We start from the raw sequence: 56955 nt of genomic DNA on the forward strand, positions 1-56955 counted from the left end.
CCAACCCCACCTCACCCACACCCCACCCCTCACACCCCACCACCGCATCACGCAACCGCCCCACCTGACCCCACAACGCCCCCACCGAACGACCCGACACCACCCACGGCACCCAACCACCCACAACAGAAACAGAACCCGACTCAGAAACCGGCGCCTCCTCCACCACCACATGCGCATTCGTCCCACTAATACCGAACGACGACACCCCCGCCCGCCGAACCCGACCCCCACCCCGCCAATCCCGCGCCTCCCGCAACAACTCCACCGACCCAGACCCCCACTCCACATGCCGCGACGGCTCATCCACATGCAACGTCCGCGGCAACACCCCATACCGCAACGCCATCACCATCTTGATCACACCACCCACACCCGCAGCCGCCTGCGCATGCCCGATATTCGACTTCAACGACCCCAACCACAACGGCCGACCCACCGACCGCCCCTGCCCATACGTCGCCAGCAACGCCCCCGCCTCAATCGGATCACCCAAAGACGTCCCCGTCCCATGCGCCTCCACCACATCCACCTCACCCGCCGAAACACCCGCATTCGCCAACGCCGCCCGAATCACCCGCTGCTGCGCCACACCATTCGGCGCGGTCAGCCCATTCGACGCACCGTCCTGATTCACCGCAGAACCCCGCACCACCGCAAGCACCCGACGACCGTTCCGCCGCGCATCCGACAAACGCTCCAACAGCAACACCCCCACCCCCTCCGCCCATGCCGTGCCGTCCGCCGAGGCGGCGAACGCCTTGCACCGGCCGTCGGGGGCCAGCCCGCGCTGGCGGCTGAACTCCACGAACATGCCCGGTGAGGCCATGACGGCGACTCCGCCGGCCAGCACGAGTGAGGACTCTCCGCTGCGTAGCGACTGCGCGGCCAGGTGCAGCGCCACCAGCGACGAGGAACACGCCGTATCCACCGTCACCGCCGGCCCCTCAAGACCCAGCGTGTAGGCGATCCGGCCGGAGAGCACGCTGACGCTGCTGCCGGTCAGCACGTGCCCTTCGACGCCGCCGGCCGGCTCGTGCATGCGCGGGCCGTAGTCCTGGGCCATGGCGCCGATGAACACGCCGGTGCTGCTGCCGCGCAGCGCGTCGGGCATGATGCCGGCCCGTTCGAACGCCTCCCACGCGGTCTCCAGCAACAACCGCTGCTGCGGGTCCATCGCCAACGCCTCACGCGGCGAAATCCCGAAGAACGCCGCGTCGAAATCACCCGCGTCCCGCAGGAAACCCCCCTGCCGCACATACGACTTCCCCGGCACCCCCGCATCCGGATCGAACAGACGCTCCACATCCCAGCCCCGGTCCTCAGGAAAATCCGACACCGCATCCACCCCACCCGCCACCAGCCGCCACAAATCCTCCGGCGACCGCACATCCCCCGGGAAACGGCAGGCCATCCCCACAATGGCCAGCGGTTCGCCGGGGTCGGGCGCCGCGGGGGGCTCCTCGGGCGTCTCGGTGCCGGCCTGGTGGTGGCCGAGCAGGCCGGACCTGAGGCGTTCGACCACGGCGCCGGGCGTGGGGTGGTCGTAGAGGAGGGTGGCGGGGAGCTTCAAACCGGTGGCCTGGTTCAGCCGGTTGCGCAGCTCGACCGCGGTCACCGAGTCGATGCCCAGGGCCCGGAAGGGCTGTTCGGGGCGGAGGGTGGCGGGTGCCGCGTGGCCGAGGAGGAACGTCAGGTGGGTGTGCAGCAATTCGAGGAGGATGCGGCGCTGTTCACGGTCGGGCAGGCCGGGAGCGGGCAGCTGTTCGGCGACGCCGTCGTGGGCGTGCAGCTCCACCAGTGAGGCGAGGAAGCGTTCGGGGCCGCCCTGGCCGTTGCGCAGGGACCCGACGACGAGGGCGGCCCGGTCCTCGATGCCGTGGTCGTCAAGGGTTTCCCGGACGCCGACGGTGAGCACCGGGTGCGGGCTGACCTCGACGAACGTGCGGTATCCGCGGGCGGCGAGTGCGCGGGTGGCGTTCTCGAAGCGGATTTCGCCGGTGATGTTGCGGCCCCAGTAGGCGGCGTCGAGGCCGTCGGTGGCGAGGCGGTCGCCGGTGACTGAGGAGTAGAACGGCAGGCGCGACGGCCGCGGGGTGATGGCTGCGAGTCCGTTGCGCAGACTTTCGTGGTCCAGCGCCAGGTTCGGTGAGTGCGCGGCCAGCCCGTTGCTCAGTTTCCTTGCGCGGAGGCCACGTTCGGCGAGTTCCGCGAGCAGTTCGTCGGCTGCCGCACGTTCCCCGGCGACGAGGACCCAGCGGGGGCCGTTGGTTCCGGCTATGTGGAGGCGCGGGCTCCACCGGCCGAGCAGGGGTTCCACTTCACCGCGGGTGGCGACGACCGACAGCAGGTCGCCGTGTCCGGCCTGTTCGGCCTGAGCCCTGCTCCACACGGCTGCCACCCGGGCGGCGTCCGCGAGGGTCAGGGCGCCGGCCACATGGGCCGCGGCCACCTCGCCGAGGCACTGGCCCACCACGGCGGACGGCTCCACGCCGCAGGAGCGCCAGAGCGCCGCCAGCGACACCATCACCGAGAAGAGCGCGGGCTGGACGACGTCGGCGGTCTTCAGCGGCGGAGCGCCGGGAACGCCCTGGAGGACGTCCAGCAATTGCCACCCGGTAAATGGTTCGAGAACACTGGCGCACTCATACATCTGTTCGCGGAAGACGGGCGAGGAACCGATCAGTTCGAGTGCCATGCCGGGCCACTGCGATCCCTGCCCGGGGAAGACGAACACCACGCCGTCGCGCTCGACGGATTCCAGATGCAGGCCGGTTTCCTTACTGCGGAGTAGCGCCGATATACGGTTCCCTTCCGCCAGCGCGTCGGGCAGTCGGCGCAGCACGAAAAACGCGCTGCCCGGTGGCGCTTCGGGAGGCGAGGCATCGGCGAGTGCAATTGTGCAGTCGTCGCGCATTAAACCTTCCGCCGCCGCCTCCACCGCGGCGACGGCGGAGGTCAGGTCGGGGTCGAGGGTGCGGTGGGGGCCGTGCAGGTCCAGTGCGGCGGCCAGCCGGCCGGCCGTCACCTCCGGATCGCCCGCGCGCAGGTAAACACCTGTGCGATGCGCGTTGACCTGCTCGGAAGCCAGCCCGGCAGCGTCGAGCGCGGCCCGTGCGGCGTCCGACGGCAGGGCCGCCCTGGCACGGTCCGCCGGGGCGGGGACGCGATCGGGGACGGGCCGACCGCCGTTGGTGAGCAGCCGCCAGAGCCCTTCCGGAGCCGGAACTTCCGGCGCATGACAGTGCATCCCCACGACCGCGACTACCCCACCCGGAAATTTGCGCGCATCGGGTGCAATGCTTTCGGATTTACTCAACGAGCACTCCTCGCACGACTTCCGGAACGGTAGCACGGCCGACTTGGCGGGGTCTTGGAGACATCTTGGAGGCAACTTGGAGAAGTGACACGGAGGGAAGAAGTCAATGAATTGGCAAAGGCTCCCGGAAAAACCGCACGGATGGGCATGGCCGCACGAAACATGCTTCCGGGTCCGCTCTCGTGCGCCGCCGGCTCCGGATGCCCGGGATCGGACAGCGGCGGATGCGAACAAGTAAGTGACTCATGGGCGCGAATCGGGGCACCCTCCCCTTGGAGTCGCAACCAACTTGCGCTTTGATCGTCGTACGAAGCGGTGCACCAGCGATGGGCCGCGTGGGTCCGTGCACTCACGGCCATTACATACCGTTATCGGAGGGTGGCTATACGTGACACTCGTTGTCGGTTTACATGTCAGCGTGCTCGGTCCGCTGAGGGTCTGGTCCCGGGAGTGTCCGGTCGACCTGGGGCCCGCCCGTCAACGGGCCGTGCTGTCGGCACTGTTGCTGACCCCCGGCCAGGCCATGGCCCCGGACCGGCTCAAGGAGACCGTCTGGCCCCGGAAGCCGCCCGGCGCGGCCATGGCGAACCTCCAGAGTTACGTGTCCAACCTCCGGCGCACGCTGGAGCCCAACAGCCCACCCTGGTACCGGAACAGAATTCTGCGGCGCGACCCCTCCGGCTACGTGCTGGACGTCGAGTCGGAGGTGGTCGACGCCTGCCGTTTCGAACGGCTGCTGCGCGAAGGCCGCCGCCTGCTGCACGAGGGCGAACACCGGTGCGCGAGCCGCACCTTGGAGGAGTGCCTGTCCCTGTGGAGCGGCTCCCCCTACCAGGAGGTGCGCGACTCCGAGGCGGGTGCCCAGGCCGCCGCCCGGCTGGAGGAGCTGCGCCTGCTCGCCATGGAGAGCCGATGGGAGGCCGAGTTGGCGCTGGGGCGGGACTCCTCGGTCATCGCCGCGGACGTGGCGGCCCTGCGGATGCGGTTCCCGACCCGGGAGCGGCTGAGCTGGCTGCTGATGCAGGCCCTCTACCGCTCCGGCCGACGGGCGGAGGCCCTGCGGATCTATCACCAGACCAGGACGCTGCTCGCGGACGAGTACGGCGTCGACCCCGGCCTCGAACTCCAGGAGCTGTTCGGCTCCATCCTCCGCGGCGCCACGGACGTCAGCCGGGCCGCCCCCGGGCTCGTTCGCTAGGACGCAGGTGCGCCGCCGGCCAGGGGCGCGGTGTCGGGGTGGTGCCCCGGGCCGCGCCGCGAGGCGGCGGGGGCGCCGCGCCCGCTACCGGCCGCCGGTGTCCTGCGGCGCCCGTTCCAGTGCTTCGGCGACTCCGTCGAAGAACCGGGCGTGCGCGAGGGCGCTGCCGGGGATTTCGGGGTTCCACGGGAGGAACGCGGCCGTGTCGCGCAGGGCGGTCCACGCGTCGCTGCCGGCCAGGTCCCGGGGCGGGGCGGCGTTGCTGCGCACGTCGGTGAGGACGATGTCCGGGGCGAGCGCGACGGCTTCCTGCCAGCCGGTGGTGGCCCAGTTGACGCCGGGCCCCTCGGGCGGCCCGGCGAGCCGCACGCCGTGCCGGGCGAGGGCGCGGAGGTCGGGCCAGGCATCGGGGCGCGCCAGGTAGGCGGTGTCGGGGCCCGCGGCCGACAGGGCGAGCACCCGGATGGCGGGGCGGGCCGCGGCGGCGGCGCGGAGCCGTTCGACGGCGTGGCCGAGCCGTGCCGTGTGCTGCCGCCCGGCGTCGTCCGGGGCGCCGAGTGAGCGGGCGAGGGCGGTGAACCGTTCGAGGACGTCGCCGAGTTCGCGTCCGGGGCTCACGCCGAGCGCCACGGTCGGCACGGCGGCCGTCAGCTTGTCCACGGTCCCGGGGGGCAGGCCGTAGACGTTCTCGCCGTCGTAGGTGACGGTGACCAGCAGGTCGGGCTCGGCGGCCAGGACTTCGTCCGCGGACAGTTGTGCGCCGGACCCGAAATAGCGGATGCGGTCCAGGGGCAGGTCACCGGCCTTGGCCGCGTCGGGCGTCCCGCCGTCGTCGTGGAGGGAGCCGAAGTGGCCGGCCGGCCCGAGGCCGAAGTCCCACAGGGCCGCGGCCGCCTGGATGTAGGCGACGATCCGTTCCGGGCGGCGTTCCGCGGTGGCCCGTTGTCCGCGGTCGTCCACGAATTCCCAGCCGGTTGCTCCAGACATGCGGTGTTCCCCTTTGCCGTTTTGCCGTGAGTCTTCCCATGCGGGTCGCCGCGCCGCCACGGCGGCGGACACCACATCCCTGCCTCTCACACACCTGATCTAGTCACGGACAAGGCAACGAACGGCGGGGTTGCCGGAACGGCAACACCGCGCCGGTGCGGTCCGCGGCCGGCGGCATGATCCTGAACATGCGGTACGGCGTGCTCGCCGACGCCGCATTCCGGTTCCCGGATGCGTTTTCAGGAGGAACGATGTCCCCATCAGGTCAGGCCGCGGGCCCCACACACCGGCTGGTGCCCTCCCCCGCCGGCCGCACGCACGTGGTCGAGCAGGGCCGGGGGCCGCTGGTTCTGCTCGTGCACGGCTTTCCCGAGTCGTGGTACTCGTGGCGGCATCAGCTGCCCGTGCTCGCCGCGGCCGGATACCGCGCGGTCGCCCTGGACGTGCGCGGCTACGGGCGCTCCGCCAAGCCCGTGGATGTGGCCGCCTACCGAATGCGTGAGCTCGTGGCCGACAGTGCCGCCGTGGTCCAGGCCCTCGGCGAACGTTCCGCGGTGATCGTGGGGCACGACTGGGGCGCGGGCATCGCCGCCCACGCCGCTCTGCTCCGGCCGGACGTCTTCTCCGCCGCCGCCCTGCTGAGCGTCCCCTACGCGCCCCGCGGGGGTATGCGGCCCACCGAGGCGTTCGCGCGGATCGGCGGCGGCTCGGAGGACTTCTACGTCAGCTACTTCCAGGAGCCGGGCCGCGCGGAGGCCGAGATCGAGCCGGATGTCAGGGGCTGGCTGCGGGGCTTCTACGCCGGCCTGTCCGCCGACACGATGCCGGGCCCGGAGGAGCCGGACCTCCACTTCGTGCCGAAGGGCGGGAAGCTGTCGGACCGCTTCCCTGCGGGCCCGCTGCCGGCGTGGCTCAGCGAGCGGGATCTCGACGTGTACGCAGGTGAGTTCGAACGCACCGGCATGACCGGGGCGCTCAACAGGTACCGGAACGTCGACCGCGACTGGGAGGATTTCGCCGAGTGGGAAGGGGCGGCGATCACGCAGCCCTCGCTGTTCATCGGCGGCGGGCTCGACGCCTCCACCACCTGGCTGGCCGACGCGATCGCCGCGTTCCCCACCACAATGCCCGGCCTGACCGCCTCGCACGTCCTGGAAGGCGCCGGCCACTGGCTCCAGCAGGAGCGCGCCGAGGACGTCAACCGGCTCCTGGTCGACTGGCTCGCCTCGCTGCCCGCCTGACCGGCGTCGCACCGCGGGCCCGGTCAGGCGCCGGGCCCGCCGGTCGACGCGGCGAGCCGCCGGAGGCGCGCGGCGGCGCCTGGTGACGACCGGGGAACGGGTCCCGGCCGCCGGTGAGCACCGGACGCCGGGAGCCCTCGCGACGCCGCGCGCTACAAATGAGACGCCCGCACCGGCCGACGCCGCCGTGCCAGGAGGAGACGCCGTGAGGACAGGACCGCGCAGGGCGGACCGTTGTGCCGTGACTGCCACGCCATCGTTCGGCGGGGCACGGGGGTTCCCCTCGACGACCGGTACGTGCTCCACCTGCTGGTCGTGGACTCGTTCACCCGCGCCAGCGGCTCGTTCACCACGGGTGCGGCCGCCGCGCCCCGCCCCGCGGAGGGGCGCGGCGCCCTGCGCACGCGGCCGGGTCGATCGCGGACGGCGCGGCCGAACGGCATCTGACCGGGATTGACCGGAACGCACGACGTCGGGATCGCCCGCACCCGACGCTCGTGACCAACCCGGTGCGCGACGCAAGGACGTCCACCTCGCGCCGCGCACCGGCCGGGCGCGCTCGCGGCCGGGGAGACGTGAGCCGCGCGCCGTGGGGGGGCGGCGGGGCGGGGGGGGGGGCCCCCCCACGGCAGCCCACCAGGACGACGCCATCCTCGCGCGCCGCGAAGGTCCTCACCGGCCCGCGGTTCGCGGCGGTGGGCGCGGGCCCGACCCGTTCGCCCGTGGCACCGCTCAGCAGACGCCGTCTCCCGGCTTGGGGTTGGCCAGGCCGAACAGCGGGCGCAGCCGCAGGCCGGCCCACGTGCCCGCCAGCGCGCAGGCGCCCCACACCCAGCCGTGCAGGCTGCCGGAGGCGATGCCCGCCAGGTAGGCGCCGATGTTGCAGCCGCCGGCCAGGCGGGCGCCGATGCCCATGAGCACGCCGCCGAGCACGGCCGCGACGGCGGTGCGCCACGGAATGCCCCGGTGCAGCGCCCACGTGCCGCCGAGCGAGGCGGCGACGGCCGCGCCGATCATGATGCCGATGTCGGTGAGGCTGTTCTTGTCGGCCAGCACGGGCCCGGCGAGCATGTCCGCGTTCCCCGGCTGCTGCCAGAAGCTCCAGCTCTCCGGCCGGCCGCCGAACGCGCCCACCGCTTCGCTGCCCCAGAGCGCGAACGCGCTGGTCACCCCCCACGCGCCGCCGGACACCAGCAGGACGCCCGCGCCGAGCACCGCGAGGACCAGGGCACCGGCCGCCAGTGGCCAGGAGCCGCGCACCGCGCGCAACGCGGCGCCCCTGCTGGTGGGGACGGCGCCGGTGGGCGGCGGAGTGCGGCGGCGCTGAACGGCGCGGGTGAGCACGACGATGCCCGCGAGCGCCACGATGGTCACGGCCCAGGAGCCGAACCAGCCGACGTGGTCGGACAGCACATAGGGGTCGAACGCGGGCAGGTCGTTCCACAGGTCGAATTGCCAGGCCGCGAGCGTCGACCCGGCGATGAAGCCGCCCAGGGTGAGCACGATCGAGGACTGGCCGGAGCCGACGGCGAACAGGGTGCCCGAGGCGCAGGCGCCGCCGAGCTGCATGCCGATGGCGAAGACGAACGCGCCCGCCAGCAGGCCGATGCCCAGCGACCCAGCCGAGGGGGCGGGCACGGCGCCGAACAGGCCGCTGCCGGTGCCGATGATCAGGGCGAACAGTGTGGCGGTGGTGCCGAGCAGCAGCGCGTGGGCCCGCAGCCCGCTGCCGTTTCCTACAGCTATCAGCTGCCGCCAGGCGGAGGTGAAGCCGAACCGCGAGTGGAAGAGGGCGAAACCGAGCCCGAGTCCGAGCAGTAGCAGCACGCCCGGCTTGGCGCCGTGGGCGGCGAAGACGTAGGCCACCAGCGCGGCGGCGAGCACGCCGGAGACCGCGAGCGGCAGCCGCCGCACGGGCGGCGCCTCGGGCGCGGGCGGCCGCGGGACACGGGTGGGGGATGGCGCGAGCACGGGGAACAGCCGCGGCTTCGCGGCCGGTGCGGGCGCAGGCGGGGACGGGGTGGAGGTCGTGGACACGGATTCTCCGGAAGGGCGTGCGTGGATCAGGGGTCGGGAACGGGAGGGCCGCGGGAGCGGGCCGCGGGGCGGGGCTCCGCCCCGGCGGGCGGGCCTGGCCACGGGTCAGCGGCGACAGAGCCCGTCGTCGACACACCACGCCGAGCTCGCGAACAGCGCGAGGCACAGATGACGGGCGGGTGCGGACATGTCGGCCATCGTAGGCCGCCGCCGCGCGGTGCGGGAGTCCTGTCCGCGGGCCGGACGCCCGGCCCGCGGGGACAGGCACCGGAATTCCGCGGGCGGAATTTCCTCATCGGCTCAGCACAAGGAAACTCGCACGCTTCGCACGGCGCCTGCGCCGGGGAGAACGAGAAGCCGCGGAGAAGGAGAAGCCGCGGAGAACGGGATACGGGGAGCTTCCCCGGACGCACCATCCCGCGCGTGCCGGAATGTGAATATCCGCCGTACCCCCGCTGCCCGCACCACATTACCGACGTCGCGGGCCGGGCCTCCGGCGCTACGCGAGCGTGCCCTCGCCCTGGATGCGGAGCATCCGGCCGCGGACGGCGGTGGTGGCGGCCTCGCCCGCGCCGGAGAGGTCGGTCCAGACGACGAACGCGCTCGGGCCTTCCGGCGCGCCCGCCACGGTCGCGGCGGCCACCTCGAACCGCTCACCCGGCGCGTCGCCGCTGAGCCGGAGCGGCTCGGCGAGCGAACCCCCGGTGGTGGAAATGATCTTCGCCAGCACCGTGTGCCCGGTGCCGGTGGCGGCGGACCTCTGCACCCAGGCCGCCAGGAACCGGTTGTCGGTCAGCGGCGCGAGCGCCGGATCGGCGCAGCTGAGGTCGGCGCCCGAGCAGGCCGGGACGCCGGGCTCCGCGAGGGCACCGTCCTTGGCGAAGACGCTCGTCTCCACGCTGCTGCGCGAGCCGTCGGGCGCCACCCGCACATGGGCGAGGACGAACTGCTCGGTGTCCAGGGCGGTGACCGCCGCGCCGCCACCGGCGTAGCCGGACAGGTTGGGCGTCGTCTCCGGCGTGACGGCCGCGCCGTCGAAGGTGAGCACGCGCAGGGTGAGGGCGCCGCCCGCCACCAGGTGCGGATCGGCGCGCCAGCCGATGACGACGTTCCCGTCCAGCCGGGCGGTGAACGGGGTCGTGTGGAATCCCTCGGTGGTGCTGACCGCGAACTCCGCGCCTTCGGGGCTGCCGTCGAAGCCGTAGCGCCGGGCCAGGATGCGCCGCCGCGGCGCGGCGTCGGCCCAGGTGATCAGGAAACCGGCGTCGATCATGTGCGTGACGGCCGGGCCCTGTCCCGGGTCCGCGTCGGTCGTGCTGACCTGCGTCGCGTCGCCGATCGGGCGTCCGTCGGTCCCGTAGCGGCGCATCTTGATGTGCGGGCGGGGCCCGGGAACGGTCGCTGGGGACTCGACCCAGGTGACGAACGCGCCGGACAGCGGGGTTGCCGCGATGGCGGGCCGCTCCCGCAGGACATCGGGCGGGGCGGGGGCCGGCTCGCTGACGACGAACTCCTCGGTGGCCGGCTGCCCGTTCGTCAGGTAGAGCCTGCCCTTGATGCTCGCGTCGCTGCTGTCGCTCCACACGACGAAATAGTGGCCGGTGCCGAGCGCGGCCACGGCGGGGTCCCGCTGAATTCCGGCCGTAGTCGAATTGATCACGAAATCATTCATCGCTCCGCCTCTTTCTCCGCCCGGCCCGGAACTCCTCCTCGATCACCGTAGCGTCGTCCGGGTAATTCCGCGCGCCGCGGAATTACCCGCCCCGCGCGGGGGGCTCAGCTCTCCGGGGCGAAGAAGGCCGCGGTGGCGGCCGCGGCCCGGTCGGCGTCCTCGGCCGAGGCGCCCGCCGCCCGGTGGGCGGCGCCCCACTCCCTGCTGGTCCGCACGACGAACGCCCGGCCCGCCTCGGTCGTGTGCAGGGTGTCCCGGTCGGCGAGATCCGTGCCCGCGAGGTGGAAGGCGAGGCCGAGCAGCGCCCCGTCCCAGCCCACGCCGGTGGCGCCGGGACCGTACCGGTCGAAGAACTCCGGGTCGTCCACGGCGGCGTGCTCCAGCTCGAACACGGTGGCGTCGTCGCCGTCGGGGGTGAGCCGCACGGTCACCTCGGAGATGTCCCGCTCGGTCACGTCCTCGCCGTAGACCCAGCTGACCCGGATCAGGCGCGGCGGCTCGCAGTGCAGCACCTCGCCCCTGGCGTTCCCCTCCAGCTGGTAGGAGCCGCCGACGCGCAGGTCCCCGCTCACCGGCGCGACCCAGCGGGCCAGCCGCTCCGGCCGGGTGCAGGCGTCCCAGACGTCCGCCACCGGGCTGTCGAATCGGCGCCGGAGCAGGACCGTCACACCGTCCCCCGCGGGGATGGCCCGGCGGCCGACCTCGCGGTGGACGGCGTGGACGTGGTCGATGAAGTCACTCATGTGCGGATTTCCTCTTCTCACGGTTTCTTACGGTTTCTTGCGGTGCCTCTCACGGGCCAGCTCGGTTTCGAGCGCGTCCAGCCGCTGGTTCCAGAACCTCCTGAAGTGGGCGAGCCACGCGTCCGCCTCCTCGAAGCGGGCGGGGGCCACCGCGTAGAGGCGGCGGGTGCCCTGCGGCCTGACGGTGGTGAACCCCGATTCGCGCAGCACCCGCAGGTGCTGGGAAACGGCCGGCTGGGAGATGCCGAACTCGTCCCGGATGACGGAGGTGACGGCACCGGCCGGCTGCTCGCCCTCGGCGAGCAGCTCGAGTATCCGGCGCCGGACGGGGTCCCCGAGGACGTCGAGCGCGTGCACGGCAGCCAAAGTAATAGACCTTCCTTATATAAGGCAAATCTTAATCATGGGCGAACGTGCCCCGCGGACCGGCCTCAGGGGACGGCACCGGCCAGTGCGGTGTCCACGCGGGCGGGCGACAGCACATGGCCGGTGGCCAGCAGTCCGGCCCCCAGCGCGGCGGCGCTGCGCGATGTCCGGCTCGGCTCGATGATCAGGTGCTGTGTCGCCAGCGGGTGCGAGCGGCCGTAGACCGCCTCGCGCACCCCGGCGACCAGCTGGTCGTGAACGGCCGCGAGGGCACCGCCGACCACGACGGCCTCCGGGTTGAAGAAGTTGACGAGCCCGGCGAGCACGTCCCCCACGCAACGCCCCGCCTCGCGCACCAGCCGGATCGCCGCGTGATCCCCCGACTTGACCAGGCCGGCGACGTCGGTCGCCGAGGCGGCCCGCAGGCCGAGGGCGCTCAGTCTCCTGGCGAGCGACGCACCGCCCGCCACGGCCTCCAGGCAGCCGAGGTTGCCGCACCGGCAGGGGGTCTCGTCCACGCCGACCCGGATGTGCCCGATGTCGCCCGCCGTGCCCTGCGCGCCGCGGTGCAGGCGCCCGTCGGCGACGACGCCGCAGCCGATGCCGGTGCCCACCTTGATGAAGAGCAGGTGGCCGACCCGGGGGAAGACCCGGCGCTGTTCGGCCAGGGCCATCATGTTCACGTCGTTGTCGACGAGGGTGCACACCCCGAGGCGGTCGGCGAAGAAGCGCGGAATGGGGTACTGGTGCCAGCCGGGCATCAGGGGCGGCTCGACCAGCCGCCCCGTCGAGAACTCCACGGGCCCCGGCACGCCCACGCCGACGGCCCGCAGCGCGGTGCGCGGCCGCCCGGCCTCGTCCAGCAGCGCGAGGACGGTGCGCGCCACCCGGTCCAGCACGGCGTCCGGCCCCTCCGCGATCCGGATGCCGCTCTCCCGGCTGACCAACTCCCGGCCGCCGATGTCGAGAAGGGACACGCGGCCGTGCGTGGCACCGAGCCCGACCCCGGCCACCAGGTGGTCGGCCGAACGCAGCCGCAGCCTGCGTACCGTGCGGGCGCCGGACGCGTCGCCCGGCGCGCCCTCCTCGACCAGCCCGTGGGCGATGAGCGCATCGATGCGCTGCGACACCGTCGAGCGGGCCAGGCCGGTCACCCGCGCGACGTCGGCGCGCGTCTCCGCGGCCCCTTCGGCGATCAGCGCGAGAATCCGGCCCGGCGAAGCGGGACCTGGCGCCGCGGCGCTGCGCGGCGTCGGCACTGAGGGCATGGCACCTCCACGCGGAAACTTTCGCCACTCTCAGGAGAAAGACTTTCGAGAGCAGGCGCAAGTAAGGAATTTTTCCCCATTCCTACCCCTACTTGAGACCTTGACAGGCCAAACTTCTGCCACGACATTGCTCATCATGCTGACGATGCAGGACATGTCAAAGAGCTTCCTCGGCAACCGAGTTCTCCACGACGTCACGCTCGACCTGCTCCCCGGCGAGGTCCACGCCATCGTCGGCGAGAACGGGGCCGGCAAGTCGACCCTCATGAAGCTGCTCAGCGGCGAGCACACGCCCGACGGCGGTCGCATCGAAATCGACGGCGTGGCACGCTCCTTCAGCCATCCCGCACAGGCCCAGGCGGCGGGCGTCGGCATCATCCACCAGGAGCTGGCACTCCTGCCGCACCGCACCGTGGCAGAAAACGTCTTCCTCGGCCGGGAGCCGAAGCGTTTCGGCTTCGTCGACCGGGCGGCGATGGAACGGCGCACCGCCCGGCTGCTCGACGACCTCGGCGCGGTCGGCATCAGCCCGGGAACGCCCGTCCACGAACTCTCCGTCGCCCGGCAGCAGGTCATCGAGGTGGCGAAGGCGCTCGCCGCCGACGTCCGCATCCTCGTGATGGACGAGCCCACGGCCGCGCTCGCGGAGCACGAGGTGGCCGCGCTGTGCGACCTCGTGCGCCGCCTCACCGCCCGCGGCCTCGGCATCCTCTACATCTCGCACCGGCTGCGCGAGGTGTTCACCCTGTCCCGGCGCATCACCGTCCTCAAGGACGGCCGCCGCGTCACCACGGTCGCCACCGAGGACAGCAGCGTGGACGACATCGTCCGGGCCATGGTCGGACGGGAGTTGACCGCCTACTACCCGCCGCGGGCGGTCGCGGCGGAGGTGGCGGAGGTGGTGCTGACCGCCTCCCGGGCCGGGAACGGCAGGCTCGCGGACATCTCGTTGTCCCTGCGCGCGGGCGAGATCCTCGGGGTCGGCGGGCTCCAGGGCTCGGGACGCAGCGCCCTGGCCCGCGCCCTGTTCGGCGCCGACCCGTTCACCGCGGGCGAGATGACCGTCGGCGGCAGGCGGCTGCGACCGCGCCGCCCGCGGCAGGCGATCCGGGCCGGCATCGCGCTGGTGAGCGAGGACCGCAAGGCCGAGGGGCTCGCGCTGCGCCAGTCCGTGCGGGACAACGCCCTGCTGGTCACCAGGGCCGTGCCGGCGCGGGAGCGCCCGCCGGACGCGCGTGCCCTGGCCGATCTGCTCGACCGGGTGCGGCTGACCTCGCGCGGCACGGGCCAGGAGGTCCGCTTCCTGTCGGGCGGCAACCAGCAGAAGGTCGTCATCGCCAAGTGGCTCGCGGCCCGGCCGCGCGTGCTGCTGTTCGACGAGCCGACCCGGGGCGTCGATGTGGGGGCCAAGGCCGCCATCCACACGCTCGTCCGCGAGTTGGCCCGCGAGGGGCTCGCCGTGCTGCTGATCTCCTCGGAGCTGCCCGAGCTGATCGGGATGAGCGACCGCATCCTCGTCATGGCCGACGGCCGCATCGCGGGCGAACTGCCCGCCGGAGCCTCGGAGGAGGACATCATGCGCCTGGCCACCAGCGGCGGTACCGCGCTCGGTCACGCGGGCGGTGCCGCGTGACGGCCGAGAGCCCCGGCTCGCCGTCCGCCGCCCTGCGGCGGGCCCGGCGTCCGGCGCGCTCCCGGTGGCCCGCGGTCCGGCTCGGCGACCCGGCCGTCGGCATCTGGCTGGCCGCGCTCGGCGTGACGCTGCTGGGCTGGATCATCGTCGACGCGCGCGGCGGCGCGTTCATGACACAGGGGAACGTCACCGGCATTCTCCAGAACTGCGTGGCGCTCGGCCTGATCGCGCTCGGCCAGACCGTCGTCATCCTCACCGGCTCCCTCGACCTGTCCGTGGCCTACCTCGCCAGTCTCGGCACGCTGGTCGCCGCGGAGACCATGGCGGGGCAGGACGGCAACGTCGTGACCGCCGTGATCGCCGTCCTCGCGCTCTCCGCCGCGGTGGGGCTGGCCAACGGGCTGATCGTCACCGGGCTGAAGGTGAACGCGTTCATCGCCACGCTGGGCGTCGCGTTCATCCTGCGCGGCTGGATCGAGGACAACTACAGCGGGCCCGCCGGGTCGGTGCCCGTGACGTTCCAGCGCCTCGGCTACGACCGGATCGGGCCCGTGCCGGTGTCCGTCTTCCTGCTGGCCGCGGTGGCCCTGGCGCTGTGGCTGATCCTGCGGCGCGCGCGCCTGGGACACCACATGTACGCGACGGGCGGTGACGCGCACGCCGCGCGCCTGTCCGGGGTGCGCACCGGCCGGACGGTGGTGGCCGCGCACGTGCTGTGCTCGCTGTGCGTGGGCGTGGCCGCCCTCTTCCTCGCGGCGCGGTTCGGCGCGGGCTCGCCGTGGGCGGGCACCGAGGCACGCTACGACCTGGAGTCGATCGCCGCCGTGGTGCTCGGCGGCACGGTGCTGGCGGGCGGGCGCGGCGGGGTCGTCGGAACGCTGGGCGGCGTCGCGGTGCTCGCCGTTCTCGACAGCGTCTTCAACCAGCTCTCCGTCGACCCGTTCTTCAAGAACGTGCTGCGCGGCGTGGTGATCATCGCGGCCGTCGCGCTCTACGCCAGGCGGCGGCGTTCGGTGAGGAGGAGCGCGTGACCACTCTCGATTCCGCCGTCCCCCGGGCCGCCCGCCGGGCGCGCCTGCTGGCGCTGCTCGGCACCGGTCTGCCCGTGTACGCGCTGCTCGGGGCGCTGCTGGTGGCACTCGCGTTCACCGATCCCGGTTTCTACGAGCCGGACCGCTTCCTGGCGTTCATCCGGCGGGCGGCGCCGCTGGTGCTGCTGGCCGCCGGACAGTATCTGGTCATCGTCTGCGGCCAGTTCGACCTGTCCGTGGGGGCCGTGGTCACCGCGGGCGTGGTGGTGGCCGCGGAGATCTACGCGGAGTTCCCCGGGGCGCACTGGCTGGTCGTGTGCGGCGCGCTGCTGCTCGCGGGCGCGGCCGTGGGGCTGGTCAACGGCCTCGTCACCACGGGACTCGGCGTCCCGTCGTTCATCACGACGCTGGGGATGATGCTGATTCTGGAGGGCGGGGTCTTCTTCTGGACCGGCGGCTCCCCGCAGGGCTATCTGCCGGACGACTTCAGGGCGGTGGGCCGCGACGACGTCCTGGGCCGGGTGCCGTGGGCGGTGCTGGTGTGCCTGGCGGTGGGCGTCGCGGCGGTGCTGCTCATGCGTTCCCGCTTCGGGCGCACGCTGGTGGCGACCGGCGACAGCGAGCGGACCGCGGCGCTCGCCGGCGTGCGCGTACACCGCGCCCGCACCGTCGCGTTCGTCCTGTCCGGCGCCGCCGCCGCGCTGGCCGCGGTGCTCGTCGGCGGCTTCTCCGGCGTCTCCGCGCAGGCGGGCACCGGCATGGAGTTCGAGGCCATCACCGCGGTCGTGCTGGGCGGCGTGCTGCTCGGCGGCGGGCGCGGCTCGGTGGTCGGCGCGATGGCGGGGGCGTTCTCGCTCACCGCGCTGTTCACGCTGCTCAACCTCCAGGGCGTGTCCGGCGCCCTGGAGTCCACGGTCCAGGGCGTCATCGTGATCGCCGCCGTCGCCCTCGGCGCCGCCGACTGGTCCCGGCTGCGCCGCCGTTCCCCTTCCGTACCCTCCGGAGGTCCCCGCTCATGATCAGAAGAACCGGCCCGCTGCTCGCCGCGGCCCTGCTGTCCGCGGCGCTGCTCACCTCCTGTACGAGCGACACCCCGTCCGACGGGCCCTCGGCGCCCGCCGGCTCCGCCTCACCGTCACAGGACGGCGGCGGCGACGCGGAGTTCTTCACGCAGGCGGAGTACGAGCAGCAGATCGCGCTGACCCGCGAGACGCCCGAGGGCCCCGAGGACCGGCCGTGGGAGCAGATGCTGCGCCCGGAGATGGCCGACACGAGCCAGTACGCGGTCGAGGGCGACGACGTGCACCTGTGCTTCTCGAACGCGGGTGTCTTCAACCCGTGGCGGCAGGTCGGCCTGCGCACCATGGAGGCCGAGGTGGCGCTGCACGAGCAGATCACCGAGTTCACCGTGGTCGACGCGGAGGGGCAGGACGACAAGCAGATCTCGGACATCCAGGAGCTGAGCAACCAGGACTGCGACGCCCTGATCGTCTCGCCGAACACGACGGCCACGCTGACTCCGGCGATCGAGGAGGCGTGCGGCAGGCTGCCGGTCATCGTCTTCGACCGGGGCGTGAACACCGACTGCCCGGTCACGTTCATCCACCCCATCGGCGGCTACGCCTACGGGGCCGCGGCGGCTGACTTCCTCGTGGAGAACGTGGCGGAGGGCGGCAACGTCCTGGCGCTGCGCATCTCCCCCGGCGTCGACGTCCTGGAGAACCGCTGGTCCGCCGCGGAGCTGGCCTTCGAGGAGGCGGGCCTCACGGTCGCGGACGTGGAGTTCACCGACGGGGACCCGGCCGTCACCAAGTCGATCGTCACCGACGCGATCCAGCGGCACGGCGGCATCGACGGCGTCTGGATGGACTCGGGGGCGACGTCCGTCGCGGCCATCGAGGCATTCGAGGACGCCGGCGAGGAGGTGCCGCCGATCACCGGGGAGGACCAGCAGGACTTCCTCCAGGCGTGGGACGAACGGGACCTGACGGCCGTCGCCCCGACCTACCCGACGTTCCAGTGGCGCACCCCGGTGATCGCGGCCCTGCGGGTCCTGGCGGGCGAGGAGGTGCCGGTGGAGTGGCGGCTGCCGCAGCCCACCATCACGCAGGACACGCTGGCGGATTACCTCAGCGAGGACATGCCGCCGCTGCACTACGCCATGTGCGGCTGCGAGGGCATGCCGGGGTATCCGCAGGACTGGGGCGGCGAGTGAGCGGCGCGCTGCCCATCGGGGCCAATCCGTGGATCTGGCACTCGCCGGTCACCGAGGAGGCGCTGGCGCGCACCGTGCCGCGGCTGGCGCGCTGGGGCTTCGACGCGGTCGAACTGCCGCTTGAGGAGCCGGGTGACTGGTCGCCGCGTTCCGTGGCCGCGCTGCTCGCGGACCACGGGCTGCGCCCGGCGGCCGTCGTGGCGGTCATGCCGCCGGGCCGGGATCTGGTGGCCGCCGCCCCGAGGACGGTGCGCGCGACCACGGACTACCTGCGGGCGTGCGTGGACGCGGCGCGGGAGACCGGCGCGGGCGTCGTCGCGGGCCCGGTGTACGCGGCGGTCGGCCGCACCTGGCGGCTGACGGCGGCCGAACGCACCGCCGCGTACGCCGAGTTGCGGGACGCTCTGACGCCGGTGGTGGCGCACGCCCGCGAGGCGGGGGTGCGGATCGCCGTCGAGCCGCTGAACCGGTACGAGACGAGCCTGCTGAACACCGTGGACCAGACCCTGACGGCCCTTCAGGGGCTGCCCGAGGACGTCATCGGTCTTGCCCTCGACACCTACCACCAGAACATCGAGGAGCGCGGTCTCGACATCGCGGTGCGGCGGGCGGCCGGGCGCATCGTGCACGTCCAGGTCTGCGCCAACGACCGGGGCGCGCCCGGCGCGGACCACCTCGACTGGCCGGGCTTCCTGCGCGCGCTGCGCGACAGCGGCTACCGCGGGGCGGTCTGCATCGAGTCGTTCACCGCGCACAACGACAGCATCGCGGTCGCCGCTTCCGTGTGGCGGCCCCTGGCCGAGGACCAGGACGCCATCGCGGTGGACGGCCTCGCGTTCCTGCGCCGTACGTTCGCCGCCCTCTGATCTCGCCGCCCTCTGATCTCGCCGGCCCGGCCCACTCGGGACATGCCGCGCCGGTGCCTCACCCCCACGGAGAGGACCCCCATGAGGAAACGCACCCCCGGCAGACGAGCGAGAGCCGCGCTCGCCCTCGCCGTCGCCCCCCTGCTCGCGGCCGGCGCGCTGCCGGCCGCGGCGGCGGCCGAGGAGCAGGCCGCGGAGTTCCGCGCCCTGCTGTTCACCAAGGCCGTCGGCTACGTTCACGACTCCATACCGGCCGGCATCGAGATGATCGAGGAGGAGGCGGCCGAGAACAACTTCGAGGTGGTGCAGAGCGACGACGCCGCCGTGTTCAACGACGCCGACCTCGCCGGCTTCGACGTGGTGATCATGCTCCAGAACTCGGGCATGGTCTGGGAGACCGACGCCCAGCGGGCCGCCGTCCAGACGTACGTCAACAACGGCGGCGGCATCGCGGCGATCCACAACACGCTGGACATGGGCATCGAGGAGGAGTTCCCGTGGTGGGACGACCTCATCAACGGCGGCGCGCACATGCCGACCCACTCCCCCGGCGTCCTGGACGGCACTGCGCACGTCGCCGACCGGGTCCACCCCTCCACGGCAACGCTTCCCGAGCGCTGGGAACGCCCGGAGGAGTGGTACAACTTCGACGTCAACCCGCGCGGTGACGTGCACGTGCTGGTCACGGCCGACGAGTCCACCTACGACCCGGGCGGCGACGCGATGGGCCCCGACCACCCGATCTCGTGGTGCCGCGAGGCCGAGGGCGGCAGCGTCTGGGCGACCGCGATGGGCCACGACGCGGCCTCCTACGACGAGGAGCACTTCCGCGACCACGTCGTGGGCGGCGTCCAGTGGGCGGCGGGCGCGGCGCCTGGCGACTGCGGCGGCACGGTGTGGAACAACTACGCCAAGGTCACGCTCGACGACAACACCTCCGACCCGATGGAGCTTGACGTCGCGGACGACGGCCGCGTCTTCTACGCCCAGCGCGGCGGCGAGGTGCGGATCTTCGACCCGGAGACGCACTCGGCGGCCCCCGCGGGCACGCTCGATGTGTACACCGGAGGTGAGGACGGCCTCGTCGGCCTCGCCCTCGATCCGGGATTCGCCGAGAACCAGTGGATCTACCTGTACTACTCGCCCGCGGAGAGCGAGGAGGACGTCAACCGGCTGTCACGCTTCACCGTCGAGGGCGACTCCCTCGACCTCGCCTCGGAGCAGACGCTGCTCGAAGTGCCGGCGTACCGGGACCGTACCTATCCCGAGCCGGGCCACACCGGCGGCAGCCTCGACTTCGGCCCCGACGGAACGCTGTACCTGAGCACCGGGGACGACGTTCCGCCCAACCTGTCGCCCGACTGGCAGGGTTACGCGCCGCTGGACTGGCGCGAGGGGCAGGAGATGCTGGACGCGGCCAGGACCGCGGGAAACACCAACGACCTGCGGGGCAAGATCCTGCGTATCCAGCCCACCGATGACGGCGGCTACACCATCCCCGAGGGGAACCTCTTCGCGGAGGGCACCGAGGCCACGCTGCCCGAGATCTACGCGATGGGCTTCCGCAACCCGTTCCGGTTCACGGTCGACCAGGAGACGGGCGACCTCCACGTGAGCGACTACGGGCCCGACCGGGGCCTGCCCACGACCGAACGTGGCCCCGAAGGGCTCGTGGAGTACAACGTGATCACCGAGCCGGGGAACTTCGGCTGGCCCTTCTGCCACGGTGACAACCAGGCGTACGCACCGTACAACCCGGACACCGGCGAGGTCGGCGAGAAGTTCGACTGCGCCAACCCGGTCAACCCCTCCCCCAACAACACCGGCCTGACCGAGCTGCCGCCGCTCCAGCTGCCGGAGATCTGGTACGGCTACGGCGTGTCCGAGCAGTTCCCCGAGATGGGCGAGGGCGGCTCCGCCCCCATGAGCGGCCCGGTCTACCGATACGACCCGGACAACCCCTCCCCCACCAAGTTCCCCGAGTACTTCGACGGCGCCCACTTCCTCTACGAGTGGTCCCGCAACTACATCAAGGAGATCCGCCCCGACTCCGATGGCGGCGTGCTGAAGATCAACGACTTCCTGTCCACCCAGGAGTTCGTGAAGCCGATGGACATGACCTTCGGCCCCGACGGCTCCCTGTACGTCCTGGAGTGGGGCAGCGAGTTCGGCGGCGGGAACAACGATTCGGGCCTCTACCGGATCGACCACACCGTCACCGGCAGAGCGCCCGTGGCCATGGCCACGGCCTCGGCCACCAGCGGGCCCGCCCCGCTGACCGTGGACTTCTCAAGCGAGGGCACGTCCGACCCGGACGGCGGTGAGCTGACCTACGCCTGGGACTTCGACGGCGACGGCACGTTCGACGCCGAGGAGCCCGAGGTGTCCCACACCTACCAGGACGTCGGCGAGTTCACCGCCCAGCTGCGGGTCACCGATCCCGAGGGCAACGAGGGCTACGCGAGCGTCCCGATCACCGTGGGGAACACCGCCCCGACCGTGGAGCTCGACCTGCCGGTCGACGGGCGGTTCATCGAGTTCGGTGACCAGGTGCCCTACCGGGTGACCGTCACCGATCCGGAGGACGGCGAGATCGACTGCTCCCGCGTCATCGTGAACCCGGCACTGGGCCACGACGACCACGAGCACCCGACCACCGACCTCACCGGCTGCGAGGGAACGGTCGACACCGGCGACCTCGGCGGCCATCCGGAGGGCGCCGACCTGTGGTACGTGCTGAACGCCAGCTACACCGACGAGGGCGCCGAGGGCACCGGCGCGCTGACCGGCTACGGCCGTGCGGTCCTCCAGCCGCGGCACAAGCAGGCCGAGTACCACCACGACCAGTCGGGCACGCGCATCGTCGCCCAGCAGGACGCGGAGAACGGCGAGCGCATCGGCGACATCAGCGACGGCGACTGGATCGCCTTCGAGCCGACGAGCGTCGAGGGCACCGCGACGGTGAGCTACCGGGTGTCGTCCCCGTTCGGCGGCGGCACCATCGAGTTGCGCGCCGGGGCACCGGACGGCGAGCTGCTCGCCACCACGGACGTGCCGAACACCGGGGACTGGGATGTCTACCAGTCCACGCCCCCGGTGCCCGTGGCCGAGTCGGCCGGCACCCACAAGCTGCACCTGGTGTTCAGGTCGGCGCAGAACAACGCTTTCGACGTGGACTCCGTCCTGTTCGGCGCGGACTGACCGGCCGCCGCGGCGGCGCTTGACCCTCTCACCGGTGAGAGGGTCTAGCGTCCCGGGCATGACGACTATCCACTCGACGACGGAGCAAGAGGGCCACGCCCCGGTCACCGTGCTCGGCCTGGGACCCATGGGCCGCGCGCTGGCCGGGGCGTTCCTCGCGGCCGGCCATCCCACCACGGTGTGGAACAGGACGGCGGGGAAGGACGACGAACTGGTCGCCCGGGGGGCGCTGCGGGCCGCCTCGGCGGCCGAGGCGGCGCGCGCCGCGCGGCTGATCGTCATCTGCGTGCTCGACTACGACGCGGTGCACGCCGTGCTGGAGCCCATCGGCACCGCCCTGGCCGGGCGGACGCTGGTCAACCTGACCGCGGACGCGCCCGACCGGGCGCGGCGGACCGCGGCGTGGGCGGCGGACCGCGGCATCGGCTATCTCGACGGGGCGATCATGAGCCCGCCCGGCACCATCGGCGAGCCGTCCGCGGTGATCCTCTACAGCGGCGACGAGGCGGTGTACGCGGCGGCCCGCCCGGTGCTGGCGGGCCTGGGCGGCACGGCGACCCATCTCGGCGGAGACGATCCGGGCCGGGCCGCTTCGTACGACGTGGCGCTGCTGGACATGTTCTGGACGGCGATGAGCGGGGCGATGCACGGCCTGGCCCTGGCCCGCGCGGAGCACATCAGCGCCACGGACCTGGCCCCGTTCGCCCGCGGCGTGCTCGGCCTGCTGCCGGACATCATCGAGGAGTTCGCGGGGCGCGTCGACGCCGGGCGGCACCCGGCCGAGGACTCCGACATCACCTCGGCCGCGGCCGGGATGGCGCATGTGCGGCACGTGACGGAGGCCAGGGGCCTGGACGTGGGGCTGATCGCCGCCGCCGAGGCGATGGCGCGGCGGGCCATCGACGCGGGGCACGGCGGGGACGGCTTCTCGCGGCTGGCCGACACGGCCGCCTCCGACACGGCCGCCTGAGAGGGAAGGGGGCGACGGCGGCCGGCGAAAAGCCTTTGCGGGGCGGTCGCCCCCTGCCTTCAATGACTGCCATGACCTCAGCACCACTCTCACCGGAAGATGTCGAACGCTTCGTCGCCGAGGGCTTCGTTCCGATCCGGGAAGCCTTCCCCCGCGACGTGGCCGACGCCGGGCGGGCCGAGCTCTGGCGGCTGACGGGGCTCTCGCCCGACGACCGGGGGACGTGGACCGAGCCGGTCGTGCGGATCACGGGCTCGGCCGCCGAGCCTTTCAGGAAGGCCGCCAACACGCCGCGGCTGCACGGGGCGTTCGACCAGCTGGTGGGCGCGGGCCGCTGGCTGCCGCGGCCGGGCCTCGGCACGTTCCCCATCCGGTTCCCGCATCCGGACGATCCGGGCGACGCGGGCTGGCACCTGGACGCGAGCTTCGGCGGCGGCCCCGACGGCACGAGCCCCCGGCTGAACCTGCGCTCGCGGGGACGGGCGCTGCTGATGCTCTTCCTCTTCTCCGACGTGGGCCCCGACGACGCGCCGACCCGGATCAAGGTGGGCTCCCACCTCGACGTTCCCTCGTTCCTGGCCCCGGCGGGCGAGGAGGGCAAGGACATGTTCGAGCTGTGCCGCGAGATGGACGCGGCGGGGCGGCTCGACGCCCCCGGCCGTCCGATGGTGGAGGCCACCGGCCGGGCAGGGGATGTCTTCCTGTGCCACCCGTTCCTCATCCACGCCGCGCAGCCGCACCGCGGCACCGCGCCCAGGTTCCTGGCGCAGCCGCCGCTCGACCCGGTCGCGCCGCTGACGCTGGAACGGGCGGACGGCGCGTACTCGCCCGTCGAGGCCGCCGTCCTGCGCGGCCTGTGAGCCGCGGCGCCTCAGGCCGGGCCGTGCGCGCGGACGGGGGGCGGCGGGGCGGTGAGGCGTTCGACCGTGACGCGCGCCAGCTGGCCGGTGCAGCCCTGCGCGAGGCGTGAGGTGCCGACGTCGGCGGTGAGCGCGTTGGGGTTGCCGTGCACGCAGGTCGCGGCCTGGGGCGCGGACGGGTCGAACCACGCCCCGGTGGCGAGTTGGACCACCCCGCGGCGCAGCCCGTCGCTCGGCACGACGGCGGCGAGGCAGGAGCCGACGGCGCTGCGGACGCGGATCACCTCGCCGGGCCGCAGCCCGAACGCGGCGACGTCCGCCGGGTGCATCCGCAGCGGCTCGCGGCCCTCGATCTTGGCCGCGGCGCTGTGCGGGCCGTGGTCCAGCTGGCTGTGGAGCCTGGTGGCGGGGTTGTTCGCGATCAGGTGCAGCGGGAACGCGGGATCGGGCGGGTCCTGCGGCAGCCAGGCGGGGTGGCCCGGGCAGTCGTCGTAGCCGAAGGAGTCGATCGTGCGGGAGAACAGCTCGATGCGGCCGCTGGGCGTCGGCAGCGGGTGGGCATCGGGGTCGGCGCGGAACGCGGCGTACAGGGTGTGCCGTTCGCGCCGGCCGCGCAGCGGAACGCGCCCCGCGGGCCAGAAGGCGGCGAAGTCCTCGGCCGGGGCGTGTTCGGGCGCCAGGCCGGCGCGCCAGCTCTCGTAGAGGTGGGCCAGCCACTGCCGCGCGGTGCGGCCCCGCGTGAACTCCTCGGCCACGCCCAGCTCCGCGGCCAGCGCGGCGAAGATCGCGTAGTCGTCCCTGGCCTGCCCCTGCGGTTCGGCGATGCGGTGCATCGCGATCAGCACCGGGTCCTCCTTGGCGCCGCCGATGTCCTCGCGTTCCAGGGTGGTGGTGGCCGGCAGCACGATGTCGGCGTGCCGGGCGGTCGCGGTCCAGTACGGCTCGTGGACGACGACGGTGTCGGGCCGGGTGAACGCGCGGCGCAGCCGGGCCAGGTCCTGGTGGTGGTGGAACGGGTTCCCGCCGGACCAGTAGACGAGCCGGATGTCGGGGTAGGTCAGCCGCTGCCCGTCGTAGTCGCAGCGGCCCCCGGGGTTCAGCAGCAGGTCGGCGATGCGGGCGACGGGGATGAAGTCCGGTACCGGGTTGATGCCCTGCGGGAGCGTCGGCAGCCGGTAGGGCAGCACGCCCGCGCCGGTGCCCGCGGTGGCGCCGTAACCGTGGCCGAACCCGCCGCCGGGCAGGCCGATCTGGCCGAGGAGCGCGGCCAGCGCGACTCCGGCCCACAGGGGCTGTTCGCCGCGGTGGGCCCGCTGGAGCGACCAGCTGAGCGAGATCATGGTGCGGGTCGCGGCCATCTCGCGGGCGAGCGAGGCGATACGGGCGGCGGGGATGCCGCAGATCGCCGCGGCCCAGTCGGGCGTCTTGGGCACGTGGTCGGTGTGTCCGAGCACGTAGCCGCGGAAGGCGTCGAAGCCGGTGACGTGGCGGGCCAGGAAGCCCTCGTCGTGGCGGTCCTCGGTCAGCAGCACGTGGGCGAGCGCCAGCATCAGGGCGGTGTCGGTGCCGGGTTCCGGCGCCAGCCACTCGGCGTCCAGGTCATCGGCCAGATCGTCGCGCAGCGGGCTGACGAGCACGAAGCGCGCCCCGCGCGCACGGGCGGCGCGCAGGTAACCTGCCGCGCCGTGCCGGCTCACGCCGCCCGCGTTGACCTGGGCGTTCTTGGCGGGCATGCCGCCGAAGCAGACGAAGAGCCCGGTGTGCTCGGCGAGCACCGGATAGGTGGTGGGCTCGGCGATCGGCGCGTCGCTGCCGACGACGTGCCGCAGCAGCGGGCGGGAGGCGCCCAGGCTGTAGGTGTTGACCGAACGGGTGTAGCCGCCGAGCGCGTTGAGGAAGCGGTGGACCTGGCTCTGCGCGTGGTGGAAGCGCCCGGCGCTGCCCCAGCCGTAGGAGCCGCCGAAGATGGCGCGGTTGCCGTGGACGGTGCGTACCCGGTCCAGTTCGCCGGCCAGCAGCGGGACGACCTCCGCCCAGTCCACGGGCACGAAGTCGTCGGTGCCGCGGGCCGTGTCGGGTCCAGGACCGCCGGTCAGCCAGCCGCGGCGGACGTGGGGCCGGGTGACGCGGGCGCGGGTGAAGCCGGGCAGGTTGTCCAGCAGCGGCGAGGGTTCCGGGTCGGCCGGGTCGGGGCGCACCCGCAGCCCGTCGGCGTCGTGGGCGGCGTGGAAGGCACCCCAGTGGGAGCTGTGCGGGCGGCCGCCGGGCGGGCCGTTCACGCCGCGTCCCCCGCCGTGGGCCCGCGGTGCGTGCCGAGGCTGAGCATGAGGCGGTTGGCCCAGGCGAAGAACGCGGCGCAGTGCACGAGATCGACGAGTTCAAGGTCGGAGAGACCGGCGTCGCGCAGGGCGGCCACGTCGGCGCCGTTGGCCGTGAGCGGCACGGTCGCGAGGCCCGCGGCGAGCCGGACGACCAGGGCGCCGCGGCGGCCGATGACGGCGCGCGAGCCGTGCGCGAGGAGCCGGGCGACGGCCTCGGGATCGCCGCCGGACCGCCCGGCGAGCCTGGCGTGCACGGACACGCAGTAGACGCAGCCGTTGTGCAGGGACACGGCGGTGGCGGCCAGTTCGCGCTCGGCGCGCGGCAGGCCGCCCTCGGCGGTGAACGCGGCGAGGTCGATGGCGGTGCGTTCCGCGAGGATGCCCAGATCGTGGCCGAGGGTGCGGAAGTACGGGGAGTCCGCGCGTTTCCCGGCCAGCGCGCGGCGGTGTTCCTCGCTCAGCTCCTCGGCGGCCAGCGGGCGTACCGCGGGCTGCCAGGTGAGGACGTCGGTGGTGAAGCGTGCGCCGCCCGCCACCGTGGCCGAGGGCCCGTCGGCGGGCCGCCCGGTGACCAGCAGCCGCAGCGCGCCCGCGAGTTGGAGCTGCTGGTTCACGAAGCCGATGGACTGGGAGAGGGTGACGATCTCCGCGTCGGAGAATCCCGCGGCCCGCAGGTCCGCGATGTCCGTGCCGGACGCGGTCCAGGGGGCGGCGGTCAGCCGCCGGGCGTGCGCGACGGCCGCGTCCGCACGCCGCCGGGCCGCGGTGCCGGCGGCGGGCGGGGCACCGAGCAGGTCCGCGTAGTGGTCGCGGGCCGCGGCGTGGCGGTGCTCGGCGGCGACGGCGTGCGCGGCGGTCCGCGCCTCGGGCAGGGTGCCGGGGCCGGTGAACAGCACGTCGTGGGCGCGCTGCTGGTGGGCGCGCAGGCGCGGGCGCAGTGCGCGCAGGCGGGCCGCCTCGGGGAGGTGGCCGGTGAAACGGTCGATCGCGTCGGGTGTTTCTGGCACGGGGCGGCTCCTCACGCGGCCCGTCCGGCGCGGCTGATGGAGTAGCCGGCGTCCAGAAGTGCCCGGGTGTAGTCGCTCGCGGGCGACTCCATGATCTGGTCGCGGTCGCCCGCCTCGACGATCTCCCCGGCCCGCATGACGGCGATGCGGCTGCTCATGTGGCGCACCACGGTGAGGTCGTGCGAGACGAACAGCATCGCGAGGCCGCGCCGCCGCCTGAGGTCGGACAGCAGGTTGAGCACCTGCGCCTGGACCGACACGTCGAGGGCGGAGACGGGTTCGTCGGCGATCAGCAGGGCGGGTTCCAGAGCCAGTGCCCGGGCGATCCCGACGCGCTGCCGCATCCCGCCGGAGAGCCGCCCGGGGTAGGCGTCGGCCAGCGCCGGGTCGAGCCCGACCTCGGCGAGGAGGTCGGCCACGCGTGCGCGGCGCTCCGCGCGGCCGAGGCCGGTGTGCAGGGCGAGCCCCGCGCCGACGGTGTCGCCGACGCGCCGGTCGGGGTTGAGCGAGCCGTAGGGGTCCTGGAAGACCATCTGGACGCGGGGGGCCAGGCGGCGCCGCCCGCGGCGGCCGAGGCGGGTGATGTCCTCGCCGTCCAGGAGCACTTGGCCGGCGGCGGGCTGCTTGAGACCGAGCAGCACCCGCGAGACGGTGCTCTTCCCCGATCCTGACTCGCCGACGAGCCCGAACGTCTCGCCCGGCGCGATGTCGAACGAGACGCCGCGCACCGCCGTGTGGCTGCGCCGCAGCCCCACCGGGTAGGTGACGGTGAGGTCCCGGACGCTGAGCAGCGCCCCGCCCGCCGCGGCGGGCCCGTCCGCGGGACCGTCCGCGGGCACCGCGCCGTCCGCGGGCCCGCCGTCCGCGGGACCGTCCGCGGGTTCCGGTGCGGTGCGCGGGGCGCCTTCGGGTACGCGCAGGGCGGGGTCGGCCAGCCGTTCCTCGTCGACCTCGCCCATCAGGCGCCCGATGACCTCGGGCACGGTGGGCAGCGGGCGGCCCGGGGCGTCGTCCATGCTGGGCACGGAGGCGACCAGGGCCCGGGTGTAGGGGTGGACGGCGCCGCCGAGGACGCGGCGCGTGGGACCCTGCTCGACGACGCGGCCGCGGTACATGACCACGACGCGGTCGCAGACCTGCTCGATGACGCCGAAGTCGTGCGTGATGAGGACGACGGCGATGCCGGTCTCGCGCTGGAGGCGGACCAGCTGGCCGAGGACCTGGGCCTGGACGGTGGCGTCCAGGGCCGTGGTGGGCTCGTCGGCGATGATCAGTTCCGGCTCGTTGACCAGCGCGAGCGCGATCATGACGCGCTGGCGCATCCCGCCGGAGAACTGGTGCGGGTACTCCCTCGCCCGCTGGGCCGGGCGGTCGATGCCGACGCGCTCCAGCAGTTCCACGGCCCGTTCGCGGGCCGCCGCGCGGCCGGCGTCGTGGTGGAGGCGGTAGGCCTCGGCCAGCTGGGCGCCGACCGTCCGGTAGGGGTTGAGGGCGTCGAGCGCGTCCTGGAAGATCATCGCGACGCGCCGGCCGCGGATGCCGCGCAGCGTCTTCTCGTCCGCGCCCGCCAGTTCGCGCCCGTCGAGGCGGATGCTTCCCGTGACGCAGGCGTGCGGTCCGTGCAGGCCGAGAACGGCAAGTCCGGTGGCGCTCTTGCCCGATCCCGACTCGCCGACGAGCCCGACGATCTCGCCGGGCCGCACCTCCCAGGAGGCGTCGCGCACGGCGGCCGTCCCGCCGAAGGCGACGCCGAGTCCCGAGATCCGGAGCAGGGGCGGAGCGGCCGGTGCCGCGTGGTGCTGAGCCATGGCGCTCTCCTGGGTCAGACCTGGATCAGGTCGCGGCGGGTGCGGGTGAGGTATTCGAAACCGTCGTCGGTGATGACGAGGCTGTCGGAGTGCTGGAGGCCGCCGAAGCTGGGGATGCGCAGGTTCGGCTCGAAGGTCAGGGTCATGCCGGGGGCGAGCACCAGGTTCTCGCCGGGGCCGAGGCTGGGCTGCTCGTGCGGGCCGAGCCCGAGGCCGTGGCCGACGCGGCCGGGCAGGTAGTCGCCGTAGCCGTGGCGGCGGTACGCGGCGCGCGCGGCCTCGTAGACGTCGGCGCAGGAGCGGCCGGGCCGCAGGACGTCCTGTGCCTCGTCGCGGATGGCCAGCAGGGCCTCGAAGGCCCGCTGCCGTTCGGCGTCGAGCCTGCCGATGGCCGCCGAACGCTCGTTCTCGGCGTGCATGCCGTCGACGGCCGTCCAGATGACGGTCCACTGGATCTCGCCCTCGGCCGGGCGACGCGTGGTGGGGGGCGCGGAGTTCATCGGGACGCGGTCGCCGACGAGGGAGTAGGCCCACAGGGCGTTGAAGACGCCGCCCTCCAGGTTGCCGAAGTCCATGGCGAGCCGGTCCGGGTGGCGGGTGGACCACACCTCCTGCATGGTGCGCATCGCCGCGGCCGACACCTCGACCTCGCTGCGCCGCTCCCGCTTGGCGGTCAGCGCCGCGTCCATACCGGCGTCGGCGATCTCGCAGGCGATCCGGAACGACTCCAGCTCGGCCGCGTCCTTGACGTAGCGGGCGCGCATGAGCGCCGGGCCGCTGTCGGTGAACGTGGCGGCCGGCAACGCCCGTTCCATGGTCCTGTGGTGGTTGAGGGGCAGGAACTCGCCCTCCACGCCGATGCGTCCGCCGGACAGGCCGCGTTCCGCCAGCACGTCGGCCAGCACCTGCCACCAGTGGTCGGGGCCGATTTCCCTGGCCCACCGCCCGTAGGGGCGGATGTCGGTGATCAGCGAGGTCTGCCGGGAGGAGTGGGCGCGCAGCGCGTGCAGGACGAAGACGGGGTCCCCCACGGCGGGCAGCACGACCAGCACCGGGTGCGAGTAGATCATCGGGGTGTAGCCGGAGAGGTAGAACGTGTTCTGCGGCTTGACGACGATCATGGCGTCGACGTCGTCGGCGCGCAGCTGATCCTGGACGCGGGCCCAGCGGGCCCGCACGGCGGAGGCGTCGGGAAGCATCAGGGGCTCCTTGCGGGGGTCGGGGCGGCCAGGGACGGTTCGGCGGCGGCCTCCCGGCCGCTGTGGTCCTCGCGCCGGTGGGCCAGGTGGTCGCCCAGCAGGTTGGCGGAGATCACCAGGAGCACGAGGCCGAGGCCGGGCAGGACGGCGATCCACCAGGAGCTGAGGAGCTGGCCCTGGCCCTCGGAGACCATCAGCCCCCAGTCCGCCTCCGGGGCCTGGGCGCCGAGCCCGAGGTAGCTGAGGCCGGCCTCCATCAGCACGGCGCGGGACAGGTCGAGGGTGGCGGTGACCGCGACGAGGCCGCGGACGCCGGGCAGCAGGTCGCGGACCGCGACCCGCCAGGCGGGTATGCCCTGGGTCAGGGACGCCTCCACGTACTCGCTGGTGCGCAGCGCGAGGACGCGCGCGCGGACCAGCCGGAAGTAGGCGGGCCAGCCGGTGAGCGCGATCACCAGCACCAGAACGGCCGTCGACTGGCCGCCGAAGGAGAGCACGAGCAGCGCCAGCAGGATCGAGGGCAGCGCCAGCTGGATGTCGGTGAGCCGGGACAGGATCTGGTCGGGCCAGCCGCGGGTGAACCCGGCGAGCAGGCCGAGCGCGGTGCCGAACAGGCCGCCGCAGAGCACGGCGAGCACGCCGACCAGCAGCGGGGTCCTGGCGCCGTACAGCAGGCGGCTGAGCAGGTCGCGGCCGAGCTGGTCGGTGCCCAGCAGGTAGCCGTGCTCGCCGGGTGCCGCGTTGGTGTGCGCGAGGTCCTGGGCGAGCGGGTCATGCGGGGCGATCAGCGGCGCGAGCAGGGTGACGAGCACGATGGCGCCGAGCACGAAGGCGCCGAACGCTCCGGCGGAGAAGAACGGGTTCCGGCGGGGCGTCCTCGACTTCCTGGTTTTCCTCATCGGTCAGCTCCTTCCGCTGCTGTGCCTGACCCTGGGGTCGAGGAGGCCGTAGAGCAGGTCGACGATCAGGTTGACCAGGACGAAGGCGGTGATCAGGAACGTCAGGTCGGCCAGCACCAGCGGATAGTCCTCGTTCTGGAGCGCGGTGATGACCAGTTGCCCGACGCCCGGCCAGGAGAAGACGCTCTCCACGATGACCGTGCCGCCGAGCAGGGCCCCGGCTTCGAGGCCGAGGACGGTGACGACCGGCAGCATCGAGCCGTGGGCGGCGTGCCGCAGCACGCGGGCGCGGGACATGCCGAGCGCGGTGCCGGTCCTGGTGTAGGGGCGGGCGAGTTCGCCGCGCAGGCTGTTGCGGAAGACGCGGGCGAGCGGCGGGGTGACGCCGCAGGCGAGGGTGACGGCGGGCAGGATCAGCGCGGCGGGGCCGGCGGCTCCCGAGGTGGGCAGCCAGCGCAGTTCCACGCCGAAGATCCAGACCAGCAGCACGCCGATGTAGAAGCCGGGCACGGACTGGGCGAGGAACACCAGCCACATCGGCCACTCGCGGCGCGCCCCGCCGCGCCCGCCCGCTCCCCCGGCCCACAGGCCCGCCGCCGCGGCGCCGAGGCAGGCGAGGGCGAGCGCGGTGGCGGCGAGGGTGAGGGTGGCCGGCAGGCGTTCCCACACGACGTGCAGCGCGGACTGCTGGAAGGTCAGTGAATCGGGGAAGTCGCCGCGCAGTACGTCGCCGAAGAAGGCGACGTACTGCTCCGCGATGGGCCGGTCGTAGCCCAGGGCGTGGCTGAGGGCGGCGATCTGCTCCTCGTCGGCGCCGACGGGGGCCATCATGAGGGCGGGGTCGCCTGAGGTGTGGAGCACCAGGAAGACGGCCGACAGGGCACCCCAGACGGCGACCAGGGTCAGGCCGAGCCGCCGCAGGACGAACGCGAGCATCTACGCCGCCTCCTTCCACGCCATCTCGGCGGGCCGCACCCAGTCGTCGGGGCGTGGCCGCCAGCGGAGGTTCTTCGCGGTGCCGTGGATGCCGGGCTGCGGGAAGAGGAAGAGGACGGGCGCCTGTTCGCGGGCGCGCCGGGCCGCGGCGGCGTACAGCTCGTCGCGGCGGGCGGTGTCGGTGCTCGCGCGCGCCTCGGTGACGGCGTCGGTGAACTCCTCGTCCGCCCAGTAGGCGTAGGGGCTGTCGGAGACGAACAGGCCGTACAGACCGCCGGCGGCCAGCGTCGGCCACGCCTGCGTGATGTACTGCATATCCGACATGTCCTGGTCGACAAGGTACTTCTGCATGTAGACGGTGAACGGGATGCTGTTGATCGAGGCCCGCACCCCGACCTGCCGCAGCTGCTGCGCGACGGCCTGCACGATCAGGTCGCCCGCGACGTACTGCCCGCTGGGCACGGTCAGTTCGACGCTGAGCGGCCGGCCGGGGCCGAATCCGGCCTCGGCGAGCAGTGCGCGGGCCCGCTCCGGGTCGTAGGGGTAGCCGGTGAGGCCGTCGTCGTGGCCGGCGTAGTCGGCGGTCAGCAGCTGGCCAGGGCTCGGCTCCACCGTGTCCTTCAGCAGGCTGCCGGTGATGGCCCGCTTGTCGACGGCGTAGTTGACGGCGTGCCGCACCCGGATGTCGCGCATCGGGCCGGCGAGGGTGTTGAGCTTGATGAACGCCATCCGCGTCGTGTCGAGCTGGTGCACCGTCAACGCCCGGTCGGCGGCCAGTCGTTCGAGGTCCTGCGGGTCGAGCCCCGCGACCATGTCGAGTTCGCCCGAGAGCAGCCCGGAGACGCGGGCCGACTCCGAGGGCGTGATGCGGAAGGTGATGTCCCTGATGGCGGGGGCGGGGCCCCAGTATCCGGAGCGGGCCCGCAGCTCGACATTGCCGCCGGGGCTGTAGCGGACGATCTCGTACGGCCCCGACCCCATGGCCTCGGTCGCCGGGTTGTGGCGGGCCGTCCAGCCGGGGCTGAGCAGGTACAGGAACGACAGGGCGGCCGGGAGATCGGCGTCCGGCTCGGAGGTGACGAGGTCGACGGTGTGCGCGTCGACGGGCTCGGCGCCGCGCAGCAGCGGGAAGTTGGAGGTCATCCGCAGCGCGTTGCCGGCGTCGAGGAGCCGTGCGACGTTCCACGCGACGGCCTCGGCGTCCAGCGGCGTGCCGTCGGCGAACGCCGCGTTCCCGTCGAGCCGGAAACGCCAGCGGGTGGGTTCCGGCCGGTCCCAGGAGACCGCGGCATCCGGGCCGATGGACAGGTCGGGCCTGCGGGTGACGAGCGAGGAGTAGACGGAGGACAGGACGGACAGGTCCGTACCGACCGAGGTGGTGTTCATCGGGTCGAGCGTGGTGACGGCGGCGGACAGGCCGATCACCGCCTCGGAGCGGCGTGCCCTGGCGGCGGGGGAGGCCGCGGACAGGCATCCGGTGAGGCCGAGCGCGAGCGCCGCGCCCGCGCCGAGCCCGAGGAATCCGCGGCGGCCGAGCGCGCTCACCGGCCGTCCCCCGCGAACACGGAACGGTCGGAGGCGCACGGGTTGCCCAGGGTGACGTAGAACGCGCCTTCGGGCAGCACGGCGATGGAGGCGTAGGTGGTCTCCGAGCCGGCGCCTTCGACCTGGTGGCGGCACAGGCTGTGCTGCGGGTGGCCGTCGTGGTCGGCGAGCAGCACGGCCAGTTCGCCGGGAGTGAGACCGCGGGCCGCGTCGAGCGCGGTGCCCGCGACGCGGCCCCGGTGGTAGGAGGAGCCGTTCTCCTCCGCGGTGGGGGCGAGCGGCGCCGTGGCGGCGCACTCGTAGTGATTGGTCAGCACGTGGCGGTCGGAGTCGGCGCGCAGGAAGACGTCGTGCGCCGTGGCCTCGACGGCGAGCCGGCGGCCGGCGCGGTCGGCGAGCGCGATGTTGAGGCCCGACAGCCGCGGCTGGTCGCGCAGCAGCGCGGCGAACTCCTCGGCCGTCCCGGCCCGGCGCAGCAGCGCGTGGCTGTTGATCAGAATCCAGCCCTCGCCCGAGGCACGCCAGTCCACCCCGGTCCTGACGCTCCACACCCCGGAGGTCGACATGGCGACACCGGCGTCGTTGACGCCGCTCCCCGGCCACAGCACGCTGCCCGCGACGGTCACCTCGACGACGCGCCGCCCGTCCGGGTAGCGGCGGCGCAGCACGACGTGGTCCACGAAGTGGCCGGCCATGTCGCGGGTCTTGGCCAGCAGCGTGGTGCCTGCGGCGGCCCGTTCGCCGCCGACGACGAGCTGGCTGCACTCCTGCGGCAACCACCGCAGCACCATGTGGGCGGGCAGGTTGAGCGCCAGGACGTCCCGCAGGGCGACGCCCGCGCCCTCGGCGATCCCGGCGAGTTCGGCGTACTGCTCGGGGTCGTGGCGGCGCAGGAAGTCCGTATTGGCGGCCAGGCACCGCTCGTAGCGTTCGCGTGCGGCGTCGTCGCCGCACAGTTCGGCGACGTCGCGGCGGACGGCGTCGATGTTGGCGGCGATGGCCGCGCGGGCGGCGCGGCCGTGCTGCGCGCCCTGTTCGGCCGGGGTGCCGTTCAGGTCGAGGAAGGCGCCCCGCGGCCCCGCGGGAACGGCGGCGGAGGTCGGGGAGAGGCCGAACTCGACCCAGTGGCCCGGGTGTTCGGCGGTAACGGTGCTCGGCGGTGTCGCGGAAGTCACGGCAGGATCTCCTCAGGGACGCCGGCGAGGTGGGCGAGCACCTCGGCGGCGACCTGGTCGGTCTCGTGGAAGAAGGCGGAGTCGGTGCCGGGGCGGGCACCGATGGCGGTGGTCCAGCGCACCCCTTCCAGGGGCACTCCGACGGCGAACAGCGCGTCGTGGACACCGCCGCCGGGACATCGCACCCGCCCGTCCGCGGCCCGCACGTCGAGCGCGCCGGTGGGCAGGGGCGGGGCGCCGGGGGTGGCGGATGGCAGGGTGTGCGGGCGGCCCATACCGTCCGCGAGGAGGGCACGGACGATGCCTGGCCCCGCCGAGGCGACGTCGACGGCCGGAATCCAGGCGTCGATCACGAGATCGGGCACGAGGGTGAGGCCGGGCACGGCCGTGGCCGCCCAGCCGCCGCCCGGGGCGGGCCGCGCCGGGCCGAGCAGGCGCACCACGCCGGCGGCCAGCAGGGCGCGCAGCTCGCGCACCCGGCGGGCGGGCGGCCCCGCGGACAGGAAGTTCGCGAACCCGTTGAGGTGACCGAGGACGTCGCGCCGGTAGGACTCGCCGGTGAGGTTGCCCGCGGTGATGATGCGGGTCAGCGCGGGCCGCGCCTGGCGGATCGCGACGGCGAGGGCGGCGGCGGGCGGCAGGGCCGGGTCGGTCGCGGCGGCGGCATCGGCCTCCAGGTGGCCGGCGAACCACTCCTGGAGCGCGTCGGCGTCCGCGAAGCCGCGGCCGCGCAGCGGCGCGGCGACCGCCTCCAGATCGGGCGGTCCCGCGGCCCCGCGCTCCCGCCAGGCGAGTGCGAGATCGGCGCGCAGCAGCGGCAGCACGTCGGAACGGAAATCGATGCGGTCGCGCGCGGCCAGCCGGTCGACGGCACCGGGCGTCAGATGCGCGACGGGCGTGCGCACGCCCGGGGTGTCGACCCGCGCGTGGTAGGGAACGCCGCGCCGCGTGGTGATCCACAGCCGCGGCTCGCGGCCGCTGGGGACGTAGCCCGCGGGCGTGAACCGCCCGCCGCGACCGGCCGTCAGCAGGGCGATGACGTCGTAGGCGTTGAGCCCGCCGCCGCGCAGCAGTACCTCGGCCCCCGCGGGGACGGCGTCGAGACCGTAGTCCGTGGGGTGGCGGCCGGTCAGGTGCCCGCCGTGCACGGGCGGCGCCGCGTCGAGGTGTCCGGTGGCCAGCACCACGGACCGGGCCGTGACGGTACCGCCGGAGGCGAGGCGCAGCAGGTGGCCGCCCCCGGCGGGCACGATCCGCTCGACGGTGTCGCGCGACACCGCGGTGCGTACCGGCCCGGGGGCGCTGCGTATCGATTCCAGGGCGTCGGCGAGATATTCGCCGTAGATGCGACGGGGCGCGTAATCCCGTTCCCCCGAAGCCCGGGCGAATGCCACGCACTCGGCGTTCCGATGGCCTTCCGCGGCGATTCTGCGCAGCCACTCCAGAAATGTGGGTCCCGTTCCCACGGGAGAGGCGAGCCGCACGGAGGGATCGGGGAAGACGGTGTTGTCGGCGCTCATGGTGTTCATCAGCAGCTCGGCGGGCTGCTCGGTGTGCCAGACCTTCCCCGGCCCGGCCCGGTACGGATCGATCAGGAGAACCCGCAGCTCGGGCCCCGTTCCCGGGCGGTGAGCCGAACGGTGGCGGGCCACGATGCGCTCCGCCGTGGAGATGCCCCGCGGGCCCGCGCCGACCACGGCGACATCGACCGCTTCCGCGGGCTCGGCGGCATCGGGCATGGTGGCTTCACATTCGCAGAATCTCCGGGGCGTTCAACGAACGGGAAATCTGCCTCGTTTCCGTCCGGCACGTCAAGGGCGTCCCATTCCGTGGTCAATTGCCGTCCCATATTCCGCACCGACCTGTTCCATCAGGTTGGCGCCGCCGCCGGGAATAGCATGGGGATGCCCCGGGTTGCCACGGCACGACACCGTTCCGCCTGCTGCATCAGGTGGCCGCGTGTGCCGTTGGTCACAGCGGTGCCGACCGAGAGGAGCCGCCCCGCCATGTCCGAGACGCCGGCCTACCTGCGCGTCGCCGAGGCGCTGCGCCGCCGCATCCACGACGGCGGCCTGCCCCCCGGCTCCCGCCTGCCGTCCCGGGCCGAGCTGGTGCGGGCCCACGGCGTCGGGCCGAACGTGGCGATCTCCGCGGTGCGGCTGCTGATGGCCGAGGGCCTGGTCCACGGCCGCGTCGGCAGCGGCGTGTACGTACGCGAGCCGTCGGAGCCGCGCCCGATGGTGCGGTCCTGGCACGACGGGCGGCTCGGCGGCAGCCCGTACGTGCCGGGCGAGACGGGCCGGGAGGCGCACAGCAGCCGCGACTGCGTCTCGGCGACCGTCCCGGCGACCGCGGAGGTGGCCGAGCGGCTCGGCCTCGCGGCCGGGGAGCCCGTGATGTGCAGCGAGTACACCTTCCGCACCGACGGCGAGCGGGGCATGATCTCCACGAGCTGGGAGCCGCTGGCGCTCACGGGCGGCACGCCGGTCGCGCTGCCCGAGGCGGGCCCGCTGGCGGGACACGGCGTGGTCGCCAGGATGGCGCACATCGGGGTACGCGTGGACCGGGCGGCGGAGGCGGTCACGGCGCGGGCCGCGACGCCCGCGGAGGCGAGCCGCCTCGGCATCCAGGCGGGCGGCCCGGTGCAGGCGCTCCAGCGGACGTACTACGCGGGCGACCGGGCGGTGGAGACGGCCGATCTGACCGTGCCGGCGGGCCGCTTCCGGCTGGTGTACGAGTTTCCCGTGAGCGGCTGAACGTCAGGGCCCGGCGGCCAGCGCCCGCAGGGTGAGGTACGCGCGCTGCACGAACGCGCCGCGCAGGGTGGGCGAGGTATTGGCCAGCGCGGCGAACGCGACGTCGCGCTGCGGGCTGAAGCCGACGAACGTCGTGCAGCCGCGGGTGCCGCCGGAGTGGAAGTAAAGGTCGTGTCCCGGCCGCGGGCGCGCGTTCCAGACGAGGCAGATCCGGTCACGGCCCGGCGGCGTCACCAGCCGGGGCCGCGTCACCTCGGTGAGGGCCGTGCGCAGGGCGCCGTTCCCCGGGGCCGCCGTGCCGGGCGCGAGGTGCGCCTCCAGGTAGCGGAGCAGGTCGCGGGCGCTGGAGCGCAGGGCTCCGGCGGCGGCGAGGCCGGGGATGCGCCAGCCCGGACGGGCCCTGCCCCGCCAGTAGCCGGTCGCGCGCTCCGGACCGTCGGTGCAGCCGGTGCCGGTCAGCCCGAGCGGGGCCAGGACGCGCCCGGTCAGCAGCTCCGCGTAGTCGCTTCCCGCCGCGCGGGCCAGCGCGAGGCCGAGGAGGGCGACGCCGAAGTTGGAGTAGCGCATCCGCTCACCGGGGCGGGCGAACGGCCGGGCCCGCGGCAGCGAGGTCAGCAGGTCGGCGGTGCCGAACCGTTCGTAGGGGTTGCTGTACCAGCGCGGTGCCGCGCTGCGCAGCAGCCCGGGGGGCAGCCGGCGCAGCCCCGAGGTGTGGGTGGCCAGGTGGAGGAGGGTGACCGGGCCGCCGCGGGCACGGGGCGCCGCGCCGGGCGGCAGGTGGCGGTCGACGGGATCGTCGTAGCCGACCTCGCCCCTGGCGGCCATGTCGGCGAGGAGCAGCGCGGTGAACGTCTTGGTGACCGAGCCGATTTCGAACGGGGTGTGCGGGTCGGCGGCCGGGCCGCCGCCGTGCGCGGTGGTCCCGGCGGCGGCCAGCAGGCGCCGGCCGCCGCGGTGTGCCGCGACGGCCACGGCGCTCGCCCCGCCCGCCGCGGCGACCAGCGGGCCGAGCAGCCGGTCCGCCTCTCCGGTGCCGGTGGGCGGGGCGTGCCCGACGCTCATGTGCCGGTGCCGCCGGTCGTGGTGAGGGTGCGGGCGACGGCGACGCACCCGGCGACGGCCGCGACGACCGCCGTGTGCTGGTGGTCGACGAACCGCTGCTGCTCGTCCTCCGCCACGGGTTCGCCGTCGCGGGGCATGAGCCCGTCCTCGTGCTGGACCGCGGCGAGCGCCGCCCAGCTCTCCGGATCGCAGAGGGGCTCCTCCAGGCAGGCGCCGACGATCATCAGCTCGGCGACGAGGTCCCACTGGCTGACCTCGCGCCAGATGTCGATCCACACGGGCAGCCAGGTGGTCAGGTAGCCGGCCATCTCGACGGGCAGCCCCTCGGGGCGGCCGCCCCAGTCGGTCAGGTGGAAGACCGTATGCGTCATGGCGTACGCGGTCATCCAGTCGATGGCCCACGGTTCGGCGGCCGCGCCGAGCCAGGTGGCGCGGGCGAGGGCGTCCCAGTCGGTGCCGAGGTCGACGCCCGCCAGGCGGGCCGCGTTGGCGATGGCCAGCCTGCGGTTGGGCACGACCTCGGCGGCGCGGACCGAGGCGAGCCCCGCGTTGTGCCGCAGCAGGCGTGCCATTCCCTCGTGGTGGTAGCCGGAGCGGGCGAAGTGGGCGTACGTCTCCAGCGGATCGGTCATCAGCTGGTGGCGCAGCTGCCGTTCGTACAGCAGGTCGCCCTGGCGGAACTGAGCCCAACTGTGGTCGAGCAGCTCCTTGGCGATCCGTTTGTCCGTGCTGCCGGCCGCGGCGTCCCGGAGCACGAGTGACCCGGCGAGTGCGGTCTCGCCGAGCGGCTTGTACACGCTGTTGGGGTCGCCCAGGTCGGCGGTGGTGTCCGCGGGCAGCCCGGCGCGTGCGCGATGGGTGTGGAGCCAGCCGAGCGCGCGGGTGGCGATCCGGTGGGCGGTGGAGGTGACGGGCGCCGTCATGTCGGCTGCCTGTTCATCCGGCGGTCCTCCCGGGAGTGGTGGCGAGCAGGGCACGCGCGATGGCGACGTCGAGGGCGAGGCGGGTGCCGCCCCCGGCGTGCAGCGAGATGTGCTCGACGAGCGGAGCGGGGTCCAGCGGAAGCGGTACCCCGTCGCGGTGGAGCACCGCGATCCAGCGGGCCAGGCGGGCCGCGGTGGGGTAGTCGCGGCGGAGCATGGCGCGGGTGATGCCGCGGGCCAGGGATACGGGGTGGCGTCTGGCCGCGTCGGGCACGGGGCCTTCGACGCCGGGCAGGCTCAGCGGGGAGAGCTGTGCCATCAACACGGCCCAGCTCTGCCAGCAGCCGTTCGGGGCGAGCGCGGGCCCGGCCGCGGGCCGCGGCGCGTGGGTCTCCGCGCCGCCGTCGGCGTGACGTTCGAGCAGGCGGGCGGTGGCCCAGTCCCGCCAGGCGACGGCCCAGTTCTCGGCGGAGCCCTCGGGGGGCGCCGGCACATGGACGGGGGTGGGGAAGACGGCGGCGGCCTGCCGGACGGCGGCGGCGTCCCCGGGGTGCGCGGCGGCGCCGCCCAGGGCCTGGGCGGCGAGCGTGTCCGCGCCGATGATGCGGATGGCGGCGAGGGCGGCCTTGGGGTCGGCGGCTCCTTCGACGAAGCCGGCGAGCGGGGCCGTGCCCCCGACACCCCGCAGGGTGTCGAGGACACGGTGTGCCAAGACAGCGATCGCGTCCGCGTACGCCGCACGCACGGAGCCCTCAGCAGGACGCATCAGTGGCGCTCCACCGATGGGTCAGGACCGGCGTGCGGCGGGCGGCCGATGCCGACTCGTTCACGGTTCACTTGTCCCCCGGCTCCGAAGGAGTCTTCGGCGACAGGAGGAGCAGCAGGAGAAGCACGCCGACGGCCTCGGGCGAGTAGAGCGGGGCGTCGCTGAGCGGCGCTTCCTGCTCGACCATCAGGGCGTGGACGGCAGCCTCTTCGGTGGGGTTCGCGATGAACGGCGTGGTCTTCTGAGCGAGCATCAATGCCTCCTTATATCAGCCGATCCGCTGGGGTAGCGGTGCCAACATGATGAGACGCTACCTTATGGTCCGATATGTCGCATTTTAGGCTTCGGGTAGGGGGCAACCGGGCCGGTCGGCCCGGCGAGTCGGGCGAAATGCGCCCCCGGGCGCCGCGTCGCGGAAGGGCCGGCGGGGGCGGGCCGTGCGGCCTCAGCGGCCGAGGCCGACCACGACCTCGGCGCCCGGCAGGTCGAGGAGCGCCTTGCCCGGCAGGATCAGCTTCCCGCGCCGCGTGCCGCTGCCCACCAGCACGTGCGGCAGTCCGACAACGGCGGGATCGAGCAACACGGGCCAGCCTGCGGGGAGTCCGAGCGGCGTGATCCCGCCGTACTCCATCCCCGACTCGTCCACCACGGTCTCCCGCGGCGCGAACGACGCCTTGCGGACGCCGAGATGACGGCGCACCGCGCCGTTGACGTCGAGCCGCAGCCCGGCGGGCACCACGCAGGCGGCGAGCCTGGTCTCACCGGCGCGCCGCCCCGCGACGACGACGCAGTTGGCCGAAACGGCCGCCAGGCCGGCCCCGTACGCCGCGACGAAATCCGCGGTGTCGGCCTTCTCCGCGGCGGTGTCCACGTGGACGAACTGGTCCACGGACACGGACCCGCGCCAGGCCGACACGGCAGCCGCGACCGGCCCGCACAGCAGATCGACCGCTTCCGCGGCCGGGCGGACGTCGTCGAAGTCGCCGAAGGGTGCCTGCATGCGGCGCACCGTACCAGCGGCGCCCGGCTCAGCGCGGCGCGGGGACCGCGACCGCCATGGTGAGCTCGACGGGCTCCGTCCCGTCGTTCCGGTAGCCGTGGGGCACGTGGGACTCGAACGCGGCGGACGTGCCGGCGGGGACCGGGTGGTCGGCGCCGTCCACCTGAAGGGTCAACTCGCCCGCGGTGACGTGCACCAGCTCGGACGTGCCGGGGGGATGCGGGTCCGAGGCGTGCCCCTCCCCCGGCATCAGCCGCCAGTGCCACAGCTCCAGCGGCCCGGGCGCCTCGGTGCCGACCAGGAGCGTGCCCCGGCTACCCGCCTCCGTGGACCACAGCCGCACGGCCTGCCCGGCCGGTACGAGGCGCACCGCGGGGCCGCGGTCGAAGTCGAGCAGCGCGGAGATGCTGACGCCGAGGGCGTCGCCGACCTTCACGACGGTGCCGACGCTGGGGTTGGTCCTGGCCTGCTCCATCTGGATCAGCATGCCGCGGCTGATCCCGGCACGGGCCGCCAGCGCGTCGAGCGTCAGGCCGCGCTCGGCGCGCAATCGCCGCAGATTCCGGGCGAGGGACTGGGTGAACTCGTCGAGGTCCGTCACGGGGTGCCGTCTCCTGCACGTCTGTGCCAGTATTTTGTACGCGCAGTCCACCAGATTGCACTACTCTGCGGTGGACCCAATCGTTCATCACACTGTACCGACGACCCTGCGAGGTGCATCGCCACATGGTTGCCCTGGCCCTGGCCACCAGCCTGATGTGGGGTCTCGCCGACTTCGGCGGCGGCCTCCTGACCCGGCGCATGCCCGCGCTCACCGTGGTCCTCGTCTCACAGCTGCTGGCCGCCGCGGTGCTCGGCGTCGTCGTCGTGGCCACCGGCGCGTGGAACGAGGCGGGCGAACGGCTGTGGTTCGCCGTGGCGGCGGGCGTCGTCGGCCCGATCGCGATGCTCTGCTTCTACCGGGCGCTCGCCCTCGGCCCGATGGGCGTCGTCTCCCCGCTGGTCGCCACCGCCGTCGCGGTGCCGATCGGCGTCGCCCCGGTCATGGGCGAGCGGCCGGGCGCCGTGCAGTACACCGGCATCCTCGTCGCCTTCGCCGGGATCGTGCTGGCCGGCGGGCCACAGCTGAGGGGGGCGCCGGTGCAGCGGCGGACGCTGAGTCACACCATGTTCGCCGCCCTCGGGTTCGGCGCGGTCCTGGCCCTGATCGCCGAGGCGTCCACGACCGTGACCGGGCTGTTCCTCGCGCTGTTCGTGCAGCGCGTGTGCAACGTCGCGGTGGGCGGCGCGGCCCTGTACGCGGCGGCGCGCAGGGACCGGGAGCGGGCGGGCGGCCCGCAGGCGCTGGCCGCGGCGCTGCCCGCCCTGACGTTCGTCGGCCTCGCGGACGTCGCGGCGAACGCCACGTACGCCCTGGCCACCCGGATCGGCCCGGTCACGGTCGCCGCCGTGCTCGCCTCGCTCTACCCGGTCGTCACGGCGCTGGCCGCCCGCGGCATGCTCAGGGAGCGGCTGCGGGCGGTCCAGGCGGCGGGTGCGGGTCTCGCCATGGCCGGGACGCTGCTGCTCGCCTCCGGCTGAAGTCCCGCGAGCGCCGGGCTGCTTCAGTCGTTGGGCCGCAGGGTCCACACCACCGTCATCTCGCCGGTGACCCCCTCGTCGGTACGGGTGAGGGTGACGCGCACGGGGAACTCGGGGCGCTGCCCGGCGTCCAGGTCCGCGACGACGTCGGCGACCGGGCGGCCGAGGACCGCGGTGGCGGTGACAGGACCGCGGGCCAGCTTCTTGTAGTGGATCTCGGCGCGGACGGCGAGCGGCACGGCCCGCGACAACTCGGCGCCGAACGCGGCCAGAACGACCGCGCCGCTGGCCGACTCGGCGAGCGTGAACATCGCCCCGGCGTGCGGACCGCCGACATGGTTGCGGTACTCGGGCCGGTCGGGCAGCCGCACGACGGCACGTTCCGCGTCGGTGTGGAGGAACTCCAGGCCGAGGGTGCGCACCATCGGCACCGTGGCGGTGAGCGCGTCGCCTATGGACGCGGTGGTTTCTTCGCTCATGGCCACATGTTACCAATGGGTAAGTCGCAGGTCCGTAGCAAAAGCGGCTCCCGAATGGTTTAGAAGCGTGCGGCGGCCTTAGGGTCGAGGCCCATGAGGCCAGGAGAACAACAGCCGGGGGGCGAGCCTTCCTCCCAGTGGTCGAACCCGTACCAGCAGCCGGGTTACCAGCAGTCCAACCCGTACCAGGACCAGCAGGCGGGCGGGCAGTGGCAGCAGCAGCCCGCGGGGCAGCCGCCCGTCGGCCAGCCGCCCGCGGGCCCGCAGTACCCGGGGCAGCAGGCGACCGGCCAGTGGCAGCAGCCGGGTCCGATCGCACCGTCGGCCACGGACGGCGGCGGGACCCGGCTGACACCGGACGGCGGGGGCGGCGGGCGGCGCGGCAGGACGGCCATCGCGGTCGCCGTCGCGACGGCGGTCGTGGCCGCGGCGGTGGTCACCGGTGTCGTCGTGCTCGGCGGGGAGGACGACAAGGAGGCGAACGCGGGCGGCGACGGCGGGGCCTCCCCCTCGGAGGAGGAGACCGGGGCACCCGAGGAGACCGAGGAGCCCGAGCAGGACCGTTCCGACCCGGACGACCCCCGCCAGGGCGTGCTCCAGGTCCCGGACCCGGTCGTGGCGCCCGACTGGCAGGTCCAGACGATAGAGAACCGCCACAACGCGTTCGACGTGCCGCCGGACGACTGGACGGTCGGCGCGGAGAGCCTGATGGTCGGCTACGAGGACACCACGAACGACGACGAGGAGTCGGAGGACGAACTGTCCTTCGGCGACCCGGTCATCTCCATGTCCGCACCCTCCACCTACCTGGAGGACTGGTGCGCCGAGTCGGAGACCGGCGTCAGCTGGCGCGCGGTGGCGGGCACCAAGGGGGGGCAGGGTGCCACGGGCACCGAGGAGGCCGTGCGCAACGAGGCGGGCAGCTGGGCCCTGGCCGCCTACGACCAGGAGCGGCAGGGCAACCTCCAGGTCAGCGACGCCGAGCCGTTCGAGAGCGAGCACGGCATCGTCGGCCACACGGCCACCGCCACCATCACGGACGTTCCCGAGGACCCGGAGAACGAGTGCGGGACCTTCGACGGCAAGGTCGTCGCCGTCTCCTACCTGGACCTCAACAACGACCTGGCGACGTGGGTGCTGGTCATGGACACCGGCTACCCCGAGGAGCTGGACGACGAGACGGTCGAGCAGATCATGAACAGCCTGCGCCCCTACCCCGAGGAGGGGTCCAACGCCTGACCCCGGCCGTCAGCCCACGGTGAACGCGCCGGAGGGCGGCCTGGGCGAGGGCACCGCGGCGCCGTCCGCCACCGGGGCGGCGCCCGCGAGCAGCGCGGCGAGCGCCTCGCCGTGCAGCACCCGCGCGGGGAAGGCGTCCGCCGCCGCGCGGCGGGCCATGCGGGCCACGTCCAGCGGCGCGTCGGAGGCGGCGAGCACCACGTTCCCGAAGCGCCGGCCGCGCAGCACCGCCGGCTCGGCCAACACGCACAGCCGGCCGAAGACCTGTGCGAACGTGGCGAGCTGGGACCGCAGGAAGACGAACGGCGCGGCATCCGCGAGGTTGGCCACGTAGATCCCGCCCGGCCGCAGCGCACGGGCGACGGCACCGGCGTACCCGGTGGTGGTCACGTGTGCGGGGATGCGCGTGCCGCCGAACACGTCGCCCACGACGACGTCCGCGCCGCCCGGCGGCGCCGCGGACACCGCCGCCCTGGCATCCGTGACCTCGACCTCGATACCGCAGCCCGCGGGCAGCGGGAACCGGTCGGCGATCAGCTCGGCGAGCCCGCGGTCCGCCTCGGCCACCCGCTGACGCGAACCGGGTCTGACGGCCGCGACCCAGCGGGGCAGCGTGAGGGCGCCACCGCCCAGGTGCAGGACGTCAAGCGGCCGGCCGGGACCGGCCGCGGTGTCCACCACGTCGGCGAGGCGGCGCGTGTACTCGAACTCCAGGTGCGTGGGATCGGCCGGGTCCAGGTAGGACTGGGGCGCGTCGTCGACCGTGAGCAGCCAGGCGCCCTCGCGGTCGAGGTCGGGCAGCAGACGCGCGGTACCGAGGTCGGTGGTGCGGGTCACCGGCAGCAGCTGGTTCACGGCTCCATTGTCACCCGGTCGCGGACCCGCCCGTCCCGCCCCGCGCGGCGGGACGGGACGGGACGCGTGGGTCAGGCGTCGGCGACCGCCGTCACGGTGCCCGCGCCCACGGTGCGCCCGCCCTCGCGGATCGCGAAGCCGAGCCCCGGTTCGAGCGGCACCGGGTGGCCGAGCCCGACCGTCATCGTGACGCTCTCGCCCGGGAGCGCGCGCCCGGCCGCGCCGAGGTCGATGTCACCGACCACGTCCGCGGTCCTGATGTAGAACTGCGGCCGGTAGCCGGACACGACGCCGGTGCGCCGGCCGCCCTCGGCCGTGGTCAGCAGATACACCTCGGCGGTGAACCCGCGGCGCGGCGTGACACTGCCCGGCCGCGCCACCACGTGCCCGCGGCGCACGGCATCGCGCGGCACGCCGCGCAGCAGCAGCGCCACGTTGTCCCCCGCCTGGGCCTCGGTCATCGGCTTGCCGAACGTTTCCAGCCCGGTGACCACGGTCTCCGTACCGGCGCCGAGCACCTCCACCCGGTCGCCCACGTGCACGGTGCCGCGTTCCACGGCGCCGGTGACGACGGTGCCGCGGCCGGTGATGGTCAGCACGTTCTCCACGGGCAGCAGGAACGGCGCGTCCAGGTAACGGTCGGGCACCGGCACGTAGGTGTCGACGGCGTCGAGCAGCGCCTCGACGGCGGCGGTCCAGCGGGGCTCGCCGTTCAGCGCGCCGAGGCCCGAGACGCGGATCACCGGCAGGGCGTCGCCCTGGTAGCCGTGCGCGGACAGCAGTTCCCGTACTTCCAGCTCGACCAGGTCGGTCAGCTCCGGGTCGCCCGCGTCGGCCTTGTTGAGGGCGACGACGACGTGCCGGACGCCGACCTGGCGGGCCAGCAGTACGTGCTCGGCGGTCTGCGGCATCACGCCGTCGACGGCGGAGACCACGAGGATCGCGCCGTCCAACTGGGCGGCGCCCGTCACCATGTTCTTGACGTAGTCGGCGTGGCCCGGCATGTCCACGTGCGCGTAGTGCCGCGTCTCCGTCTCGTACTCGACGTGCGAGATGGTGATGGTGATGCCCCGGGCCGCCTCCTCGGGCGCCCGGTCGATGCGGTCGAAGGGGACGAACGCGCCGCTGCCTCGGTCGCTGAGCACCTTGGTGATGGCGGCGGTCAGGGTGGTCTTGCCGTGGTCGACGTGCCCCATGGTGCCGATGTTGAGGTGGGGCTTGGTGCGCACGTACGCCTGCTTGGGCATGGCGGAGTCTTCCTCGCTGCTGCGGTGGGATACCGGCGTCGCCGCGGCGGGCGCGGCCGGTACACGGACCCCTGTTTCCCGCCGACCCTCCCCCTGCGGGGCCCGCGGAACGATCCGGGAAGGGTCAGCGTCGAGCGCCGTCGGCTGCGGCTGCCGCGCCGGCTGCCGGGAAGAACGCGAAGAAGACGGCGGCCTTCGGCGCGTCCGCTGCTGCGGACGGCGCTGCGAGGAAGGCGGCCTGCCGGGTCATGCGGATGATGATGGCGCCTCGTTCGTCCCTTGTCGAACGCTTTTCCCGGGGCCACGGTTCGAGGCACCCTCCCGTCTGGCTTAGAGTGATCTCGCTTCACGCACGTCACTCGTCTCGACACTCTCCCCTGGGATGCCGCAGAGTCCATGTCTTGGTTCGAATCGCTGATTCTCGGTCTTGTCCAGGGTCTGACGGAATTTCTGCCGATCTCGTCCAGCGCACATCTGCGGCTCACGGCCGTGGCGTTCGACTGGGAGGACCCCGGCGCGGCCTTCACCGCGGTGACGCAGATCGGCACCGAGCTGGCCGTTCTCATCTACTTCCGCAAGGACATCGTGCGGATCGTCTCGGCCTGGTCGCGGTCCCTCGTCGACCGCAGCCTCCGATCCGATCCCGATGCGCGGATGGGCTGGCTGGTGATCATCGGCTCCATTCCGATCGGCGTACTCGGTCTGACCCTTCAGGACGCCATCGACGGCCCGTTCCGCGACCTGCGGCTGATCGCCGTGAACCTCATCGTCCTCGGCGTGGTCCTCGGCATCGCCGACCGGATGGCGATGCGGGACGCGACGGGCGGCAGGCACCGCGCCGTCAAGCCGCGCAAGGGCCTGGAGGACCTGACCGTCAGGGACGGCCTGCTGTACGGGCTGGCGCAGGCGATGGCGCTGGTCCCCGGCGTGTCCAGGTCGGGGGCCACGATCACCGGCGGCCTGTTCCTCGGCTACCGGCGGGAAGCCGCGGCGCGGTACGCGTTCCTGCTGGCCATCCCGGCGGTGCTGGCGTCCGGCGCCTACGAGCTGACCTCGATCGGCGAGGAGGGCTCGCACGTCTCCTGGGGGCCGACGATCTTCGCGACGGTGGTGGCGTTCTTCGTGGGCTACGCGATCATCGCGTGGTTCATGAGGTGGATCAGCACCCGCAGCTACATGCCGTTCGTCTGGTACCGGATCGTCGTGGGCACGGTGATCCTGGCGCTGGTCTGGTTCGGGGTCATCGAGCCGCACGCCGGTGAGGACGTCGGCACCGGCGAGGAGATCACCTCGGAGCAGTAGCCGGCCGCCCGTCCTGCTCCAGCGCGGCGAGGACGATCTGCTCGCACAGTTCGTGGGTGCGCAGCGCGTCCTGGGCGCTGATCGCACGCCCCGCGCGCACGGCGTCGAGGAACGTGACGGCGGCCTGCTCGATCCCGCGCTGCCGGGGCACGGGCACCCAGTCGCCCCGGCGGCGGATGCTCGGCTGGCCCTTGTGGTCGATGATCTCCGCGAGGTTGCGCACCTCGCGCTTGGCGTCCTGCCCCGACACTTCGACGATCTCCTCGGCCGATCCCGACCTGTGGTTCATCGTGCCGACCGCGGTGAATCCCTCACCGGAGACCTGGAGCACCACATGGTGCAGCAGTCCGCCGCCGACCCGGCAGCTGACGGCGACCCGGTCGATGGCGGCGGGTGCGAGGAAACGCAGCGTGTCGACGACGTGGATGAAGTCGTCGTACACCATGTCCCTGGGGTCCTCGGGCAGCCCGCGGCGGTGCTTCTGCATGACGATGAGGTCGCGCGGGTGCTCGACGAGGTGTGCGTAGGCGGGCGCGTGCCTGCGGTTGAATCCCACGGCCAGGCCCACGCGGCGGCGCTCGGCGAGCTCGACGAGGCGCTGGGCGTCGCCGAGGTGCCGGGCCAGCGGCTTGTCGACATAGGTCGGTATGCCCGCGGTGAGCAGCCGCGTGACGATGTGCGGGTGGTCGCCGGTGGGGGCGTGCACGAACGCCGCGTCGGGCCCCGCGGCGATGAGCGAGTCGAGGTCGTCGTGGCGCTGGCCGTCCGGCAGGCGGTAGGCGTCGCCGGTGCGGTCCAGGGTGGCGCGGGTGCGGGTGTGCAGGTGGGGCTGCACTCCGGGCTGGGTGGTGAGCACGGGCAGGTACGCCTTGTGGGCGATGTCCCCGAGCCCGATCACGCCGACCTTCACTGCGGGGCCTCCTCGGTGATCGCGAATGCGTGGACCGGCAGGATACGCGGCGGCAGTTGCCGCCCGGGCACCGATCCCCGCGCCCGTCACCGGTACCGGCGGGCCAGCTCCCCGACCGCCTCGGCGACCGCGGCGCGCAGCGCCGGCGGGCCGAGGACCTCGGCCTCGGTGCCGAGCCGCAGCAGGTCGCCGACGGCCACGGGCAAGGACTCCACGGGCAGGACGACCTCCGCCCGGCCGTCCGCGTCCGGCGGCCCCGCCGCGGCGGCCGCTCCGGCGCCCGCCGCGCCGAACAGCATGGGCAGCAGCCGCAGTCCGCGCGGCGTGACGCGCACGGTGGCCTCGTCGCGGTAGCGGCCGGCCTCCAGGCGGCGGGCGGCGGCCGTCCAGTGGCCTGCGAGGTCGAACCCTTCCGGCCTGGCGGGCGCGGGACCCAGCACCTCGACGGCGAGCAGGCGGGACACGCGGTAGGTGCGGACCTGGTCCTCCGCCGCCGCCACCAAGTACCAGATGCCGCCCTTCAGCACGAGGCCGAGCGGGTGCAGCTCGCGCCGGACCTCGCCGGCCCAGCGCCGGTAGTGGACCCGCAGCAGCCGGTCCTCCCAGACCGCCGCGGCGGCGGTGGCGAGGAACGGCACCGGGTCGGCGTCCCGGAACCAGGCGGTGGCGTCGAGGTGGAAGCGCTCGGCGACGCGGCCGGCCCGTTCGTTCAGCGCGGCGGGCAGCGCCGCCCGCAGTTTCAGCTGCGCCGTGGCCAGCTCCGCGCCGAGCCCCAGTTCTGCGGCGGCGGACGGCATGCCGGCCAGCGGGAGCGAGCCCGCCTCGCCGCCGGTGAGCCCGGTCAGGCGGGTGCGGTAGCCGTCGGTGAGCCGGTAGCCGCCGTCCGGTCCGCGATCGGCCCAGACCGGGACGCCCGAGGCGGCCAGCGCCTCGATGTCGCGGTAGACCGTGCGGACGGAGACCTCCAGCTCCCGGGCCAGCTGCCCGGCCGTCAGCCGCCCGCGGTTCTGGAGCAGGAGCAGCAGGGTCAGCAGTCGGTCGGCGCGCACTCCCCCATTGTGCCGCGGTACCTGACAGAAGATGTCAGGTAAGGCGGGCAGGGTGGCGGTGTCCGGCGCGGGAAGGGCCCGCGCCACCGGGGAAGGGAGTCGCCATGCCGGAGCGCAGCAGTGGCAGTTTCACCTACAAGGACTGGCAGGAATCGGTCGTCGCGGGCGAGGAGGGCGGGCCCCGGCTGGCCCGGGCCACCGTGGTCAACGCCTTCACCGGCGTCATCACGGCCGCGGAGACCGCCTGCGCGTACAGCATTTCCTACGCGGCGGACGGCACCGGCGCCTTCTCCGGCTTCGAACGCTGCGAGGGCACCGTGGACGGGCGCGAGGGCACCTTCGTGCTGCGGGAGTGGGGCACGTTCGACAGGACGGGGACCGTGCACTGCTCCTTCGAGGTGCTGCCCGGCTCGGCCGAGGGGGGCCTCGCCGGGCTGCGCGGAACGGGTGCCTTCGCCGCGTCGCCCGGTGAGACGTCCATCTCCTACACCTTCGACGGCTCCTTCGCGACGGGCTGAGACCGCCCGCCGAGGTCGGGAACGCGCCAGTCGATCGGGGAGTGGCCCTGAGCGGCGACGGCCTCGTCGATCCGCGTGAAGGGCCGGGTACCCGCGAACTTCACCGCCGAGAGCGGCGAGGGGTGCGGTCCCTCCACCACGGCGTGCCGCTCGGTGTCGATCAGGCGGAGCTTCTTCCTGGCGTAGCTGCCCCACAGGACGAAGACCGCCGGATCGGGCCGGGCGGCCACGGCACGGATCACCGCGTCCGTGAACTTCTCCCAGCCCTTGCCCTTGTGGGAGTTGGGCTCGCCCGCCCGGACGGTGAGCACCGCGTTCAGCAGGAGGACGCCCTGCTCGGCCCACGGCATCAGATACCCGTTGTCCGGGATCGGGTGCCCCAGCTCGGCGTGCATCTCTTTGTAGACATTGCGCAGGGACGGGGGAACGCGCACGCCGGGGCGCACCGAGAAGCACAGCCCGTGCCCCTGGCCCTCGCCGTGGTACGGGTCCTGCCCGAGGACCAGCACCTTCACCCGGGGGAACGGCGTCGCCGCCAGGGCGGCGAAAACCTCCTCGCGGGGCGGGTACACCGGGCCGCGGGCCCGCTCCTGCTCGACGAACTCGGTCAGCTCCTTGAAATAGGGCTTGTCGAGCTCCTCGCCGAGTACGCCCTGCCAGGACTCGGGCAGCATGCCGGTCACGTCGTGAACCTCCGGGGTTACGCGATGAGTTGTTGATCAGCAACGTACCCGCAGGCACTGACAGCGGCGGTCAGGCGAGCCCGGCGTTGAGGAAAAGGCCGCCGTCCAGCACCAGGGTCTGCCCGGTCAGCCAGCCCGCGTCCGGCGAGGTGAGGAACGCCGCGGCGCCCGCCACGTCCGACGGCAGGCCGAGCCGGCCCAGCGGGTAGGCCGCCGCCGCCTCCGCCTCGCGGCCCTCGTACAGCGCCGCGGCGAACTTGGTCCTGACCACGGCGGGCGCGATCGCGTTCACCCGCACGCCCGGCGCGAACTCGTGCGCGAGCTGCTCGGTGAGATTGATCAGGGCGGCCTTGCTCACGCCGTAGGCGCCGAGGAACGGCGAGGCGCTGAGCCCGGCGACCGACGATATGTTGACAATGCTGCCGCCGTTCTCGCGCTGCCAGGCGTGCCACGTGCGCCGGGCGAAGCCGAAGGCCGACAGCACGTTGGTCTCGAACACCTTGGCCAGCAGCGCGGCGTCGGCGTCGGCGAGGGGCGCGAGCACCGGATTGCGCCCGGCGTTGTTGACCAGGTGGTCGATGCGGCCCCACGCGGCCATGACCCGTTCGACCACCTCCGCCTGGTGCGCCTCGTCGTGCGCCTTGCCCGCGACGCCCATGGCGCGCTCCGGGCCGAGGGCGGCGACGGCCTCGGCCAGCGGCTCCGCGTTCCTGCCGGTGATGCACACCCGGTCGCCGCGGGCGACGAGGGCGGCGGCGATGCCGTACCCGATCCCGCGGCTCCCGCCGGTGACGACGGCGACCTGTGAGGCGTTCATCGAGGAGATCTCCCGTTCAGTCGAGGGGGCCGCCGGCCACGTACAGCACCTGGCCGGAGACGAAGCCGGCCGCCTCGCCCGTGAAGAAGGCGATGGCCCCGGCGACGTCCTCCGGCCTGCCGACGCGCCGCACCGGGATGGAGTCCGCGGCGGCCTGCTGGAAGTCCTCGAAGCCCACACCGACCCGGGCGGCGGTCTGCGCGGTCATGTCGGTGACGATGAACCCGGGCGCGACGGCGTTGGCCGTGATGCCGAACTTGCCCAGCTCGATCGCGAGGGTCTTGGTGAAGCCCTGGAGCCCGGCCTTGGCGGCGGAGTAGTTGGCCTGGCCGCGGTTGCCGAGGGCGGAGCTGGAGGAAAGGCTCACGATGCGGCCGAACTTGGCCTCGACCATGTGGGCCTGGCAGGCGCGGGACATCAGGAACGCGCCGCGCAGGTGCACGTTCATGACGGTGTCCCAGTCCCCCTCGCTCATCTTGAACAGCAGATTGTCCCGCAGCACACCCGCGTTGTTGACGAGGATCTGCGGCGGGCCCAGCTCCTCGGCGACCCGCGACACCGCCGCCCGCACGGCGTCGGCGTCGGAGACGTCGCAGCCGACGGCGAGCGCCCGGCCGCCGGCCGCGGTGATCTCATCCACCGTGCCCCGGCCCGCCGACTCCTCCAGGTCCACGACGGCGACCGCGCGGCCCTCCGCGGCCAGCCGGCGGGCGGTGGCCGCGCCGATGCCCCGGGCCGCCCCGGTCACGATGGCGACGCGCTGCTCAGGGGTGGACATGTCTGCTTCTCCTCGCCGTCGACGGCCTGGCTACCGACAGGTAACCGGCGTATGGCTGACGCTAGAAAGCGGCGCACGATCTGTCAACGGACCAGCACGCGAAGCAGCCGGTCAAGATCGGCGGGCGGATCGGCGGTGAGCCCGGTGTGCACGGGGCCCGGCTGCACGACGGTGCTCCGCGGGGCGACCAGCCACCGGAACCGGCGGCCCGCGTCGTCCGCGCCCGCCGCCCCCGCCGCGGGACCGCCCAGGCAGACGCACTCCGCCGCGGCCAGCGCCGCCCGCACGCCCGCCACGTCGGCGTCCGGGTCGAGCACCCTCAGGCGGTCCTCGTCGAGGTGGATGCGCGCGGCGAGGAAGGAACGCGTCCGGCAGTACAGCACGACCCCGGCGTTGAACGACTCGCCTCGCTCCACGCGCGGCACTACCCGCAGCAGCGCGTACTCGAACACGTCCCGGCCGGTCGTCGCCGCGGGTGTGGCCCGCCCTTCCCGGCTCATCGCGCCGCCTCCGGCTTCCGGTGGGGCCAGGCCGTCAGCCAGCCCGGCGCGTTGGACCCGCGCTCCGGGGTGGGCGGGCCGAGGGTGATGCGCTCGTGGACCGACGCGGCGCGCGCGGCCAGGACCTCGGCGTAGGCGGCGCGCACCTCGTCCGGCCCGCCGAACCCCGGCTCGTCCGCCAGCCACGCCTCCGGCACCTCCGCCAGCACCGCGGCCAGCAGGTCGCCCGTCACCCGCGGCGCCAACTCGGCCGCCGCCGTGGCGACATCCGGGTTGAACGGGGCGAGCGCGTGGTCGGACGCGTCATACGCCCTGGCCGCCGAGGCGCCCGCGGCCTGCCAGTTGTGATGCCAGATCAGGGCGGCACCGTGGTCGATCAGCCACAGGTCACCGTGCCAGACCAGCAGGTTGGGGTTGCGCCACGAGCGGTCGACATTGTTGACGACGGCGTCGAACCACACGACGCGCCCCGCCTCGGCCGCGCTCACGCGGAAGGCCAGCGGGTCGTAGCCGAGTGAGCCCGGCAGGAAGTCCATGCCCAGATTGAGCCCGGCACTGGCCTTCAGCAGAGCCTGCACCTCCTGGTCGGGCTCGCTCCGCCCGATCACGGGGTCCAGGCTCATGCGCACCAACTCGGGCACGCGCAGCCCGAGACGGCGGGCGAGCCCGCCGCAGATCACCTCGGCCACCAGGGACTTGCGCCCCTGCCCCGCCCCGGTGAACTTCATGACATAGGTGCCGAGGTCGTCGGCCTCCACGATGCCCGGCAGCGAGCCACCCTCCCGCAGGGGGGCGACGTAGCGGGTCGCGGACGTTTCACGCAGCATCGTCCCAGGCTATACGCCCCTCCAGCCTTGGAATGCACGGCGAGTCGCCGAGCCCTCCGGCTCGGCGCCCCCCTTGATCATCTCCGGGGAGTTCCGTCCGCCGGGGCCTGCCGCGTCGATGGCGTGACGCCCCTTCTCGCCGGGGCCTCCGACATGAAGCGCGCGCAGTGGTCCAGCGTGCTGGCCGGCGACGAGTGCCCCAGCCACCGCGCGAGGGCGACCACGGGCTCCCCCGCCTCCAGCGCGATGGAGGCATCGGGCGATGCCGCCCATTGCCAGGGCTCCGCCCCCGGAGCCCGAGGAGGGATGACCCCGGCTTTCGCCAGAGCAGGCTTCCATGTGCAGGTATTCCAGGCCTTCACGGCGACGGCGTTACTGAAGCGAGTCGTGAGCAACGAGGAGGGCCTGCTCAACTGCTCCGCGCCGGGTTCTGGGCCTGGAGATCCCGGCCCGCGAGAAGCTGAACCATGTCCGGCCGACAGACGAAGACGAACGCTGGGCGGTCGGCCGTCGCCTGACGCACGACGACGGCCTCGCGATCGAGGACCGGTTCGCAGGGCTCCTCGTCCTGCTCTCCGCCCAGCCACTCACGACGGCCTCGCAGCCGCCGGGCAGCGCAGTGATCACGGATGATCCGCGGACGTCGCTGATACTGGGCGACACTCCCCTGCTACTGCCTGATCCCGTTGACAAGCTCGCCCGGCGGCTCGTCGCCCGACGACGCGGTCACACCACGATCGGCACCTCGTGCCTCTTCGCCGGTCAGCCACTCAGCAGCCACCGTCTCGGAACACGGTCAACCGCCTGGCCCCAGGAAGGCGGCACCGGGCCCGATACGCCGCGACCGTCCCCGCCAAGCCGACGTCTCGATAGCCCCTCCCTCGAAGATCATGTCCTCATCGTCCACCGCACAGAACCCGTCTGCATGGCCATCGCCGAGCGTGACGGCAGGTCAGTCCGTCTCCTCGCGGACGTCCTTGCCCTGCTCGGCGAAACGTTTGAAGTCCTGCATGTGCTGTTCCGACTGCTTGCGGAAGGCGCCGGGTATCAGAAGTCCCACCAGCCGCATCATCACGCTGCCGAACCGGTATTCGCTTTCGCATTCCCAGAGTGTCGTCTCCGGACCGGCTTCGGTCAGCCGGTCGCGCACGGCGCTCCACATGCCCTTGCTGACGATCTCACGGTCGAAGTGAACGACGCCGCCTTGCGGGATCTCGTGCAGGTCTGCCGGTTCCCGGCGGGTGATGGTCTCGGTGCACTCGATCTTCTGCTTCCCCATCCGCATCACGACGCGCGACTCGGTGCCGAGTTGCCCGTGCTTCCCGTTCAGCGGCTCGTGCAGCACCAGACCCCGCAGCCACTTCGGCAGGTGTGCCGGGTCGGCGAGGAGCTGGACCACTGTCGCCCGCGGCAGGGCGATCTCGGTCGAGACGGTGTACTTCATGGGTATCGCTCTTCCCTGTGCTGTGGGACGACTTGCCGCAGTCCTGCTCGTCCTGCTCGTCCTGCTTGTCGTGGCCGCCGAGGAGGCCGGTCCGTCCACCGCGGCAGGAGTGTCAGGCCGGGTCGGGTACGTAGAACTTGGTGGTGGCCTCGACTGCGGCCGCGACGTGCTCCGGTTCGCCACCGGCGGCCAGGTGAGCCTGGCCCCAGGCCGCGGCGCTACGGCGGCCGAACTCGCGCCCTTCGGGCGACTTCTCGAACTCCCCGTGACCGGTGATCTCGCCGCCGGCCAGGAGCCGTCCCAGGGCGAGGAGAGCCAGGTCCCAGCCGACGCCTCCGGCGCCGGGGCCGTAAGTAGGGAACAAGGGCTCCCCGACGACCGCTGCGTGGATCAGCTCGAACTCGGTGTCGCCGGCCGGGCCCGCGGCCAGGCGCACTTCCACCTCGCTGGTGCCGGTCCAGGCGTCGGCGTCCGGCCCGTAGAGCCAGGACACCTTCAGCAGACGCGGCGGCTCGCACCGGAGGATCTCGCCGTGCTCTTCGCCGTCCGAAGAGAAGTGTCCGCCGAGCCGAAGGTCCCCGGTGACCGGCTTGAACCAGCGCTGCAGCCGCTCGGGGTTGGTGATGGCGTCCCAGACGTCATCGATCTCCGCGTCGTATCGACGCCGCAGCTCGATGGTGTACGCCTCGCCGGCGGGCACGCTGCCAGCGCCCATCGCCCGGCGCACGGCAGCCAGCTCGTCGAGAACATCTTTCATGTCATATCTCCTTCGGCGGTGCATCGGCCTCGCCCGTGTCGGCGCCGGACCCCGCAAGTCGGATGGATTCCCCACCGGCCAGGTGGCGTGCACGCCTGCCCCGGGACAGCTCGGTTCCCAGGGCGTCGAGGCGTTGTTCCCAGAACCGCCGAAACCGGTCCAGCCACGCGTCGACCTCGCTCAGCGGCTCGGGCTCGACGGCGTAGAACCGGCGCGTACCCTCAGCCCGCACCGACGCGAACCCGCTGTCACGCAGCACGCGCAGATGCTGGGAGACAGCCGGCTGGGAGATGGCGAACTCCGCCCGGATGATCTCCGTGATCGCCCCGGAGGTCTGCTCACCGCCGGCGAGCAGCTCCAGAATGCGTCGGCGCACGGGGTCACCGAGTATGTCGAAGGCGTGCACGACAGCGACTATACCGGCCCCGGCTTATATAAACCATCGCTAATTCTCAGTGCCGCACCGGCGTTCGCCCGGGGCGAGGCCAGCTCGGTTGCTCGCCGTCAGCGTCCGCTCGGGCAACGCTGGGCCCTGAGCCGTGTGAAGACGGTGATCGGGCGGCGCTTCCGCCGCTGGTGCGCGATGGCTGGTCCTGTCAGGTCCCGGCCCGACGCGCGAGGGAGCGGGACGACGAGGCGGTGTCCGTGACTCTGACCAGGAGGTCTACCGGTACAAGGTCGGTCCGTCTGTTCCAGATCACCGCACCGGGCACGGCTCCGGCATGGGCGTGTACCGCTGGGTCGTGGAAGGAGCGATCGCGCTGCTGCACCGGTTCCGCCGCCTGCGCATCCGCTGGGAGATCCCGCGACGACATCCACCCCGCGTTCGTCACCCTCGGCCGCGCGGTCATCTGCTGGCGACGGCTCCGCACCGCACTTTGCGGGGAGTGAGGGCAAGTGATGTATGCCAGGAGAGGGCTTGCTCCTCGCCTCAGAACGCACTCGTAGCGGTCGGGCTCGCGCAG

Annotated in this window: 52 protein-coding genes and 2 pseudogenes; 18 read left to right on the top strand and 36 right to left on the bottom strand. The window is 73.4% G+C overall.

The annotated features are described in order from the left end of the window. Positions 1-3553: beta-ketoacyl synthase N-terminal-like domain-containing protein (locus RM779_RS08160; protein ID WP_311617002.1), on the bottom strand; the 3553-nt coding region annotated here is incomplete at its 3' end. A 184-nt stretch (positions 3554-3737) separates the two neighbouring features. On the opposite strand from RM779_RS08160, the gene RM779_RS08165 reads away from it, so the two are divergent. Next, on the top strand, positions 3738-4517 hold the full coding sequence (locus RM779_RS08165; protein WP_311617003.1) for an AfsR/SARP family transcriptional regulator: 780 nt from the start codon (positions 3738-3740) through the stop codon (positions 4515-4517). 84 nt (positions 4518-4601) lie between these two features. On the opposite strand, the gene RM779_RS08170 is transcribed toward RM779_RS08165, so the two are convergent. Next, entirely contained in the window at positions 4602-5504 is a 903-nt protein-coding gene (locus RM779_RS08170; RefSeq protein WP_311617004.1) for an ABC transporter substrate-binding protein, read from the bottom strand. A 251-nt stretch (positions 5505-5755) separates the two neighbouring features. Between RM779_RS08170 and RM779_RS08175 the strand changes: the two genes are divergently transcribed. Both RM779_RS08175 and RM779_RS08180 read left to right on the top strand, forming a co-directional pair. Beyond that, positions 5756-6745, top strand: coding sequence for an alpha/beta fold hydrolase (locus RM779_RS08175; RefSeq protein ID WP_311617005.1), 990 nt, complete (start codon positions 5756-5758; stop codon positions 6743-6745). Between the two features lie 297 nt (positions 6746-7042). Next, a complete protein-coding gene (locus RM779_RS08180) occupies positions 7043-7192 on the top strand; it encodes a hypothetical protein (RefSeq protein WP_311617006.1) in 150 nt (49 codons plus the stop codon). 285 nt (positions 7193-7477) lie between these two features. Here RM779_RS08180 and RM779_RS08185 read toward each other — a convergent pair whose 3' ends face one another. The 5 genes from RM779_RS08185 to RM779_RS08205 form a co-directional block, all read right to left on the bottom strand. Beyond that, on the bottom strand, positions 7478-8782 hold the full coding sequence (locus tag RM779_RS08185; RefSeq protein ID WP_394813248.1) for a YeeE/YedE family protein: 1305 nt from the start codon (positions 8780-8782) through the stop codon (positions 7478-7480). 499 nt (positions 8783-9281) lie between these two features. Then, a complete protein-coding gene (locus RM779_RS08190) occupies positions 9282-10454 on the bottom strand; it encodes a hypothetical protein (protein ID WP_311617007.1) in 1173 nt (390 codons plus the stop codon). Positions 10455-10558: 104 nt separating this feature from the next. After that, positions 10559-11197 carry an SRPBCC family protein gene (locus tag RM779_RS08195; RefSeq protein ID WP_311617008.1) on the bottom strand — a complete coding sequence of 213 codons (639 nt, stop codon included), beginning with the start codon at positions 11195-11197 and terminating at the stop codon, positions 10559-10561. 27 nt (positions 11198-11224) lie between these two features. Continuing rightward, complete coding sequence (locus tag RM779_RS08200) at positions 11225-11563, bottom strand: ArsR/SmtB family transcription factor (protein ID WP_311617009.1); 339 nt, start codon at positions 11561-11563, stop codon at positions 11225-11227. A gap of 65 nt (positions 11564-11628) precedes the next feature. Continuing rightward, positions 11629-12831, bottom strand: coding sequence for an ROK family transcriptional regulator (locus RM779_RS08205; protein ID WP_311617010.1), 1203 nt, complete (start codon positions 12829-12831; stop codon positions 11629-11631). Positions 12832-12967: 136 nt separating this feature from the next. Here RM779_RS08205 and RM779_RS08210 point away from each other — a divergent pair, with 136 nt between their 5' ends. The 8 genes from RM779_RS08210 (at position 12968) to RM779_RS08245 (ending at position 23607) form a co-directional block, all read left to right on the top strand. Then, a complete protein-coding gene (locus tag RM779_RS08210) occupies positions 12968-14464 on the top strand; it encodes a sugar ABC transporter ATP-binding protein (RefSeq protein ID WP_311617011.1) in 1497 nt (498 codons plus the stop codon). Further along, positions 14461-15495, top strand: coding sequence for an ABC transporter permease (locus RM779_RS08215; protein ID WP_394813249.1), 1035 nt, complete (start codon positions 14461-14463; stop codon positions 15493-15495). The genes RM779_RS08210 and RM779_RS08215 overlap by 4 nt, the downstream gene beginning before the upstream one ends. Beyond that, positions 15492-16514 carry an ABC transporter permease gene (locus tag RM779_RS08220; RefSeq protein ID WP_077062744.1) on the top strand — a complete coding sequence of 341 codons (1023 nt, stop codon included), beginning with the start codon at positions 15492-15494 and terminating at the stop codon, positions 16512-16514. Before RM779_RS08215 ends, RM779_RS08220 begins: the two co-directional genes overlap by 4 nt. Next, the gene (locus RM779_RS08225; RefSeq protein ID WP_311617012.1) at positions 16511-17710 is read left to right on the top strand and encodes a substrate-binding domain-containing protein; all 1200 of its coding nucleotides are present in this window, start codon (positions 16511-16513) and stop codon (positions 17708-17710) included. Before RM779_RS08220 ends, RM779_RS08225 begins: the two co-directional genes overlap by 4 nt. Continuing rightward, on the top strand, positions 17707-18576 hold the full coding sequence (locus RM779_RS08230; protein WP_311617013.1) for a sugar phosphate isomerase/epimerase family protein: 870 nt from the start codon (positions 17707-17709) through the stop codon (positions 18574-18576). Before RM779_RS08225 ends, RM779_RS08230 begins: the two co-directional genes overlap by 4 nt. An 81-nt stretch (positions 18577-18657) precedes the next feature. Next, on the top strand, positions 18658-21777 hold the full coding sequence (locus RM779_RS08235) for a ThuA domain-containing protein (RefSeq protein WP_311617014.1): 3120 nt from the start codon (positions 18658-18660) through the stop codon (positions 21775-21777). Positions 21778-21835: 58 nt separating this feature from the next. Next, positions 21836-22747 (top strand): NAD(P)-dependent oxidoreductase, encoded by a 912-nt coding sequence (locus RM779_RS08240; RefSeq protein ID WP_311617015.1) that lies wholly within the window; start codon positions 21836-21838, stop codon positions 22745-22747. Between the two features lie 71 nt (positions 22748-22818). Next, positions 22819-23607 (top strand): phytanoyl-CoA dioxygenase family protein, encoded by a 789-nt coding sequence (locus tag RM779_RS08245; RefSeq protein ID WP_311617016.1) that lies wholly within the window; start codon positions 22819-22821, stop codon positions 23605-23607. Positions 23608-23618: 11 nt separating this feature from the next. On the opposite strand, the gene RM779_RS08250 is transcribed toward RM779_RS08245, so the two are convergent. From RM779_RS08250 to RM779_RS08290, 9 genes are read right to left on the bottom strand one after another with little or no spacing between them, the layout of a single operon-like run. Further along, entirely contained in the window at positions 23619-25886 is a 2268-nt protein-coding gene (locus tag RM779_RS08250; RefSeq protein WP_311617017.1) for a molybdopterin-dependent oxidoreductase, read from the bottom strand. Further along, positions 25883-26935: a peroxidase-related enzyme gene (locus RM779_RS08255; RefSeq protein WP_311617018.1), complete on the bottom strand. Its 1053-nt coding sequence runs from the start codon at positions 26933-26935 to the stop codon at positions 25883-25885. Before RM779_RS08255 ends, RM779_RS08250 begins: the two co-directional genes overlap by 4 nt. 11 nt (positions 26936-26946) lie before the next feature. Continuing rightward, positions 26947-28743 carry an ABC transporter ATP-binding protein gene (locus RM779_RS08260; protein ID WP_311617019.1) on the bottom strand — a complete coding sequence of 599 codons (1797 nt, stop codon included), beginning with the start codon at positions 28741-28743 and terminating at the stop codon, positions 26947-26949. Positions 28744-28757: 14 nt separating this feature from the next. After that, a complete protein-coding gene (locus tag RM779_RS08265; protein ID WP_311617020.1) occupies positions 28758-29942 on the bottom strand; it encodes a M24 family metallopeptidase in 1185 nt (394 codons plus the stop codon). Further along, positions 29942-30841, bottom strand: a complete 900-nt coding sequence (locus RM779_RS08270) for an ABC transporter permease (RefSeq protein WP_311617021.1) — start codon at positions 30839-30841, stop codon at positions 29942-29944. Before RM779_RS08270 ends, RM779_RS08265 begins: the two co-directional genes overlap by 1 nt. A 3-nt stretch (positions 30842-30844) precedes the next feature. After that, positions 30845-31777: an ABC transporter permease gene (locus RM779_RS08275; protein ID WP_311617022.1), complete on the bottom strand. Its 933-nt coding sequence runs from the start codon at positions 31775-31777 to the stop codon at positions 30845-30847. Continuing rightward, positions 31778-33322: an ABC transporter substrate-binding protein gene (locus tag RM779_RS08280; protein ID WP_311617023.1), complete on the bottom strand. Its 1545-nt coding sequence runs from the start codon at positions 33320-33322 to the stop codon at positions 31778-31780. Next, positions 33319-34497 carry a C45 family peptidase gene (locus RM779_RS08285; RefSeq protein WP_311617024.1) on the bottom strand — a complete coding sequence of 393 codons (1179 nt, stop codon included), beginning with the start codon at positions 34495-34497 and terminating at the stop codon, positions 33319-33321. The genes RM779_RS08280 and RM779_RS08285 overlap by 4 nt, the downstream gene beginning before the upstream one ends. Next, entirely contained in the window at positions 34494-36236 is a 1743-nt protein-coding gene (locus RM779_RS08290) for an FAD/NAD(P)-binding protein (protein WP_311617025.1), read from the bottom strand. Before RM779_RS08290 ends, RM779_RS08285 begins: the two co-directional genes overlap by 4 nt. Positions 36237-36503: 267 nt before the next feature. Between RM779_RS08290 and RM779_RS08295 the strand changes: the two genes are divergently transcribed. After that, positions 36504-37253 (top strand): GntR family transcriptional regulator, encoded by a 750-nt coding sequence (locus RM779_RS08295; RefSeq protein WP_311617026.1) that lies wholly within the window; start codon positions 36504-36506, stop codon positions 37251-37253. Positions 37254-37256: 3 nt separating this feature from the next. Here the strand turns inward: RM779_RS08295 and RM779_RS08300 are convergent, their stop codons facing one another. From RM779_RS08300 to RM779_RS08325, 6 genes are all read right to left on the bottom strand, one after another. Beyond that, complete coding sequence (locus tag RM779_RS08300; protein WP_311617027.1) at positions 37257-38315, bottom strand: serine hydrolase domain-containing protein; 1059 nt, start codon at positions 38313-38315, stop codon at positions 37257-37259. Then, on the bottom strand, positions 38312-39238 hold the full coding sequence (locus RM779_RS08305; RefSeq protein WP_311617028.1) for a DUF6895 family protein: 927 nt from the start codon (positions 39236-39238) through the stop codon (positions 38312-38314). Before RM779_RS08305 ends, RM779_RS08300 begins: the two co-directional genes overlap by 4 nt. A gap of 13 nt (positions 39239-39251) precedes the next feature. Further along, positions 39252-39950, bottom strand: a complete 699-nt coding sequence (locus RM779_RS08310; RefSeq protein WP_311617029.1) for a hypothetical protein — start codon at positions 39948-39950, stop codon at positions 39252-39254. Between the two features lie 121 nt (positions 39951-40071). Then, positions 40072-40257, bottom strand: coding sequence for a hypothetical protein (locus RM779_RS08315; protein WP_077062726.1), 186 nt, complete (start codon positions 40255-40257; stop codon positions 40072-40074). 192 nt (positions 40258-40449) lie between these two features. Further along, a complete protein-coding gene (locus RM779_RS08320) occupies positions 40450-41004 on the bottom strand; it encodes a YbaK/EbsC family protein (RefSeq protein ID WP_311617030.1) in 555 nt (184 codons plus the stop codon). 28 nt (positions 41005-41032) lie between these two features. Beyond that, entirely contained in the window at positions 41033-41605 is a 573-nt protein-coding gene (locus RM779_RS08325; RefSeq protein WP_077062724.1) for a helix-turn-helix domain-containing protein, read from the bottom strand. A 125-nt stretch (positions 41606-41730) separates the two neighbouring features. On the opposite strand from RM779_RS08325, the gene RM779_RS08330 reads away from it, so the two are divergent. After that, positions 41731-42585, top strand: a complete 855-nt coding sequence (locus tag RM779_RS08330) for an EamA family transporter (RefSeq protein WP_311617031.1) — start codon at positions 41731-41733, stop codon at positions 42583-42585. A gap of 23 nt (positions 42586-42608) precedes the next feature. Here RM779_RS08330 and RM779_RS08335 read toward each other — a convergent pair whose 3' ends face one another. After that, positions 42609-43064, bottom strand: a complete 456-nt coding sequence (locus RM779_RS08335; RefSeq protein WP_311617032.1) for a DUF4442 domain-containing protein — start codon at positions 43062-43064, stop codon at positions 42609-42611. Between the two features lie 93 nt (positions 43065-43157). On the opposite strand from RM779_RS08335, the gene RM779_RS08340 reads away from it, so the two are divergent. Next, the gene (locus tag RM779_RS08340) at positions 43158-44303 is read left to right on the top strand and encodes a hypothetical protein (RefSeq protein WP_311617033.1); all 1146 of its coding nucleotides are present in this window, start codon (positions 43158-43160) and stop codon (positions 44301-44303) included. A gap of 9 nt (positions 44304-44312) precedes the next feature. On the opposite strand, the gene RM779_RS08345 is transcribed toward RM779_RS08340, so the two are convergent. From RM779_RS08345 to RM779_RS08355, 3 genes are all read right to left on the bottom strand, one after another. Further along, the gene (locus RM779_RS08345) at positions 44313-45158 is read right to left on the bottom strand and encodes a spermidine synthase (RefSeq protein WP_311617034.1); all 846 of its coding nucleotides are present in this window, start codon (positions 45156-45158) and stop codon (positions 44313-44315) included. A gap of 71 nt (positions 45159-45229) precedes the next feature. Beyond that, the gene (gene tuf, locus RM779_RS08350; RefSeq protein WP_311617035.1) at positions 45230-46405 is read right to left on the bottom strand and encodes an elongation factor Tu; all 1176 of its coding nucleotides are present in this window, start codon (positions 46403-46405) and stop codon (positions 45230-45232) included. Positions 46406-46529: 124 nt separating this feature from the next. Beyond that, positions 46530-46655, bottom strand: coding sequence for a hypothetical protein (locus tag RM779_RS08355; RefSeq protein ID WP_311617036.1), 126 nt, complete (start codon positions 46653-46655; stop codon positions 46530-46532). Between the two features lie 146 nt (positions 46656-46801). On the opposite strand from RM779_RS08355, the gene RM779_RS08360 reads away from it, so the two are divergent. After that, the gene (locus tag RM779_RS08360) at positions 46802-47707 is read left to right on the top strand and encodes an undecaprenyl-diphosphate phosphatase (protein ID WP_311617037.1); all 906 of its coding nucleotides are present in this window, start codon (positions 46802-46804) and stop codon (positions 47705-47707) included. Here the strand turns inward: RM779_RS08360 and RM779_RS08365 are convergent. Further along, complete coding sequence (locus RM779_RS08365; protein ID WP_311617038.1) at positions 47691-48617, bottom strand: Gfo/Idh/MocA family protein; 927 nt, start codon at positions 48615-48617, stop codon at positions 47691-47693. The genes RM779_RS08360 and RM779_RS08365 overlap by 17 nt on opposite strands. An 86-nt stretch (positions 48618-48703) precedes the next feature. Further along, a complete protein-coding gene (locus RM779_RS08370) occupies positions 48704-49666 on the bottom strand; it encodes a helix-turn-helix transcriptional regulator (protein ID WP_311617039.1) in 963 nt (320 codons plus the stop codon). A gap of 104 nt (positions 49667-49770) precedes the next feature. Between RM779_RS08370 and RM779_RS08375 the strand changes: the two genes are divergently transcribed. Continuing rightward, entirely contained in the window at positions 49771-50184 is a 414-nt protein-coding gene (locus RM779_RS08375; protein ID WP_311617040.1) for a DUF3224 domain-containing protein, read from the top strand. Here RM779_RS08375 and ung read toward each other — a convergent pair. From ung to RM779_RS08415, 8 genes are all read right to left on the bottom strand, one after another. Then, entirely contained in the window at positions 50151-50858 is a 708-nt protein-coding gene (ung, locus tag RM779_RS08380; protein ID WP_311617332.1) for a uracil-DNA glycosylase, read from the bottom strand. The genes RM779_RS08375 and ung overlap by 34 nt on opposite strands. A 79-nt stretch (positions 50859-50937) precedes the next feature. Next, positions 50938-51684 carry an SDR family oxidoreductase gene (locus RM779_RS08385; protein ID WP_311617041.1) on the bottom strand — a complete coding sequence of 249 codons (747 nt, stop codon included), beginning with the start codon at positions 51682-51684 and terminating at the stop codon, positions 50938-50940. 16 nt (positions 51685-51700) lie between these two features. Further along, on the bottom strand, positions 51701-52462 hold the full coding sequence (gene fabG, locus RM779_RS08390; RefSeq protein WP_311617042.1) for a 3-oxoacyl-ACP reductase FabG: 762 nt from the start codon (positions 52460-52462) through the stop codon (positions 51701-51703). A gap of 83 nt (positions 52463-52545) precedes the next feature. Next, complete coding sequence (locus tag RM779_RS08395) at positions 52546-52962, bottom strand: DUF3037 domain-containing protein (protein WP_311617043.1); 417 nt, start codon at positions 52960-52962, stop codon at positions 52546-52548. Continuing rightward, positions 52959-53789 (bottom strand): HipA family kinase, encoded by an 831-nt coding sequence (locus RM779_RS08400; RefSeq protein WP_311617044.1) that lies wholly within the window; start codon positions 53787-53789, stop codon positions 52959-52961. The genes RM779_RS08395 and RM779_RS08400 overlap by 4 nt, the downstream gene beginning before the upstream one ends. A gap of 952 nt (positions 53790-54741) precedes the next feature. Next, positions 54742-55233, bottom strand: coding sequence for an SRPBCC family protein (locus RM779_RS08405; protein ID WP_311617045.1), 492 nt, complete (start codon positions 55231-55233; stop codon positions 54742-54744). A 112-nt stretch (positions 55234-55345) separates the two neighbouring features. Continuing rightward, positions 55346-55990, bottom strand: coding sequence for an SRPBCC domain-containing protein (locus RM779_RS08410; protein WP_311617046.1), 645 nt, complete (start codon positions 55988-55990; stop codon positions 55346-55348). Position 55991: 1 nt separating this feature from the next. Then, positions 55992-56396 carry an ArsR/SmtB family transcription factor gene (locus RM779_RS08415; RefSeq protein ID WP_311617047.1) on the bottom strand — a complete coding sequence of 135 codons (405 nt, stop codon included), beginning with the start codon at positions 56394-56396 and terminating at the stop codon, positions 55992-55994. A 114-nt stretch (positions 56397-56510) separates the two neighbouring features. On the opposite strand from RM779_RS08415, the pseudogene RM779_RS33865 reads away from it, so the two are divergent. After that, positions 56511-56638, top strand: a pseudogene (locus RM779_RS33865) (IS630 family transposase); the annotation flags it as partial. A gap of 53 nt (positions 56639-56691) precedes the next feature. After that, a pseudogene (locus tag RM779_RS08420) lies at positions 56692-56881 on the top strand (IS5/IS1182 family transposase); the annotation flags it as partial. Between the last annotated feature and the right edge of the window lie 74 nt (positions 56882-56955).

Origin of the sequence: Streptomyces johnsoniae, from assembly GCF_031845565.1 — a bacterium.
In the GTDB taxonomy this organism is placed as follows: Bacteria; Actinomycetota; Actinomycetes; order Streptomycetales; family Streptomycetaceae; genus Streptomyces; species Streptomyces johnsoniae.

Coding starts and splice junctions, on each gene's coding strand:
- RM779_RS08170 (WP_311617004.1), bottom strand. CDS start 5,504: ATGTCTGGAGCAACCGGCTGGGAATTCGTGGACGACCGCGGACAACGG.
- RM779_RS08175 (WP_311617005.1), top strand. CDS start 5,756: ATGTCCCCATCAGGTCAGGCCGCGGGCCCCACACACCGGCTGGTGCCC.
- RM779_RS08190 (WP_311617007.1), bottom strand. CDS start 10,454: ATGAATGATTTCGTGATCAATTCGACTACGGCCGGAATTCAGCGGGAC.
- RM779_RS08195 (WP_311617008.1), bottom strand. CDS start 11,197: ATGAGTGACTTCATCGACCACGTCCACGCCGTCCACCGCGAGGTCGGC.
- RM779_RS08205 (WP_311617010.1), bottom strand. CDS start 12,831: ATGCCCTCAGTGCCGACGCCGCGCAGCGCCGCGGCGCCAGGTCCCGCT.
- RM779_RS08210 (WP_311617011.1), top strand. CDS start 12,968: ATGCTGACGATGCAGGACATGTCAAAGAGCTTCCTCGGCAACCGAGTT.
- RM779_RS08225 (WP_311617012.1), top strand. CDS start 16,511: ATGATCAGAAGAACCGGCCCGCTGCTCGCCGCGGCCCTGCTGTCCGCG.
- RM779_RS08235 (WP_311617014.1), top strand. CDS start 18,658: ATGAGGAAACGCACCCCCGGCAGACGAGCGAGAGCCGCGCTCGCCCTC.
- RM779_RS08240 (WP_311617015.1), top strand. CDS start 21,836: ATGACGACTATCCACTCGACGACGGAGCAAGAGGGCCACGCCCCGGTC.
- RM779_RS08245 (WP_311617016.1), top strand. CDS start 22,819: ATGACCTCAGCACCACTCTCACCGGAAGATGTCGAACGCTTCGTCGCC.
- RM779_RS08260 (WP_311617019.1), bottom strand. CDS start 28,743: ATGGCTCAGCACCACGCGGCACCGGCCGCTCCGCCCCTGCTCCGGATC.
- RM779_RS08265 (WP_311617020.1), bottom strand. CDS start 29,942: ATGCTTCCCGACGCCTCCGCCGTGCGGGCCCGCTGGGCCCGCGTCCAG.
- RM779_RS08270 (WP_311617021.1), bottom strand. CDS start 30,841: ATGAGGAAAACCAGGAAGTCGAGGACGCCCCGCCGGAACCCGTTCTTC.
- RM779_RS08275 (WP_311617022.1), bottom strand. CDS start 31,777: ATGCTCGCGTTCGTCCTGCGGCGGCTCGGCCTGACCCTGGTCGCCGTC.
- RM779_RS08290 (WP_311617025.1), bottom strand. CDS start 36,236: ATGCCCGATGCCGCCGAGCCCGCGGAAGCGGTCGATGTCGCCGTGGTC.
- RM779_RS08295 (WP_311617026.1), top strand. CDS start 36,504: ATGTCCGAGACGCCGGCCTACCTGCGCGTCGCCGAGGCGCTGCGCCGC.
- RM779_RS08300 (WP_311617027.1), bottom strand. CDS start 38,315: ATGAGCGTCGGGCACGCCCCGCCCACCGGCACCGGAGAGGCGGACCGG.
- RM779_RS08305 (WP_311617028.1), bottom strand. CDS start 39,238: ATGACGGCGCCCGTCACCTCCACCGCCCACCGGATCGCCACCCGCGCG.
- RM779_RS08315 (WP_077062726.1), bottom strand. CDS start 40,257: ATGCTCGCTCAGAAGACCACGCCGTTCATCGCGAACCCCACCGAAGAG.
- RM779_RS08320 (WP_311617030.1), bottom strand. CDS start 41,004: ATGCAGGCACCCTTCGGCGACTTCGACGACGTCCGCCCGGCCGCGGAA.
- RM779_RS08330 (WP_311617031.1), top strand. CDS start 41,731: ATGGTTGCCCTGGCCCTGGCCACCAGCCTGATGTGGGGTCTCGCCGAC.
- RM779_RS08335 (WP_311617032.1), bottom strand. CDS start 43,064: ATGAGCGAAGAAACCACCGCGTCCATAGGCGACGCGCTCACCGCCACG.
- RM779_RS08340 (WP_311617033.1), top strand. CDS start 43,158: ATGAGGCCAGGAGAACAACAGCCGGGGGGCGAGCCTTCCTCCCAGTGG.
- tuf (WP_311617035.1), bottom strand. CDS start 46,405: ATGCCCAAGCAGGCGTACGTGCGCACCAAGCCCCACCTCAACATCGGC.
- RM779_RS08355 (WP_311617036.1), bottom strand. CDS start 46,655: ATGACCCGGCAGGCCGCCTTCCTCGCAGCGCCGTCCGCAGCAGCGGAC.
- RM779_RS08360 (WP_311617037.1), top strand. CDS start 46,802: ATGTCTTGGTTCGAATCGCTGATTCTCGGTCTTGTCCAGGGTCTGACG.
- RM779_RS08375 (WP_311617040.1), top strand. CDS start 49,771: ATGCCGGAGCGCAGCAGTGGCAGTTTCACCTACAAGGACTGGCAGGAA.
- ung (WP_311617332.1), bottom strand. CDS start 50,858: ATGCTGCCCGAGTCCTGGCAGGGCGTACTCGGCGAGGAGCTCGACAAG.
- RM779_RS08385 (WP_311617041.1), bottom strand. CDS start 51,684: ATGAACGCCTCACAGGTCGCCGTCGTCACCGGCGGGAGCCGCGGGATC.
- fabG (WP_311617042.1), bottom strand. CDS start 52,462: ATGTCCACCCCTGAGCAGCGCGTCGCCATCGTGACCGGGGCGGCCCGG.
- RM779_RS08395 (WP_311617043.1), bottom strand. CDS start 52,962: ATGAGCCGGGAAGGGCGGGCCACACCCGCGGCGACGACCGGCCGGGAC.
- RM779_RS08400 (WP_311617044.1), bottom strand. CDS start 53,789: ATGCTGCGTGAAACGTCCGCGACCCGCTACGTCGCCCCCCTGCGGGAG.
- RM779_RS08405 (WP_311617045.1), bottom strand. CDS start 55,233: ATGAAGTACACCGTCTCGACCGAGATCGCCCTGCCGCGGGCGACAGTG.
- RM779_RS08410 (WP_311617046.1), bottom strand. CDS start 55,990: ATGAAAGATGTTCTCGACGAGCTGGCTGCCGTGCGCCGGGCGATGGGC.